54 protein-coding genes, 1 tRNA gene and 2 pseudogenes (2 of these 57 cut by a window edge) are annotated in these 57,299 nt (G+C 65.5%); 15 read left to right on the top strand and 42 right to left on the bottom strand.

The features are described from left to right. Positions 1–256: the 3' end of a VTT domain-containing protein gene (locus QF047_RS07135; protein ID WP_306639094.1), read on the top strand. The gene continues 539 nt to the left of window position 1, outside the view; only the last 256 of its 795 coding nucleotides appear in the window; its start codon lies beyond the left edge, outside the window; the stop codon is at positions 254–256. Between the two features lie 110 nt (positions 257–366). On the opposite strand, the gene rdgB is transcribed toward QF047_RS07135, so the two are convergent. From rdgB to clpS, 6 genes are all read right to left on the bottom strand, one after another. Continuing rightward, positions 367–1,035 carry an RdgB/HAM1 family non-canonical purine NTP pyrophosphatase gene (gene rdgB, locus QF047_RS07130; protein ID WP_306634258.1) on the bottom strand — a complete coding sequence of 223 codons (669 nt, stop codon included), beginning with the start codon at positions 1,033–1,035 and terminating at the stop codon, positions 367–369. Then, positions 1,032–1,790: a ribonuclease PH gene (rph, locus tag QF047_RS07125; RefSeq protein WP_306634259.1), complete on the bottom strand. Its 759-nt coding sequence runs from the start codon at positions 1,788–1,790 to the stop codon at positions 1,032–1,034. The genes rdgB and rph overlap by 4 nt, the downstream gene beginning before the upstream one ends. A 125-nt stretch (positions 1,791–1,915) precedes the next feature. Next, on the bottom strand, positions 1,916–2,713 hold the full coding sequence (locus QF047_RS07120) for an MBL fold metallo-hydrolase (protein WP_306634261.1): 798 nt from the start codon (positions 2,711–2,713) through the stop codon (positions 1,916–1,918). Next, entirely contained in the window at positions 2,710–3,723 is a 1,014-nt protein-coding gene (gene murI, locus QF047_RS07115; protein WP_373427751.1) for a glutamate racemase, read from the bottom strand. The genes QF047_RS07120 and murI overlap by 4 nt, the downstream gene beginning before the upstream one ends. A gap of 105 nt (positions 3,724–3,828) precedes the next feature. Next, a complete protein-coding gene (locus QF047_RS07110) occupies positions 3,829–4,395 on the bottom strand; it encodes a DUF2017 domain-containing protein (RefSeq protein WP_306634263.1) in 567 nt (188 codons plus the stop codon). Beyond that, positions 4,388–4,771, bottom strand: a complete 384-nt coding sequence (clpS, locus tag QF047_RS07105; RefSeq protein WP_306634264.1) for an ATP-dependent Clp protease adapter ClpS — start codon at positions 4,769–4,771, stop codon at positions 4,388–4,390. The genes QF047_RS07110 and clpS overlap by 8 nt, the downstream gene beginning before the upstream one ends. A gap of 363 nt (positions 4,772–5,134) precedes the next feature. Here clpS and QF047_RS07100 point away from each other — a divergent pair, with 363 nt between their 5' ends. Beyond that, on the top strand, positions 5,135–6,463 hold the full coding sequence (locus QF047_RS07100; RefSeq protein WP_307275139.1) for a nicotinate phosphoribosyltransferase: 1,329 nt from the start codon (positions 5,135–5,137) through the stop codon (positions 6,461–6,463). Next, positions 6,463–7,101, top strand: coding sequence for an isochorismatase family protein (locus tag QF047_RS07095; protein WP_307275137.1), 639 nt, complete (start codon positions 6,463–6,465; stop codon positions 7,099–7,101). The genes QF047_RS07100 and QF047_RS07095 overlap by 1 nt, the downstream gene beginning before the upstream one ends. A 61-nt stretch (positions 7,102–7,162) precedes the next feature. Here QF047_RS07095 and QF047_RS07090 read toward each other — a convergent pair whose 3' ends face one another. The 8 genes from QF047_RS07090 to QF047_RS07055 all read right to left on the bottom strand — a co-directional run bounded on the left by QF047_RS07090 (position 7,163) and on the right by QF047_RS07055 (position 16,466). Next, positions 7,163–8,944, bottom strand: coding sequence for a DEAD/DEAH box helicase (locus QF047_RS07090; protein WP_307275134.1), 1,782 nt, complete (start codon positions 8,942–8,944; stop codon positions 7,163–7,165). Further along, positions 8,944–9,276 carry a DUF3039 domain-containing protein gene (locus tag QF047_RS07085; protein ID WP_373427016.1) on the bottom strand — a complete coding sequence of 111 codons (333 nt, stop codon included), beginning with the start codon at positions 9,274–9,276 and terminating at the stop codon, positions 8,944–8,946. Before QF047_RS07085 ends, QF047_RS07090 begins: the two co-directional genes overlap by 1 nt. Positions 9,277–9,394: 118 nt before the next feature. Further along, positions 9,395–10,177, bottom strand: a complete 783-nt coding sequence (gene nagB, locus QF047_RS07080; RefSeq protein ID WP_307275131.1) for a glucosamine-6-phosphate deaminase — start codon at positions 10,175–10,177, stop codon at positions 9,395–9,397. Between the two features lie 20 nt (positions 10,178–10,197). After that, positions 10,198–11,769: a transporter gene (locus QF047_RS07075; protein ID WP_307275130.1), complete on the bottom strand. Its 1,572-nt coding sequence runs from the start codon at positions 11,767–11,769 to the stop codon at positions 10,198–10,200. Then, positions 11,751–12,545, bottom strand: coding sequence for an ABC transporter ATP-binding protein (locus QF047_RS07070; protein ID WP_307275128.1), 795 nt, complete (start codon positions 12,543–12,545; stop codon positions 11,751–11,753). Before QF047_RS07070 ends, QF047_RS07075 begins: the two co-directional genes overlap by 19 nt. 80 nt (positions 12,546–12,625) lie before the next feature. Next, entirely contained in the window at positions 12,626–13,723 is a 1,098-nt protein-coding gene (locus tag QF047_RS07065; protein WP_307275126.1) for an NADH:flavin oxidoreductase/NADH oxidase, read from the bottom strand. Then, the gene (locus QF047_RS07060) at positions 13,723–14,706 is read right to left on the bottom strand and encodes a tetratricopeptide repeat protein (RefSeq protein ID WP_307275124.1); all 984 of its coding nucleotides are present in this window, start codon (positions 14,704–14,706) and stop codon (positions 13,723–13,725) included. The genes QF047_RS07065 and QF047_RS07060 overlap by 1 nt, the downstream gene beginning before the upstream one ends. A 53-nt stretch (positions 14,707–14,759) precedes the next feature. Next, positions 14,760–16,466 carry a hypothetical protein gene (locus tag QF047_RS07055; RefSeq protein ID WP_307275122.1) on the bottom strand — a complete coding sequence of 569 codons (1,707 nt, stop codon included), beginning with the start codon at positions 16,464–16,466 and terminating at the stop codon, positions 14,760–14,762. A 191-nt stretch (positions 16,467–16,657) separates the two neighbouring features. Here QF047_RS07055 and QF047_RS07050 point away from each other — a divergent pair, with 191 nt between their 5' ends. Then, positions 16,658–17,968: an AI-2E family transporter gene (locus QF047_RS07050; protein ID WP_373427017.1), complete on the top strand. Its 1,311-nt coding sequence runs from the start codon at positions 16,658–16,660 to the stop codon at positions 17,966–17,968. A gap of 45 nt (positions 17,969–18,013) precedes the next feature. Here the strand turns inward: QF047_RS07050 and QF047_RS07045 are convergent, their stop codons facing one another. Further along, a complete protein-coding gene (locus QF047_RS07045) occupies positions 18,014–18,808 on the bottom strand; it encodes an alpha/beta hydrolase (RefSeq protein ID WP_307275120.1) in 795 nt (264 codons plus the stop codon). Positions 18,809–18,852: 44 nt separating this feature from the next. Then, positions 18,853–19,206, bottom strand: a complete 354-nt coding sequence (locus QF047_RS07040; RefSeq protein WP_307275119.1) for an ATP/GTP-binding protein — start codon at positions 19,204–19,206, stop codon at positions 18,853–18,855. 105 nt (positions 19,207–19,311) lie between these two features. Between QF047_RS07040 and nucS the strand changes: the two genes are divergently transcribed. Both nucS and QF047_RS07030 read left to right on the top strand, forming a co-directional pair. After that, entirely contained in the window at positions 19,312–20,007 is a 696-nt protein-coding gene (gene nucS, locus QF047_RS07035) for an endonuclease NucS (RefSeq protein WP_306634290.1), read from the top strand. A gap of 324 nt (positions 20,008–20,331) precedes the next feature. Then, entirely contained in the window at positions 20,332–20,535 is a 204-nt protein-coding gene (locus QF047_RS07030) for a cold-shock protein (protein WP_011692441.1), read from the top strand. A gap of 240 nt (positions 20,536–20,775) precedes the next feature. Here QF047_RS07030 and QF047_RS07025 read toward each other — a convergent pair whose 3' ends face one another. From QF047_RS07025 to QF047_RS06960, 14 genes are all read right to left on the bottom strand, one after another. After that, positions 20,776–23,331, bottom strand: a complete 2,556-nt coding sequence (locus QF047_RS07025; RefSeq protein ID WP_307275116.1) for a bifunctional lysylphosphatidylglycerol flippase/synthetase MprF — start codon at positions 23,329–23,331, stop codon at positions 20,776–20,778. Continuing rightward, the gene (locus tag QF047_RS07020; protein ID WP_307275114.1) at positions 23,328–24,638 is read right to left on the bottom strand and encodes an alpha/beta hydrolase family protein; all 1,311 of its coding nucleotides are present in this window, start codon (positions 24,636–24,638) and stop codon (positions 23,328–23,330) included. Before QF047_RS07020 ends, QF047_RS07025 begins: the two co-directional genes overlap by 4 nt. A gap of 5 nt (positions 24,639–24,643) precedes the next feature. After that, positions 24,644–25,075: a DUF2550 domain-containing protein gene (locus QF047_RS07015; RefSeq protein WP_050054635.1), complete on the bottom strand. Its 432-nt coding sequence runs from the start codon at positions 25,073–25,075 to the stop codon at positions 24,644–24,646. 10 nt (positions 25,076–25,085) lie between these two features. Further along, entirely contained in the window at positions 25,086–25,370 is a 285-nt protein-coding gene (locus tag QF047_RS07010; protein ID WP_018760117.1) for a F0F1 ATP synthase subunit epsilon, read from the bottom strand. A gap of 1 nt (position 25,371) precedes the next feature. After that, positions 25,372–26,826, bottom strand: a complete 1,455-nt coding sequence (gene atpD / locus QF047_RS07005) for a F0F1 ATP synthase subunit beta (protein ID WP_306634296.1) — start codon at positions 26,824–26,826, stop codon at positions 25,372–25,374. An 80-nt stretch (positions 26,827–26,906) separates the two neighbouring features. After that, on the bottom strand, positions 26,907–27,797 hold the full coding sequence (locus tag QF047_RS07000) for a F0F1 ATP synthase subunit gamma (RefSeq protein ID WP_306634298.1): 891 nt from the start codon (positions 27,795–27,797) through the stop codon (positions 26,907–26,909). Between the two features lie 73 nt (positions 27,798–27,870). After that, complete coding sequence (atpA, locus tag QF047_RS06995) at positions 27,871–29,508, bottom strand: F0F1 ATP synthase subunit alpha (RefSeq protein ID WP_306639098.1); 1,638 nt, start codon at positions 29,506–29,508, stop codon at positions 27,871–27,873. Positions 29,509–29,590: 82 nt separating this feature from the next. Then, positions 29,591–30,418, bottom strand: coding sequence for a F0F1 ATP synthase subunit delta (locus tag QF047_RS06990; RefSeq protein WP_306634300.1), 828 nt, complete (start codon positions 30,416–30,418; stop codon positions 29,591–29,593). Then, complete coding sequence (locus QF047_RS06985) at positions 30,418–30,969, bottom strand: F0F1 ATP synthase subunit B (protein ID WP_142037923.1); 552 nt, start codon at positions 30,967–30,969, stop codon at positions 30,418–30,420. The genes QF047_RS06990 and QF047_RS06985 overlap by 1 nt, the downstream gene beginning before the upstream one ends. A 52-nt stretch (positions 30,970–31,021) precedes the next feature. After that, a complete protein-coding gene (gene atpE, locus QF047_RS06980; RefSeq protein WP_009356484.1) occupies positions 31,022–31,225 on the bottom strand; it encodes an ATP synthase F0 subunit C in 204 nt (67 codons plus the stop codon). Positions 31,226–31,306: 81 nt separating this feature from the next. Then, on the bottom strand, positions 31,307–32,107 hold the full coding sequence (atpB, locus tag QF047_RS06975; protein ID WP_307275109.1) for a F0F1 ATP synthase subunit A: 801 nt from the start codon (positions 32,105–32,107) through the stop codon (positions 31,307–31,309). A gap of 81 nt (positions 32,108–32,188) precedes the next feature. Further along, on the bottom strand, positions 32,189–32,527 hold the full coding sequence (locus tag QF047_RS06970) for a hypothetical protein (protein ID WP_307275107.1): 339 nt from the start codon (positions 32,525–32,527) through the stop codon (positions 32,189–32,191). After that, entirely contained in the window at positions 32,520–33,002 is a 483-nt protein-coding gene (locus tag QF047_RS06965; RefSeq protein ID WP_306634306.1) for a hypothetical protein, read from the bottom strand. The genes QF047_RS06970 and QF047_RS06965 overlap by 8 nt, the downstream gene beginning before the upstream one ends. 110 nt (positions 33,003–33,112) lie before the next feature. Then, entirely contained in the window at positions 33,113–34,225 is a 1,113-nt protein-coding gene (locus QF047_RS06960) for an MraY family glycosyltransferase (RefSeq protein WP_307275104.1), read from the bottom strand. Between the two features lie 286 nt (positions 34,226–34,511). Here QF047_RS06960 and QF047_RS06955 point away from each other — a divergent pair, with 286 nt between their 5' ends. Beyond that, positions 34,512–35,408 carry a glycosyltransferase gene (locus QF047_RS06955; RefSeq protein ID WP_307275103.1) on the top strand — a complete coding sequence of 299 codons (897 nt, stop codon included), beginning with the start codon at positions 34,512–34,514 and terminating at the stop codon, positions 35,406–35,408. A 25-nt stretch (positions 35,409–35,433) separates the two neighbouring features. Here the strand turns inward: QF047_RS06955 and QF047_RS06950 are convergent, their stop codons facing one another. The 10 genes and pseudogenes from QF047_RS06950 to argS all read right to left on the bottom strand — a co-directional run bounded on the left by QF047_RS06950 (position 35,434) and on the right by argS (position 48,307). Then, positions 35,434–36,207, bottom strand: a complete 774-nt coding sequence (locus QF047_RS06950) for a WecB/TagA/CpsF family glycosyltransferase (protein WP_307275101.1) — start codon at positions 36,205–36,207, stop codon at positions 35,434–35,436. Continuing rightward, entirely contained in the window at positions 36,207–37,007 is an 801-nt protein-coding gene (locus QF047_RS06945) for an L-threonylcarbamoyladenylate synthase (protein ID WP_307275099.1), read from the bottom strand. Before QF047_RS06945 ends, QF047_RS06950 begins: the two co-directional genes overlap by 1 nt. Beyond that, on the bottom strand, positions 37,004–37,891 hold the full coding sequence (prmC, locus tag QF047_RS06940; RefSeq protein WP_307275097.1) for a peptide chain release factor N(5)-glutamine methyltransferase: 888 nt from the start codon (positions 37,889–37,891) through the stop codon (positions 37,004–37,006). The genes QF047_RS06945 and prmC overlap by 4 nt, the downstream gene beginning before the upstream one ends. Before the next feature lie 37 nt (positions 37,892–37,928). Beyond that, positions 37,929–39,004: pseudogene (gene prfA / locus QF047_RS06935) on the bottom strand (peptide chain release factor 1). Positions 39,005–39,255: 251 nt separating this feature from the next. Beyond that, positions 39,256–41,448 carry a transcription termination factor Rho gene (gene rho, locus QF047_RS06930; RefSeq protein WP_307275095.1) on the bottom strand — a complete coding sequence of 731 codons (2,193 nt, stop codon included), beginning with the start codon at positions 41,446–41,448 and terminating at the stop codon, positions 39,256–39,258. 298 nt (positions 41,449–41,746) lie between these two features. Beyond that, positions 41,747–42,721 (bottom strand): homoserine kinase, encoded by a 975-nt coding sequence (gene thrB, locus QF047_RS06925; protein ID WP_307275093.1) that lies wholly within the window; start codon positions 42,719–42,721, stop codon positions 41,747–41,749. Positions 42,722–42,723: 2 nt separating this feature from the next. Next, positions 42,724–43,830, bottom strand: a complete 1,107-nt coding sequence (thrC, locus tag QF047_RS06920) for a threonine synthase (protein ID WP_306634321.1) — start codon at positions 43,828–43,830, stop codon at positions 42,724–42,726. After that, positions 43,831–45,147: a homoserine dehydrogenase gene (locus QF047_RS06915; RefSeq protein ID WP_306634322.1), complete on the bottom strand. Its 1,317-nt coding sequence runs from the start codon at positions 45,145–45,147 to the stop codon at positions 43,831–43,833. Beyond that, on the bottom strand, positions 45,148–46,638 hold the full coding sequence (lysA, locus tag QF047_RS06910) for a diaminopimelate decarboxylase (RefSeq protein ID WP_307275090.1): 1,491 nt from the start codon (positions 46,636–46,638) through the stop codon (positions 45,148–45,150). It lies immediately after the preceding gene. A gap of 4 nt (positions 46,639–46,642) precedes the next feature. Beyond that, on the bottom strand, positions 46,643–48,307 hold the full coding sequence (argS, locus tag QF047_RS06905) for an arginine--tRNA ligase (protein WP_307275088.1): 1,665 nt from the start codon (positions 48,305–48,307) through the stop codon (positions 46,643–46,645). 176 nt (positions 48,308–48,483) lie between these two features. Here argS and QF047_RS06900 point away from each other — a divergent pair, with 176 nt between their 5' ends. From QF047_RS06900 to QF047_RS06885, 4 genes are all read left to right on the top strand, one after another. Then, positions 48,484–48,960 (top strand): FMN-binding protein, encoded by a 477-nt coding sequence (locus QF047_RS06900; RefSeq protein ID WP_307275086.1) that lies wholly within the window; start codon positions 48,484–48,486, stop codon positions 48,958–48,960. A gap of 3 nt (positions 48,961–48,963) precedes the next feature. After that, positions 48,964–49,836, top strand: coding sequence for an FAD:protein FMN transferase (locus QF047_RS06895; RefSeq protein ID WP_307275084.1), 873 nt, complete (start codon positions 48,964–48,966; stop codon positions 49,834–49,836). Continuing rightward, complete coding sequence (locus QF047_RS06890; RefSeq protein WP_307275083.1) at positions 49,833–51,377, top strand: ferredoxin--NADP reductase; 1,545 nt, start codon at positions 49,833–49,835, stop codon at positions 51,375–51,377. The genes QF047_RS06895 and QF047_RS06890 overlap by 4 nt, the downstream gene beginning before the upstream one ends. A gap of 125 nt (positions 51,378–51,502) precedes the next feature. Next, positions 51,503–51,575: transfer RNA gene (locus tag QF047_RS06885), tRNA-Arg, on the top strand. A gap of 70 nt (positions 51,576–51,645) precedes the next feature. Here the strand turns inward: QF047_RS06885 and QF047_RS06880 are convergent. After that, entirely contained in the window at positions 51,646–52,596 is a 951-nt protein-coding gene (locus QF047_RS06880) for a cation diffusion facilitator family transporter (protein ID WP_306634332.1), read from the bottom strand. A 112-nt stretch (positions 52,597–52,708) separates the two neighbouring features. On the opposite strand from QF047_RS06880, the gene QF047_RS06875 reads away from it, so the two are divergent. After that, entirely contained in the window at positions 52,709–53,752 is a 1,044-nt protein-coding gene (locus QF047_RS06875; RefSeq protein ID WP_307275080.1) for a M4 family metallopeptidase, read from the top strand. Positions 53,753–53,814: 62 nt separating this feature from the next. After that, the gene (locus QF047_RS06870; RefSeq protein ID WP_306634335.1) at positions 53,815–54,123 is read left to right on the top strand and encodes a protealysin inhibitor emfourin; all 309 of its coding nucleotides are present in this window, start codon (positions 53,815–53,817) and stop codon (positions 54,121–54,123) included. A gap of 17 nt (positions 54,124–54,140) precedes the next feature. Here the strand turns inward: QF047_RS06870 and QF047_RS06865 are convergent. Continuing rightward, positions 54,141–55,107: pseudogene (locus QF047_RS06865) on the bottom strand (GlxA family transcriptional regulator). A gap of 81 nt (positions 55,108–55,188) precedes the next feature. Here QF047_RS06865 and QF047_RS06860 point away from each other — a divergent pair. Both QF047_RS06860 and hrpA read left to right on the top strand, forming a co-directional pair. Next, positions 55,189–55,356 (top strand): hypothetical protein, encoded by a 168-nt coding sequence (locus QF047_RS06860; protein WP_306634339.1) that lies wholly within the window; start codon positions 55,189–55,191, stop codon positions 55,354–55,356. A 146-nt stretch (positions 55,357–55,502) separates the two neighbouring features. After that, on the top strand, positions 55,503–57,299 hold the start of the coding sequence (gene hrpA / locus QF047_RS06855; protein ID WP_307275076.1) for an ATP-dependent RNA helicase HrpA. It continues 2,169 nt past the right edge of the window; only the first 1,797 of its 3,966 coding nucleotides appear in the window; the start codon lies at positions 55,503–55,505; its stop codon lies beyond the right edge, outside the window.

Genomic DNA, 57,299 nt, shown 5'->3' with positions numbered 1-57,299 from the left:
GGGCGGCGGCGTGACGCTTTTGGGGTACCTGCTGGGAGACCGGATCCCGTGGGTGCGGGACAACCTGGACATTATCTTCATCGCTATCGTGCTGGTGTCGGTTCTGCCCATCGGGGTGGAGGTCCTCCGCGGCATGGCCGCCAGGCGGCAGGCCACGGCGTACGGCACGGACCCCGTGGACGAGTTCATTGAAGAACACGCGCCCGAGGAAGAGCACAAGACGCCCCGCCACCTTGGCGGAACGCGGCCCGAGTAGCAGCGGGCCCTGCAGCTAAAAGGGTGCGCCCCAGGCTTCGGCCCGGAGCGCACCCTTTCCTGTATTAAGGCGTTGGCAGGTTCAGTCGACCGCCTTGTGCAGGTGCCCGCTTAGCGGTACTGCAGTGCTTCGACGATGGCCGGCACAAGCGCCCGGAACGCCTTGCCGCGGTGGCTGATCGCGTTCTTCTCGCCGGCGGACAGTTCCGCGCAACTGCGGGTCTCCCCCACCGGCTGCAGCACGGGGTCGTAGCCGAAGCCGCCGTCGCCGCGGGGTTCGCGCAGGAGGACGCCCTCCAGCTGCCCGTACTCCACTACCTCGCGTCCGGAATCGCCGTTTGCCGCGGGGACCGCCAGTGCCGCCGCGCAGACAAAGGCGGCGCCGCGGTGGGCATCCGGGACGTCGGAGAGCTGGTTGAGCAGGAGCCGCAGGTTCGCGGCGTCATCCCCATGGCTCCCGGCCCACCGGGCCGAGAAAATACCTGGCGCTCCGCCCATCACATCCACAGCGAGCCCGGAATCATCGGCGATGGCCACCAGGCCTGTCGCTTCGGCGACGGCCCGCGCCTTGAGCAGGGAATTCTCGGCGAACGTCACCCCCGTTTCGACGACGTCGGGGGCACCTGCCGCTGCTGCGTCCACCACCTGAGTGTCGACGTCGAGCCCTGGCACCTGCCCGCGCAGGAGCTCGCGGAGCTCCCGCAGCTTGCCCTTGTTATGGGTGGCAAGGACCAGGCGCGGGGCGACGCCTTGCCCCGGGACGGTACCTGCCGCACTCACAGTGTGTCTGCCAGGGTTTCGCGCTGGATCGCCGCGAGCTGGGTGGTTCCGAGCAGGGCCAGGTCCAGGAGCTGGTCCAGTTCCGCGCGGTCAAAGGGCGCGCCTTCGGCGGTCCCCTGGACCTCCACGAACTTGCCGGAGCCGGTGACCACCACGTTCATGTCGGTTTCCGCCCGGACGTCCTCCACGTAGGGCAGGTCCAGCATGGGTACGCCGTCGATGATGCCCACGGAGACCGCTGCGATGGTGTCAACCAGGGGCTGGGCGTTCTTCGCGATCAGCTTGTTGTCACGGGCGAACCGGATGGAGTCCGCGAGCGCAACATAGGCGCCGGTGATGGCTGCCGTGCGGGTTCCGCCGTCGGCCTGCAGGACGTCGCAGTCCAGCACGATGGTGTTCTCGCCCAGGGCCTTGGTGTCAATGATGGAGCGCAGGGAGCGGCCGATGAGCCGGGAAATCTCGTGGGTGCGGCCGCCGATTTTGCCCTTGACGGATTCGCGGTCTGAGCGGGTGTTGGTGGCGCGGGGCAGCATGGCGTACTCGGCTGTGACCCAGCCGCGGCCCTCCCCCTTGAGCCAGCGCGGCACTCCTGCGGTGAGGGAAGCCGTGCACAGGACCCGGGTGTTGCCGAACTCGATCAGGGCCGATCCCTCAGCCTGGTTGGACCATCCACGGGTGATACTGATGGGCCGGAGCTGGTCCGGGGCGCGGCCGTCGGCACGCACAATGGGCACTGCAGTTGCTTCAGAAGTCATGCCTTTAGCTTATCCACTGCCGGGCGCACGGGCTGTCCAGGGCTGTCCGACGGCAAAGGAACTCCGGGCCAAAGGAACACGGGGCAGAACAGCTCCGGGGCAATAAGCTGCCGGCGAAGCAAGAACTAGATGGTGTAGTGCACCCCGGCCACGGCCACCGCAACGTCGCCGCCGAAAACCGGCCGCGCCTCCGCCATCACTGTGGTCTGCGACGTCCACACCGGAATGTGCGTCAGAAGGAGCCGGCGGGCACCGGCAGCGGCAGCGGCTTCGCCTGCCCGCTTGCCCGTCAGGTGGACGTCCTTGATGCCGTCATCCCGGCCTTCCTCGAAAGCCGCTTCGCACAGGAACAGGTCAGCGCCCTTCGCGGCCTCCTCCAGGCCTGCGCAGGAGTCCGTGTCGCCGGAGTACGTTAGCGTCTTGGCAGTCCGGTTGCCCTCCTTGTCCGGCTCCACCACTTCCACCCGGAGGGCGTATGCCTCCTCCACCGGGTGGTTCACGGCGAAGGGGGTCACGGTGAAGGGACCAACGGTGACCGGCTCGCGCTCGGCCCAGTTGGTGAAGTCGAACTCCTCGCGCATGCCGGGGTCAAGTTCCAGGCCGTAGGCGGTGGCCATCCGGTCCGCCGTGGCGGCCGGTCCCCAGACCGGGATCCGGCCCCTGCCCCAGCCGCCCGGCTTCCACCGGACGGCCACGTGCAGGCCGCAGAGGTCCATGCAGTGGTCGGGGTGCAGGTGGGTGAGGAAAATCGCGTCGATGTCCTCAAGGTCGGTGTACCGCTGGATGGCGCCCAGGGCGCCGCTGCCCAGGTCCATGACCACTTTCCAGGTCCGTTCGCCGTCGTTGGCGGTCAGGAGGTAGCACGACGCCGGGGATCCCGGCCCGGGAAAGGACCCGGTGCAGCCGACGATAGTGAGCTTCACTGGCCTTGACCCCCGGCGACGGAACTGCCCACAAAGTTGGAGATCCGCGGGCGGGCGCCGGCGCTCTGAGCGGCCGCGATCATTTCCGGGGTGATGCGGGCCAGGCTGCCGGTGGGATACTGGGCCGCCACGTGGTCCACGTGCCGGACGGAAAGGACTTCAGGGCCAAGGAACCTGCGGGCGAGCGCCTCAAACTGGGCGGCATCCCCAGTTGCCACGAAATGGTGTTCGGGCGGGGCAGTTTCCGTACGCTGGAGGTCGTGGGTGGCCAGGGCTCGATAGACGTCCTTGGCGGTTTCCTCCGCGCTGGACACCAGGGTGACGTCCGCTCCCATCACATAGGAGATGACGCCGGTCAGCAGCGGGTAATGCGTGCAGCCCAGGACCACGGTGTCCACCCCGGCGGCCTTCAGCGGGGCCAGGTACTCCTCCGCCACAGCCAGCAGGGCCGGTCCGGTGGTAATTCCGGCCTCCACGTAGCTGACGAATTCCGGGCAGGCCACCGACGTGATTTCCAGGTCCGGCGCGGCGGCAAAGGTATCCTCGTAGGCCCGCGAGCCCACGGTGGCGGACGTGCCGATCACCCCCACCCTTCCACTGCGGGTGGCGGCAACGGCGCGCCGCACCGCTGGCTGGATGACCTCGATGACAGGGATGCCGTACTTCGCCGTATACCTCTCGCGGGCGTCACGGAGCACAGCGGCCGACGCCGAGTTGCAGGCTATGGTGAGCAGCTTGACGCCGGAGTCCACCAGTTCGTCCATCACGCCCAGGGCGTTGGCGCGGACTTCCGCGATGGGCAGCGGACCGTAAGGTCCGTGCGCGGTATCCCCCACGTAGAGGATGGACTCGTTGGGGAGCTGGTCAATGATGGAGCGTGCCACGGTCAGGCCGCCCACTCCGGAGTCGAACACACCGATGGGCCGGGATTCGACGGCGGCGGCCGGCAGGTCGCTGGCTTCGGACCCTGCTGCTTCAGCTGACGGGTCCATGCTCGAGGCTGTTGTCATGATTATTCGAGGATAGGTCTTCCCCGGAGCCTCAGCCATCATCTTGTGGCCTGCGACTCATGTCTAATTTGTCACACGCCTGACACGGAAGTCCCCGGCCACCGCTCAACGGCGGGTGTCCAGCGACTGGAGCATAGCTTGGACCAGCGATTCCTGCAGCCAGGTGGCGAAGTTGTAGACCAGGGCCAGGTAGCTCTCCACATCCTCGGCCTGGGACCAGTCCTGCATGAGGTGGACGTGCTCGGCGTCCTCTTCGTCCTGGATGTCCAGGCGCTCGGCCAGGACCAGCCGGACGTCGTTCAGGGCGGTTGACCAGTGCCGGGCTCCCTCGGCGGTCAGGACGATCTCATCCTTGTCCAGGTCCAGCGCGGCGGCCCGGAGGGCTCCGATCTTTGTCTCACGGAGGGACCGCTCGGTGAGCTGGCGGAACTCCAGGGACGCGCCGTCGTCGTTCTTCATCACATTCGGAAGCAGCCGCTTCATTGCCCTGTCCGTGGGCTCGGCGACGTCCATGTCGAGGCCGATCATGGCGGCCAGCGGGTCCTGGCCTTTCCGCTCCTCCGGCTGAAGCATGGAGATGACGTCGTCGATGAGGCTGCGCAGCAGCTCCCGCTCGGTGGGCTCCAGGTAGCCGGTGATTCCTTTAAGTCCGTACTTGAACGCCTTAGCCACGCTTCCCCTTACCCTGGCCGGACCCGCCGGACTTTCCTGAATTACCGCCCGATCCACCGCTGGCCTTCTCCACCGTGGCCCACAGCCCGAAGCCGTGCATGGCCACCGCGTGGCGCTCCACCTGTTCCTTGCTGCCGTTGGCAACGATCGAGCGGCCCTTCTTGTGAACCTCCATCATGAGCTTGTTCGCTTTGGTCTCCGAGTAGCCGAAGTAGCTTTGGAACACGTAGCTGACGTAGCTCATGAGATTGACCGGGTCATTCCAGATCACCAGGTTCCAAGGGATGTCCGGGGCGGCCAGGAAATCGGTGGACTCCGCCGTGCCGGTCCGGGTGCCCTCTTGCGTATCAGGGCCGAGCGCAACGCTTAAGGTCATCTGTCCATTCTATGGGGAGGATGGGCCCACGCCGGCGAGGGCCCCGCGGCGAAGCGAAGCGAGACGTGGGAGCCGGTGGGTGGGCCCACGCCGGCGAAGCGAAGCAAGACGTGGGAGCCGGTGGGTGGGCCCACGCCGGCGAGGGCCCCGCGGCGAAGCGAAGCAAGACGTGGGAGCCGGTGGGTGGGCCCACGCCGGCGAGGGCCCCGCGGCGAAGCGAAGCAAGACGTGGGAGCCGGTGGGTGGGCCCACGCCGGCGAAGCGAAGCAAGACGTGGGAGCCGGTGGGTGGGCCCACGCCGGCGAGGGCCCCGCGGCGAAGCGAAGCAAGACGTGGGAGCCGGTGGGGACTAGAGTGACTTTCGTGAGCACCTCAGCCGGCTGGGACCATCCCCGCACGTCCTTTTACACCGACCACTACGAGCTGACCATGCTGCAGGCGTCGCTCCATTCGGGTGCCGCGCACCGCAGGTCCGTCTTCGAGGCCTTCGCCCGGCGGCTTCCGGACGGCCGGCGCTACGGGATCGTGGCAGGGACTGGCCGGCTGCTGGAGGGCATTGCGAACTTCCGGTTCGGGGAGGCGGAACTGGACTTCCTGGCCCGGACCAAGGTGGTGAACGAGGAGACGCTGGAGTACCTGGCGTCCTACCGCTTCAGCGGTGACATCTGGGGCTACCCGGAGGGCGAAGCCTACTTCCCGTACTCCCCCATCCTCATCGTCGAGGCCACCTTTGCCGAAGCCTGCATGCTGGAGACCTACCTGCTCTCGGTCCTCAACCACGACAGCGCCATCGCATCCGCAGCGTCGCGGATGGTCACCGCCGCCGGCGGCCGCCCCTGCATCGAGATGGGTTCCCGGCGCACCCACGAGGAGGCAGCCACCGCGTCCGCGAGGGCAGCCATCATTGCCGGGTTCGACAGCACGTCCAACCTTGAAGCGGGCATCCGCTACGGGGTCAAGACAGTAGGCACCGCCGCCCACTCCTTCACGCTCCTCCACGACACCGAGCGGGACGCTTTCGAGGCACAGATTGCGTCCCTCGGTGAGTCCACATCCCTCCTGGTGGATACGTACGACGTCGAAAAGGCCGTGCGTGCGGCCGTGGACCTCGCGGGTCCACGCCTTGGCGCCGTCCGGCTTGATTCCGGCGACCTCGTGGCCCAGGCCCAATGGGTGCGTCAGCTCCTGGACCAGCTGGGCAACGAGAACACCAAGATCGTGGTCACCTCGGACCTGGACGAGTTTGCGATTGCCGCGCTGCAGTCCGCGCCGGTGGATTCCTACGGCGTGGGGACGTCCCTGGTCACCGGATCCGGGGCGCCCACCGCCAGCATGGTCTACAAGCTCGTCAGCCGCACGGACAACGACGGGAACTTCGTCTCCGTGGCCAAGGCCGCCAAGAACAAGGCCAGCGTGGGCGGCCGGAAGTACGCCCTCCGGAAGCTGGACGAACGGGGCATTGCCACCTCCGAAGTAGTGGGCGTGGGCCACCGCCCCGAGGACGACGGCAACGACCGTCCGCTGCTGGTTCAGTTCATGAAGAACGGCGAACTCATGCCGGGCTGGACCGGCCATGAAGGCGTGGTCCGTGCCCGCCGCCGCCACGCCGAAACCATGGCTGAACTGCCCGCCGTGGTCAACCGCCTCCAGCGGGGGGAAGCAGCCATTCCCACCAATTACGAGGAGAACTGATGTCCCGGGCCCTGATCATCGTCGATGTCCAGAACGATTTCTGTGAAGGGGGATCCCTCGCTGTCAAAGGCGGAGCGGAAGTGGCCGGCGCCATCAGCGAATACATCGACGCGCACCACAACGAGTTCGACCACATCGTGGCCACCCAGGACTGGCACATCAATCCGGGCGACCACTTCTCGGAAACCCCTGACTTTGTGGACAGCTGGCCGCCGCACTGTGTGGCGGGGACCCGGGGAGCGGAGCTTCACCCGGACCTGGACACCGAATACATCGAGGCGTATTTCCAGAAGGGGCAGTTCGCTGCCGCCTACTCCGGCTTTGAGGGACTGCTGGCACCTGAGGATGCCGTTCCCACCGGCGAGCGGCAGCCGGGCGCGCTGCCCGGCGCCGGCGAAGCTGACCGGTTCACCCCGGATGAAGACGCCATCGGTCTGGACGACTGGCTGCAGAGCAACGACGTCGAGGAGGTGGTGGTGGTGGGCATCGCCACCGACTACTGCGTCAAAGCCACATCACTGGATGCCGTGCAGGCGGGATACTCCGTAACGGTCATCCGGCCCCTGACAGCGGGAATTGCCGATGACCTGGAGGAAACAATCACCGAGCTGGAACTCGGCGGCGTGGACGTCTCCTGACCCGTCGCAGAAACCAGAAGTGGCCCGGCGCTCTGCGGGCCACTTCCGTTCCAGGTCACTGTTATTTCCTGCCGATGAACCAGTCCTGAAGCTTCCGCAGGCGGGACTGCAGCTGTTCCTCGTTCGCCTGGGCAACGGGCGGGCCTCCGCACACCGTGCGCAGCTTGGTGTGCACCACGCCGTGCGGCGTGCCGGTCCGGGCTGACCAGGCAGCCACGTTTTTGGCCAGCTCGTTCCGGAGGTCCATGAGCAGCCGGTGGTCGGGGACGGCCGGCGCAGGAGCAGCCGCCGCCGCGGGAGCCTTCCGGTTCTTGCGGTTGAGCTGCTCATGCTGGCGTTGCCGCAGGAGTGTGCCCACCTGCTCGGCGTCCAGCAGCCCGGGAATGCCCAGGAAGTCCAGCTCGTCCTCGGAGCCCACTTCACCACCGGTTCCGAACTCGCCGCCGTCGAACAGGACGCGGTCAAAGGACGCCTGGGAGTCCAGGGCTTCGAACTTGCCCTTGGTCAGGCTGTCGGAGGCCTTGTCCTCACGGTTGGCCTCCGCCATCAGCGAGTCTTCCGGGTTGAAGAGGCCGTCCCCGTCCTCTTTCTCCGGCCGGTCCAGGGCATGGTCCCGTTCGGCCTCCATCGAGTTGGCCAGCGCCATCAGCTGGGGTACCGAGGGCAGGAAGACCGACGCCGTCTCGCCCCTTTTGCGGGCACGCACGAAGCGGCCCACGGCCTGGGCGAAAAACAGCGGGGTTGAGGTGGAAGTGGCGTACACCCCGACGGACAGCCGGGGAACGTCGACGCCTTCAGACACCATGCGGACGGCCACCATCCACCGTTTCTCGCTGGCGGTGAATTCCTCGATCTTGCTGGAGGCCTTGGCATCATCGGACAGGATGACGGTGGGCGACTCCCCCGTGATCCTTTTCAACTGTCCGGCGTACGCCCGGGCGTCCTCGTGGTCCGTGGCGATCACCAGTCCGCCGGCATCGGGGACGGTGCGGCGCACTTCACTCAGCCGTTTGTCCGCCCCGGCCAGTACGGCTGGAATCCATTCGCCCGCCGGGTTCAGGGCCGTCCGCCAGGCATGTGAGGTGATGTCCTTGGTCACGGCGGCCTCGCCGAGCGACGCCGCCATCTCCTCGCCGGCGCTGGTGCGCCAGCGCATCTGGCCCGAGTACGCCATAAACATCACCGGCCGGACCACGTGGTCCCGCAGGGCGTTGCCGTAGCCGTAGGTGTAGTCCGCCTTGGAACGGCGGATGCCGTCCCGGTCCTCCGCGTACTCCACGAACGGAATGGGCGAGGTATCTGAGCGGAAGGGTGTTCCGGTCAGGGAGAGCCGGCGCGCTGCGGGGTCGAATGCCTCCCGGAGGCCGTCGCCCCAGGAGAGTGCCTCGCCACCGTGGTGGATTTCGTCAAGAATCACCAGTGTCCGCGCGGCCTCCGTTTTGGCCCGGTGCAGCAGGGGCTTGCTGGCCACTTGGGCATAGGTCACGGCGACACCGATGAAGCCGCGGCCGTGCTGGCCGTCGGAGTTCTTGAAGTTGGGGTCGATGGCGATGCCGACTTTGGCAGCCGCGTCCGCCCACTGGCGCTTCAGGTGGTCCGTGGGTGCCACGATGGTCACGCGGTTCACCGCTCCGGAGTCGATCAGCGTGGACGCGATACGGAGCGCGAAAGTGGTTTTACCGGCGCCGGGGGTGGCCACCGCCAAGAAGTCCCGCGGACTTGCCCTCAGGTAGAGGTCCAGGGCTTCCTGCTGCCAGGCACGGAGTTTCGGGGCGGTTCCCCAGGCTGCACGTTCCGGATAAGCCGGAGGCAGGGTGGGGCCGCCAAAGAGCGTCTCCGTCACTATTTGTTGTTGCCTGAGTCCCCTCCGGGACCCTTGCCGCCGTCGTTGCCCGGGCGGAGGCCGTCATAGACCTCTTTGCACATAGGGCACACCGGGAACTTTTGCGGATCCCGGCCCGGCGTCCAGACTTTGCCGCACAGGGCGATGACAGGCTCGCCGGTCAGCGCGGACTCCATGATCTTTTCCTTGCGCACATAGTGCGAAAAGCGCTCCCGGTCCCCGGGCTCCACCTCTTGGCGCAGTTCCTCGCGCTCAATGGTGGCTGTGGACGTTCCAGCCCCGGAAAGCTCGCGCATCGGGTCGTTTTCGAGAGGGTCCGTCATGCTAGTCATGCGATCCATCTTAGCCGTTCCGGCGGCCTGCCGTTCGACGCCGGAGGGTCCCGCAGCGCCGCCCGGAACCTGCCGCCGTCGTACTTTTCCGTCGCGTTGCCCCGCGTCTCAGCGGCGGTCAGAGTCCCTGCCAGGCAGGTTTGTTGTCGTAGGTGTGGCGGTAAAAATCCGCCAGCTTCAGGGCCGAGGCGGCAGACTCGTCCAGCAGGACGGTGGCATGCGGATGGAACTGCAGCACCGACGCGGGGCAGATGGCAGCCACCGGCCCTTCAACGAATTCGCGCACTGCCTGTGCCTTCTGTGCCCCGGTTGCCACGAGGATCACATGCCGTGCGTCCATGATGGTACCCAGGCCCTGGGTGAGGACGTGGTGCGGGACCTCGGCCAGGCTGCTGAAGAACCGGGCGTTGTCCCGGCGTGTCTGCTCGATGAGGCTCTTGATCCGGGTGCGTGAGGCAAAGGAGGAGCCCGGCTCGTTGAAGCCGATATGGCCGTCGGTGCCGACGCCCAGGAGCTGGAGGTCGATGCCGCCGGCTGCCGCGATGGATTCCTCATAGGCACGGCAGGCGGGCAGTATGTCCGTTGCTGTTCCGTCCGGTCCGTGAACGTTGTCCGGCGGGATGTTCACCCGGTTGGTGAACTCCCGCCGGATCACCTCACGATAGGACTCGGGGTGGCCGGCGGGCAGGCCAACGTATTCGTCCAGCGCAAACCCGTGCGCCCGGCTGAAGTCCAGGCCGTCGCGCTCGTGGCGGGCCGCCAGCTCATCGTAGATGGGCAACGGCGAGGACCCGGTGGCCAGGCCCAGGACGGCGTCCGGCTTCCGCCGGAGCAGCTCCCCGATGGCGTCAGCTGCCAGCTTGCTGATCTGCTTGCTGCCGTTGAGGATAACGACTTCCATGCTGTTCCTTTCCGGGCTTCTCAGCGGTTGACGGTGACCTGGGCAAGTAGTTCGGGCCCCCGGGCGTCAAGCCATTTCCCGCCCAGCCTCACGCCGGTCACCAAGAGTGCCGGCCCCACCAGTAGCCCGGCGCCGAGGTTCAGCCAGCCAAAAAGACTGTTGCCGGTGACGAGCTGGGCCACCAGGAGCGCAGCCTCGGGCAGAACCAGGACAAACAAAATTCCCATCCCGGCGAACTGGACGGCCAGGGTCTGGCCCACGTTTCCGGGCGGCTTCTTGAAGGGGCTGTCCCCCGGCAGCGGAACCGCCACGGTGTAGCGGGCCGAAACCACGGAGGACAATCCCAGCCCGGTAAAGAGGATTCCCAGGCTCAATCCCAGCTGGCCGGGCAAGGACGCCCAGTCCTTGGTGAAGGCGGCGTGGCCAACGGCGAACACCAGGACCACCGGCAGGGCGAAGGCCAGGCAGGCGAGCGCCCGGCCCAGCCGGTCGTCCACGCCCCGCACGCCGCTGGCCAGGTGCAGCGCGAAGGCGGTGTTGTCATAGGAGACATCGGCGGAGATGGACCAGGCGAGGATAAACGCCGTCAGGGGCGCCAGGAAAGCAAGGGTGCTGAAGTCGCCGGTCTGGCTGCCCTGGAACACCAGCAGCACCGGGAGCAGCGGGACCACGATGAGGGAGCCGGAGTAGCGGGGATCGCGGACCCAGTAGGTGAGGGACCGGGCCATGACGGCGCCGGCAGGAACGGCGGGCAGGAGCCCGAACAGGCCGAGCTTTCCGCCCTTGCGCTTGCCGCTGCCCGAGTAGGGCGGATTAACCAGGGCCCGCTCCAGGAGCAGCTTCCAGCACCAGGCAAGTCCGGCCAGGACAGCGGCCGCTACGAGCAGCTTCAGGGCAGCCGGTCCCGGGTGCCCTGCTGCGATATCGCCGGCGATAGACCAGGGGGCACCCAGCGGGGTCCACGACATCGCCTGCGCGAACTCCGGGAGGAAACCGGCGGAGGCGGAGATTCCCCGGCTCAATCCCGCCACGATCGGGCCCAGCAGGACCAGCGGAACCATAAACGCGATGGCGCTGACGTCCTTGAAGCGCCGGGAGGCGGCGAGGCTTGCAGTTGCCGTGGTCACCACCTTGGACAGCACGATGCAGGTCAGCACCCCCAGCGCTGCCCCGACGAGGGCTGCGAGCGCGGGCAGCACGCCCCGGGACCAGGTCACCACCGTGGACAATGCCACCAGGGTTGTGGCCAGGCCGGGAATCCCGATCAGCCCGCCAAGCGCCAGCCCCGCCAGCAGCTGCTTCATGGGGATGGCGAAGGTGGTAAAGCGGGCCGGATCGAGCGTCATGTCCGTGGCCGAGGCGACTACGGGAATGATTCCCCAGCCGAGGATGGCCGCGGACCCGCCGAGCACCACGGCTGTTTGGGCCAGTTCCTGGTCCGCCCGGCGCAGCAGGACCAGCACCACTACCAGCGTGGCCACCAGGCCAAGCGCATAGAGCCCGGCGAAGGCCATGCCCACCAGTTGCCAGGGGCTGCGGCGCAGGCCGTTGCGCAGCAGCGTCAGTTTGAGCCTCAGAAGCTGCGCAACCATTCCAGCCCTTCCGTGTGGCTGCGGCCGCCCACCAGTTGGACGAAACGGTCCTCCAGCGAGGCCCCGCCGCGCACCTCGTCAACCGTACCCGCGGCCAGCAGCCGGCCGGCGGCCACCACGGCAACGTGGTCGCACATGCGCTGCACCAGGTCCATGACGTGGCTGGAGACGATCACCGTTCCGCCGGAGGCCACGTAGCTGTCCAGGATGGATCGAATATTGGCGGCAGAGACCGGATCCACTGCCTCGAAGGGTTCGTCCAGCACCAGCAGCCGGGGTGCATGGATGAGGGCTGAGGCCAGGGCGATTTTTTTGGTCATGCCGGCGGAGTAGTCCACCACCAGGGTGCCCGCGTCCTGGGCCAGGTCCAGGGCTGCCAGCAGTTCCCCCACGCGGCTGGCCACCACGTCCTTGTCCATGCCGCGCAGCAGTCCTGCGTACGTGACCAGCTGCTCGCCCGTGAGCCGGTCGAACAGCCGCACGCCGTCGGGCAGGATGCCCATCAGCCGCTTGGCCTCCAGCGGCCGGGCCCAGACGTCCACCCCGTGAACGACGGCCGTGCCAAAGTCAGGGCGCAGGAGCCCGGTGGCCATTGACAACGTAGTGGTCTTGCCGGCACCGTTCGGGCCCACGATTCCGAAGAATGAACCGGCCGGCACGTCCAGGCTGATGCCGTCCACCGCGATCTTCTGGCCAAAGCGCTTGGCCAGGCCGCGGATGGAGAGCGCGGCTACGGGAGCGGCGGCCCGTGCCGGGCCGGGTTGCTGAGCAGTCATGAAGCCAGACTAGTCCTCAGCGTGCGGAACGGGCGTCCTCCCGCAGGAGCAGAGAGTTAGGGCCAGTACGCCGGCAACGATCAGAAAGTCCGGCGCGGCACCGCACGTTCGTACTGCGGCGCCCACTTGATGTCGTGGCCCAGTTCAAACGCTGCGCGCAGCCACCAGTGCGGGTCCCGCAGGGCAGCGCGGGCGATGAAAACGCCGTCGGCCTGCCCTGTGGCAATGGCGTGCTCAGCCTGGCCGGCGGAGGTCAGCAGGCCCACGGTACCAGTGGGCACTCCGGCCTCGCTGCGGACAGCGGCGGAGAACCCGGTCTGGTAACCGGGACCGGCCTTGATCTGCTGATGGGCCACGGCCCCGCCGCTGGAAACGTCGACGAGATCCACACCATGTTGGGCGGCCTGCCGGGCCAGGCGCACGGAGGCCGCCAGGTCCACCCCGCCTTCGGCCCAGTCGCTCGCCGAGATCCTCAGCAGAAGGGGCATCGAGTCCGGAATGACATCCCGCACCGCATCCACCACCGCAAGCATGAGCCTGTTCCGGCCGGCTTCATCCCCGCCCCAGGCATCAGTCCGCGCATTGATCAGCGGACTCTGGAACTGGTGCAGCAGATAACCGTGCGCCCCGTGGATCTCCAAGGTGTCGAATCCTGCATCCACGGCGCGGACTGCGGCCGCGGCGAAGTCGTTGATGACTCCCTTGATCTGTTCCTCCGTCATCTCGGACGGCACAGCATAGCCGTCGAACGCAGACGGCGAGGGTCCCGCCGTGGTCCAGCCGCCGTCGGACTCCGGGACGCTGCCCTGCCGGCCGGAGAAGGGCCAGTACGTGGAGGCCTTCCGGCCGGCATGGGCCAGCTGGGCGCCGATCTTTGCGTCGGCTGCGCCGTAGCGGTGCACGAAGGAGGTGATCCGCTGCCAGGCCTCGGCCTGCGCGTCGTTGTACAGGCCGGCATCCCGGGGACTGATCCTGCCTTCGGCGTTAACGGCGGCCGCCTCGGTGAGGATCAGCGCCGCGCCGCCGGCGGCGAAGGAGCCCAGGTGCATGAGGTGCCAATCGTGCGGAACTCCCGGCGCGTCGTCGGGATCGCAGCTGTACTGGCACATGGGCGACACCCAGCCGCGGTGCTGGAGCTCCAGCGAACGGAGTTTGAGCGGCTCGAACAGTGCGGACACTAGAACAGCACCCGTGCCAGGGCCTGGCGTGCCTTGGCAACCCGCTCGTCTGAAGTCCCTACCACCTCGAACAGCTCCAGCAGGCGGACCCGGGCGGTCTCACGTTCCGGTCCGAAATTCCTGCCGATAAAGCTGACCAGCCGGTTCAGCGCGTCCTCCACGTGCCCGCCGGCAACGTCGAGATCGGCAATGGCAAGCTGGGCCTCCAGGTTGTCCGGTTCATCGGCCGCCTGGGCGCGGAGGGCTTCGCTGTCCTGGGCCGTGATCGGCTGGAGCCGCAGCATCAGCTCCACCTGGGCCAGCCCGGCCTTCGCCTCGCGGTCCGACGGCATCTCGTTCAGCGCCTGGCGATAGGCGTCCGCAGCAGCTGCGTAGTCGCCTGCCTCGATGGCATCAAAGGCGGCCTGGTGCAGCGGCGGCAGCGGCGCGGGCTCCGCATCTGCCCCGGTTTCCCCGCCCAGGCTTCCCGTCACGCCGTTTGCCGCTGCCACTTTCAACAGTTCGTCGAACAGGCCGCGTACCTGCTGTTCGTCTGCACCGCCCTGGAACAGGGGGACCGGCTGGCCCTTCAGCACGGCAACGGCGGTGGGGACCGCCTGCACCTGGAACGCCTGGGCCAGCTGGGGGAACGCTTCGATATCGGCAGCACCGAGGACCAGCCGGCCGCCGTAGCTGTCCACCACCCGCTCAAGGACGTCCAGCATGCCGGCGGACTCGGGCGAGTAGGAGGCCCAGAGCGCAAATACCACGGGCACCTGCGCTGAGAGCTCCACCAGTTGCTGGAAATTGGCCTCGGTGACGTTGACCTTCAGTTCCGGAGCGCCGGGAGCCGAGCCGGGCTGTCCATCGCCGGTTGTGGGCGGCGGTGCGGACGGGCCGGACGGTGCCGGGCGCTGCTTCAGTGAAGAAAGGTCGACGGCGCCGCGCAGGTTAAGCAGGCTGGCAGCGGCAGGAGGGACTGGGCGGGAAGCTGGCGAACTCATGCTTTCCACTCTAGCCACTCCGGCCGCTGCCGGGGGTACTGCAGATCCGGGGACTACTTGAAGCTGGCTCCTACCAGCCCGCGGGTTGCGGCCACGAGCTTCATGGGATCGGCGGAGCCCGCCGGCGGCACGTACACGGCCGTGGATTCGGCGAAGCTGAGGACCATCCCGGTGGTGGTTTCCTTGCCGCCGGCCAGGGCCGCAGCGTCGTCGCCGATGGTCAGCTTGTCACCGGCGGCCTTGGGGGTTCCCTCGAAACCGAAGTTGATCCGGCCCAGGACCAGCGCGCCGCCGTCGGCAGTTCGGAACACCACAGTGCTTTCCGGAACCACCTTGTGCGTGAACGAGAAACTTCCGTTCTCGCCGGCCTTGACCACCTCGGACTGGTAGGACAGCGTGTCGGCGATGTACGGCGAGGACTCACCCTCCACGAGCTTGTCCTTGAAGGCGGAATCTGCGGTGGTGAGCCTGTCGGCCAGGCCGGCCATGGCTTCTTCACCGCTGTAGAGCAGTCCGGTCTTGTCGCCGGGGGCCACGGTTTCCGTCCCGTCACGGTTAATGGTGGGGAAGGTCGTCCCGGGCTGCAGCGGATTGGTTTCCACGAGCTTGTAGTTCTCGCGCGGTGACGCCTGGACGAGGGTCAGCAGCTGCGGCACAACGTTTCCGTCGCCCTGCGTCACGGCCAGGACGGACCGGGGCCACTCGCGGTCCTTGGTGACCACGGTGGTGAGGAGCTTGGTGGAGCGGACGGGCATGCGTGCCTCGTAGGATCCCACCTGGGAGCGGATCTTGTAGTTCTGCGTCCGGACTTCCAGTTCGGTTCCGCCTACCCTCTCGGCCAGCTTTGCCGCGTCCTTTGCCGCGTCACTGGCATCCGCGGCACTGGAGACCTGCTCCAGGATGCGGCGGAACTGGGCATCCAGCAGCACCGGCGAAGCGGCCTGCTCCTGCGCGGCGGCAGGCGCTGTTGAGGCGGGGCCCGACGAGGGCGCGGGCGACGCCGCATGTGCCGCAGTACCGGCTCCGGCAACCACAGCCACGGTGACCGCTCCGGCGGCAACCATGCTCATGCGGGAGGACGAACGGGCTTCGGACCGGGCGCGGGCACGCTGGGCAAAACCGCTGCCCTCCCCGTCGCCTTCACCGTTGCGCTTGCGGACGGAGAGCAGGGCCAGGACGATGCCGCCCAGGATCAGGAGGGAGCCCAGCACCATCAGCGGGATGGCCCACGGTGTGGAGGTGTCGTTCGGGAACGTCATCGAGATGGAGGCCGGGGCAGGCCGGGTTCCGTCCGAAGCCAGCAGGAGCGTCCAGTCGCCGTCAGCGGGCGGTGTCCAGGAGTATTCCAGCTCGCCGCTGGCGTTCTCAGTGGAAACCCAAAGATCGGAGCCGGCCGGGCTCGGCGCTGTGGCCTCGCCGTCGGCATGTTCAACCTGGAGGGACTTTCCGTCCTCCGAAACCCCCGTGACCGTGTTGTGCGCTGTTGGCCCCACCCAGGCATCCACGTCGTCGGGACGGCCTGCCGCCAGCAGGAAGTTGCCGTCACCCTCGATGCTGATCTTGACGGTTCCGCCGTGCAGGGTCCGCAGCTTCTGGTCAATGACGGTCAACGGCGCCGCCTGCCCGTCAGCGGGGGCGGAGGCCGTGAATGTCTCGGAAGGGGCCCAGATGGTTCTCTGGCCGATGCCGGCCAACAGTGTCAGGAGGCCGAGCAGCACGAGTGCGACTGCAGTCTTTAAACGCAAGGGAACACCTATCATCAGCGGGGGTTTAGCTTCAATAGTAACGGTTTTGTTACCACGGCCCCCGATCGGGCTGCGCAACGGCACCCGCGGCGGCTCCTGAACACGGCCCCTCCGCGGGTGTTGACAAGGCTGCTGATAGTGTTTGCGATGATCATCACACCGGCCCGCAGCAGCGGCGCCACGCACCGAACAGGCCCCACATCCCAGTGACTGACAAGACGGACGAGTCCTCCGCGGCATTCGAGAATCCGGAAGGTGCAGAGCCTTCGGCGAAGGCGGCCCAGGACCCTGCGCCGGCGCACCGGCGGGGGTCGGCCGCGGCTGCCCTCGGACTGGTGGTCCGCCGCCTTCGCCAGCCGCTGCCCGGGGCCCAGCCGAGGCTCCGGTTCGAAATGCCGCCGGAGTACTCCCAGCACGAGGAATCCACCGAGGATCCCGACGGCGTGAGCCGCCCCCAGTTCGGTGACCCGGGCCCCCGGATGTCCCCGCAGCATCCGCTCTATCTGGGATTTATGGGCACCGTCGGCGTGGGTGTGGCACTGCTCGTCTATTGGATCGGGTCCCACACCACGCAGCTGCTTCTGTGGATCGTCGCCGCGCTCTTCATCGCCCTGGGCCTTGAGCCGGTGGTCGGGTGGCTCGAAAGCCGCCGGATTCCACGCCCGGCCGGCATCCTGGTGTCCGTCAGCGTGCTGGTGGCTGCCGTCGTCGGCTTTTTTGCCACCCTGATCCCCACCATCGTGGAACAGGTCAGCGAGATCGTGGAGCAGGCGCCGGTCTGGGTCAGGGACTTTATGAACTCGGACCTGTTCCGCACCCTCGATGACCAGTTCGGGGTCCGCGACCGGATCGCCGAAGAAGTCAACAAGTTCGTGAATGACCCCGAAGCCATGGGCGGGATCGCGGGCGGCGTGGTGGGATTCGGGTCCACGGTGGCCAACGGGTTGTTCGGGGCCCTGATCGTCCTGGTGCTCAGCCTGTATTTCCTGGCCGCGCTGCCGGCGATGAAGAAGTGGGGCTACCGGCTGGCTCCGCGCTCCCGCCGCCACCGGGTGGAGGCACTGTCCGAGGAAATCACCAAATCGGTGGGCAACTACGTCATCGGACAGGCCTGCGTGGCCCTCCTGAATGCGACGTTCGCCTTTATCGTGATGTCCGTCGTGGGGGTCCCGTTCGCCCTGCTGCTGGCGTTTGTGGTGGCACTGCTTGCCTTTATCCCGCTGGTGGGGGGCATGATCGCCGGCGTGGTGGTAATCCTCATTGCCCTCACGGTGGGCTGGCAGACCGCTGCGGTTTACGGCATCTGCTACTTCGCGTACCTGCAGTTCGAGGCGTATTTCATCTCGCCGCGCATCATGCAGAAGGCCGTGGCCGTACCCGGAGCGGTGGCTGTCATCTCGGTCATCGCAGGCGGCAGCCTGCTCGGTGTCCTGGGCGCACTGATCGCTATTCCCACCGCGGCCGCCATCCTGCTGCTGATCAAGGAAATCTATATCGTACGCCAGGACAAGCACTAAACCCCGGGGCTCCGGGGCCGGGCGCGCTGTGCCTTAGCCCGGCCGCTAGGCCGGCGCGCTGGCCACCGGCCCTTCCCATTCATGGGGAAGGCTGGTTCCCCCGGCGCCGGTGACCTCATGCACAATCTCGTTCAGGACCCGGCCGGCGTACTTCTCCCCCACCCACAGGTGCTTGGCACCCTTGACGCCCACCACGCGGGCCTGCGGCACCAGGCTGAAGCGCTCAGCCGCGGCGTCGGGCTGCAGGTAGTCATCGTGTTCGGGCACCAGCACCGTAAGCGGCTTGCCGGACTGCGCCCACTGCTGGAGGTGGGAGTCCTTGGCCCGGTGCAGCGGCGGCGAAAGCAGGATGGCGCCCTCGATTTCCGAGGCCACGGGGTCAACGGCCCCGTACATCAGGGCAAGCTCGGTGCCGAAGGACCAACCCACCAGCCACCGGTTGGGCAGGCCGCGTTCGACGGCGAAGCGTACAGCCGCCTCCACATCATGCTGCTCCCCGATGCCCTCTTCAAAGGCCCCGGTGCTCGTGCCACGAGGGGATTCGGTGCCGCGCGTGTTGAACCGGAGCACCGCGATGCCGGCCAGGGCCGGCAGCCGGTAGGACGCCTTGCGGTAAACATGCGAATCCATAAAACCGCCGTGGGTAGGCAGCGGATGCAGGGTAATCAGGGTGGCGTTCACCGGTCCGGATTCCGGGAGCGCCAGTTCGCCCACCAGGGTATGCCCGTCCGCCGTCTTCAACTCCACGTTTTCCCGCCTGGCCGGCAGGACTGTGGAGGCACGGATGGGAGTGGGCCCAGTGGACTGGCTGAATTCGAACGACGCCGGATCAAAAGTCATGCCTGCCAGCTTAGCGACAGCAGGACTGCTGCCGCCCGCGGGACTTAACGGTAGCGGTAACTGCGTGACATCCAGCAGTTGGTGTGCCAGTGCCGCCGTTCCGCCAGGCCGGCTGCCGTACCGAAGAGATGGTCATCCTTCCACACCACCAGATGGGCGACTCCTGGCAATACGGCAGTGGAGCACTCGGGGCAGATGTAGGTCTTCTCGGCGTTTTTGGCGGTCATGGTGCGGACCATCCATTCGCCGTCGGGCGCACTTTCACGCCGGGCGATGCCGGCCCGGGCCCGTTCCAGGTCAAGCTCCGGAACGCCCCCGCTCCCCTTTTTTCCGGCCGCCCGGCCGGAAGAGGCGCCCTTGCCCGAGACAGGACGGCGGGGACGGTTGGAACGCGGCATGCCTCCATTCTGCCCCAACCGCCCACCCCGGGAGTCCTGACGGCACTGCCGGCAGGACCGTCGCCGGGACCAGCCGGGGTGGCTGCACGCGGTAGTCTGTACGGCGTGCGACTTGTGATAGCCCGATGCTCCGTTGATTACGTTGGCCGGCTCAAAGCCCATCTTCCACTTGCCACCCGGCTCCTGCTGGTCAAGGCCGACGGCTCGGTCCTGGTCCATTCGGACGGCGGCTCCTACAAACCCCTGAACTGGATGAGTCCGCCGGCCACCTTGCGCGTCTCGTCCCCCGAGGATGTGGACCTTGAACTCGGAGTTGTTGAGCAGTGGACCGTGCAGTCTGCGAAGACAGATGACCGCCTCATCATCAACATCCACGAGAAACTCAGCGAGTCATCGCACGACCTGGGCGTGGACCCGGGCCTCATCAAGGACGGTGTGGAGGCGGACCTGCAGCGGCTCCTGGCGGAGCAGATTGAAACGCTGGGCGAAGGCTATTCCCTGATCCGCCGTGAGTATTTCACGGCGATCGGGCCGGTGGATATCCTGGCCAGGGATAAGGACGGGGCCACAGTGGCCATCGAACTCAAGCGGCGCGGCGACATTGACGGCGTGGAGCAGCTCACACGGTACCTTGAACTGCTGAACCGCGATCCCCTGCTGGCGCCGGTCCGCGGGATCTTCGCTGCCCAGCAGATCAAGCCCCAGGCGAAGGTCCTGGCGAGGGACCGCGGAATTGATTGCGTCACCCTTGATTACGACGCTATGCGTGGTGTGGACGACATTGAGTCCCGGCTTTTCTGACGCTGCCTTTAGCAGGACGCAGGTAATCAGCACACTGCCCTTCCTGGGGCGCTGAATTCCTTCCACCAACGACATTTAGCCGCCTCTTTACCCAAAATTTATGCGTTTAGTTGCCCAAACCGTTGACCTTCGCGTACCAGCGTGAAATTCTTATCTCAGTCTTTGTGTAGGTGTTTTTCATGCTCGCAAGACATGTTGCGAGCGCGAAGCTCCTGCAGCGCCGGTCCCTTTAGCGGACGGGCAATCCAGGATTCTTCTCGCGGAGTGACCAAGGCCGGCACGAAGTGTGCCGTTCTTAAAAAGTTCCACAATGAGGAGAAATAAATGGCACAGGGAACCGTCAAGTGGTTCAACGCTGAAAAAGGCTTCGGCTTCATTACCCCGGATGACTCCGACGGTGATGTCTTCGTTCACTACTCCGAGATCCAGACCGGCGGCTTCAAGACCCTCGACGAGAACCAGCGCGTTCAGTTCGAGATCGGCCAGGGCGCCAAGGGTCCCCAGGCTACCGGCGTCACGCTGGTTTAGTCCCCGCCTGAAGGCCGCTTAATGCGGCCGTCAGCGAAACAATGGTCCCCGGCAATTATGCCGGGGACCATTGTTGTTAACAGTTATAGTGCGTCAAATTACGCCGTATCTTGAGGGTCCGGCCCAACTCTTTTGGCTGCTAACGGGAAACGCGCCATCACCTTTCGCACCAAATCCGGTAACGCTCCATCACTTTCCCATCAAATCGTGCACGTGATTGTCCGGCCTGACCCGGCGGGTTCAGTTCACCAGTTTGCGGACCAGCCGGGCGCCCTGCGGGAGGGAAAGCCCGGGCAGGTATGCCCTTGTCAATGCACGGCCAATGGCGGGCAGGTACAAGGGGTCCTGATAATACAGGTAAAGGGCACGGTACTCGGGTTTGAACCGTGACTTGAATGCGGCCAGTGAACGGAACCCGTAGACCGGTTCCAGGGCGTGCCCCACCAGGTCGAGGATCCGGACCAGGTTATCCGCCTGGTCCCCGCCGCCGGAACCGGTTCCAGGCCCGGTCCCGGAGCCGGGCAGGCTGGCCAGCGGGGAACCTGAGAGGGAGATGACCTCGACGGAGCCGCGCAGCTCAAGGACCGCGGAGGCGATGAGGAATTCCATCACGCCGGGAAAAGCGTCGGCGCCCCGGCGCATTACGTCCAGAGTCCTGCTGACCAGCCGCCCGTCGTCGTATACCGGCAGCCAGCTGGTCACTCCATGGACGGTGCCGTTGCCATCCACGGCGAGGCAGCAGAGCACTTCCGGGTCGTCGAGCTCGTCTATACCGCCCAGCGTAAAGCCCATCTCCGGGACGGTTTTTCCGGCAGCCCATTCCTCGGACACTTCGCTCAGCTTTAAACGCAGTGCCGCCGGCAGGGAAGCGTAGGTTCCCCAGACCGCTTCGACCCCCAGCTTTGCCGCCCGGTTCAGGGCTGTCCGGACGTTCTGCCATTCCTTGCCCTTGAACTCGAGTTCGCGGATGGCCAGGCGCGTCTCCTGCGCCACGGCAACCCGGGAAAACCCGCGATCCTGCAGCATGGGCCAGAGCGTATCGTCACAGGAGTAGAGCGCGGGGATCAGGGCCTGCCCGCTGCAGTATGCCAGGAACGCCTCCGTCACGTGCCCCTGGCCATCTGCCGGACCAATGGCACCGCCCAGCGTCAGCGCCACGCTGCCGTGCCGTTGGAAAGCCATGGCGCCGCGTCCGTCAGGACTGAACCAGTAGCTGTTGGGTTCCCACAGCGCCATCCAGGAGATCGGCCCGCCGCCCTGGTGAAGCAGTTGGCGTACTTTAATTCGGTCCTGCCGGCCGGAATCGCTGCCGTGGTGCCGGCCCAGCAGCACCCACCATACGGCCACCAGGGCAATCACCCAGAACACGGGGCCGGAGTAGGCGAACAGGACGGCTTCCACGCTGTTCCGGTCGGCAAAAACGCGGTGGTAGTGCTGCGGGATGGGCACCGGGACGTACTGCCGGGCCAGCTCGGCAAAAAGTCCCAGCAGGCCGCCGTCGCGCGTCAGTCCCCCGGCCCACAACCAGGCGAGGGCGTAGGCAGCGGCCAGGACCAGCCACGACCCTCCCACCACGAGTGCCAACATCCGCCGGGCTGCGGGCACCGTCTGGACGCGGAACTGCCGACGGTTCAGCCAGAGGAGCACCGCCAACAGCAGGGGTACGCATACCAGGGGAAGAACGTGGGCGAAGGCGGAGCCCATGGGTGGCGCGGACGGGCCGCGCGGCCGGGACGGAACCAGGGCGAACAGGGCCAGGTACACGGCAGCCAGGGCGGTTACGGCGAGCTGGATGGCGATGGCGATGTTCAAGGCAAGGCGGCGGCCGCGGCGCATCCCGTCAGCGCAGATCAGCAGCAGGACCACCGGGACCACCGCAAGCGCCAGGCCGAAGGGGCCGGCAAAACCTGCCCGTCCGGCTTCCAGGCAGGAAGCCTCCACCGTGGTTCCGCAGTTGACCGCCAACTGGCTGAGGGTGGGCATCGGATTCAGGACCACGTCCCGCAGGAGCGCCAGCGGACCGGTGGGCGCCCGCGCGATGCCCGTGAGGATCGGTCCGACCGCAAATACGGCAACCGTCAGGGCGAGGAGGTTCCGGGCCTCACGCCCGGTGGAACGGTGCCGGTGCAAGTGGCCCTGGTCTCCCTGGACCCACCAGCCGGCCAGAAGTCCCAGGACGGCGCCGATCAGGCCAATCACCGTTTCGGCGTGCCCGATATACAGGACCAGGAGGAGCGAAATGGAGAGCACGCCCGTCCGCAGCCTGCGCTGCCAGAGGACCGGCAGCCTGCCGGTGGCGGCAAGGCCTGCCGCCAGGACCGCCGGGTAGGGGCCGATCAGGATGTCGTCGGCCATCCGGTCGAGCCATCCGTCACCCACATAGCCCGCCAATTGGGTGATGAGCAGGAAAACCGTGACGGCGCCGAATTGGCCGCCGAGGAAAAGCGCCACGGCGGCAGCTGTTCCCAGCCTCCGCTCCGCCAGGCCCAGCAGCACCAGGATCATCAGGGATGCGGAGACATACGCCAACGGGTTGGTGGCGAAGAAGAGGCTGGTAAAGAGGGACCACCAGTTGCCGGCACGCAGGCCCGGCCCGCTGACTCCAGCCCCGTCCAGCAACTGCTCAGGCGGTCCTGCAAGGTAGCTGCCCGTCACGGCCCCGGCGGCCAGGAACACCGCGAGGACCGCCACGGAGAACGGCATCGACTTGAGTCCTGCGATGGTCCGGTCCCGGGCGGGGCGTAACACCGTTGTCCAGGCCAAAGAGGCGGTGCGTATCTGCTGTCCGGAAGTCATTGGCCGAGCCCCCATCTGTCGGAAAGGAACTGCAGGGCATCGGCAATCCGTTTGGAGGACGTGTCCCAGGAATGGCCGGTATGTTCCACTTCATGGGCGCGGACGTCGAAGCCGGCGTCCCGGGCGGCAGCTGCGAGGGTGTTCAGGTAGGCCACGAATTCCGGGTCGTTCTGTCCGGCGGTCAGGTACATGCCGCTGGACTCGAAGCGCCGCTCTTTCATGATGGCCAGCGGGGTCTGCCGGTCGAATTCTTCGGGCTCCTCCGGGAAGGCGGCATCAATGGTCTTTTGCCGTTCCTTGGCCAGGGCCGGCTCAACTTCCCCGGAGAACGAGAGGATGGACGGGAACAGATCCGGGTGCCGGGTTCCCATCTGCAGTGCGCAGGTGCCGCCGAAGGAAAATCCGCCAATGGCCCACTGGTGGTGGTTGGTGTCCACGGCAAGGGTGGAACTGATCCAGGCCGTTACATCGCGGGAAAGATAGGTATCGGCCTGTGCTATCCGGCTGTCCATGCACAGGGTGTTGGCTGACTGCGAGCCGTTGGGATCGGGAATCACCACCACCGGTGCCAGGCCACCGTGGGCGGCCGCAAAGGAGTCCAGGTGGCCGTCAAGTGCTCCTCCGGTCAACCAGTCCGGGGGCCCGCCCGGCTGGCCGGCCACCAGGACCAGGACCGGAAGGGCAGGCCGGTTTTTGGCAAAGTAGGCAGGCGGCAGGTAGATGTATGCCTCGCGGGTGCTCATGCCGGAAGCGGTGCCGGGGATGGCAGCCTTGCGCAGGACTCCCCCTGCGGGAAGCTCACCCTGCGGTGCCCACCCGTGGAGCGGGACGCCGTCGGCCGCCCCTTGCTGGCGCATCAGGCCAGGTTCCAGGGTGGGGATCCGGGCCACGGCAGTGCCCAGGAGGTCGCTTACGGTGCGGTTCAGCCCGAAGTAGGCGTTGACCTGGACGGCGGACAGGGCTGCGACAACCAGCACCGCGGCCAGGCCGGTGGCCCGGCGGCGCCAATTGCTGCGGGGCAGCCGGAGCAGCAGCAGGATGAGGGCGGCCACTGCAGGCACCACCCAGAGCAGGACGGCGTCCGGGATGTTCTCCGGGAAAACGGAGAAGAGATTAATGAGCGCCCAGTGGACGGTCGCCACCAAGGCGAAGGCGGCGGCCACGGCGGCGATCACTTGAACGAACCAGCGCCGCCTGCCTGTCGGCGAAGGCGGTGCCAGCAGGAATGCGCCACCCGCCAGGCCCAGCACCAGGGATACCCAGTACACGGGGCCGTCAGTCAGCCGGACGTCGAAAACCCAGTCCACGTTGGCTAGCGCCAGGTGCCCACGCCGATAACCGGGCCGGCTTCCAGCCAGGAAGACAGCCCGGCGTAGGCGTCGAACTTCATGGCGAGACGGAGGTCTTGCCCCTCGTACCGCAGTTCAACAATGACGACGTCGGGCTGGACCTTCACTGCCTCGGCCTCGGTGGGCTTGCGGCGGCCCAGCAGTTCCAGTGAGTGGCGCTTGAATTTGTGCTTCGGCCGGACGCTTAACGAGAACAGGCGGAACCACTCAAGGTCGTTGTCCTGATAACGACAAACCCCCACCTGCCAGCTGTTTCCAGCCATGCAAATGGAGGCGTCCACCGTGCCGAGGGCGCGCCGCAGGTTGAAGCGGCGCACCCCCGAAAGGCACAGTGCAAATACCAGCAATCCAAACGTGATTGCCATGGCGATGAACGGAAGACTCGGTGCGTCCATCAAGGTGGTGCTAGCGGATCCCAGCGGTAGCCGAGCCGCCCAGTTGGGCGTTGTCAGCAACAATAACCACGCGGTTGTTGTCCACGGAGAAGAAACCGCCGTCAACATCTACCGCGATACGGTCCCCGGACACCGGCTGGATAGCCAGTTCACCCTCGGCCAGGATCGCCAGCAGGGGCGAGTGGCCGGGCAGGATTCCGATTTCACCATCGCTGGTGCGGGCCTTGACCATCTTGGCCGCTCCGGACCACACGAAGTGGTCCGCTGCGACAATCTCAACCTCAAGCTCAGCCATATTACTTGGTCTGTTCCTGGATCTTGGCCCACTGGCGCTCAACGTCATCGAGGCCGCCGACGTTGAAGAACGCCTGCTCCGCGATGTGGTCCAGCTCGCCGTCGCAGATGGCAGTGAAGCCTTCAACGGTGTCCTTGATGGAAACCGTGGAGCCCTCGACGCCGGTGAACTGCTTGGCGGTGTAGGTGTTCTGCGAGAGGAACTGCTGGATGCGGCGTGCACGCGACACGACGATCTTGTCCTCTTCGGAGAGTTCGTCAACACCGAGGATGGCGATGATGTCCTGGAGTTCCTTGTTCTTCTGCAGGATCTGCTTCACACGGACAGCCGTGGTGTAGTGGTCCTTGCCGATGTACTGGGGGTCCAGGATACGGGAGGTCGACGTCAGCGGGTCAACAGCGGGGTACAGACCGCGGGAGGCGATTTCACGGGAAAGTTCCGTGGTCGCATCCAGGTGTGCAAAGGTGGTGGCCGGCGCCGGGTCGGTGTAGTCATCTGCGGGAACGTAGATGGCCTGCATCGAGGTGATGGAGTGGCCCTTGGTGGACGTAATGCGCTCCTGCAGGAGGCCCATCTCGTCAGCCAGGTTGGGCTGGTAGCCCACAGCCGAAGGCATGCGGCCGAGGAGGGTGGAAACCTCGGAACCTGCCTGGGTGAAGCGGAAGATGTTGTCGATGAAGAGCAGCACGTCCTGGTTCTGCACATCGCGGAAGTATTCCGCCATGGTCAGCGCGGACAGGGCCACGCGCAGACGCGTTCCCGGCGGCTCGTCCATCTGGCCGAAGACAAGGGCGGTGTCCTTGAGGACGCCTGCCTCTTCCATTTCAACCCAGAGGTCGTTACCTTCACGGGTACGCTCACCCACACCGGCGAATACCGAGGTACCACCGAAGTTGCGGGCAACACGGGTGATCATTTCCTGGATCAGGACGGTCTTGCCCACGCCGGCGCCGCCGAACAGGCCGATCTTTCCACCCTTGATGTAAGGGGTGAGGAGGTCGATGACCTTGATGCCGGTTTCGAGCATCTCGGTGGAGCCTTCGAGCGAGGCGAAGCTCGGTGCCTTGCGGTGGATGGGCCAGCGTTCGCTGATCTCCAGCTCCGACTCGGCAACGTCCAGGGGCTGGCCCAGGACGTTGAAGATGTGGCCCTTGACGCCGTCGCCGACCGGCACGGAGATGGGGGCACCGCTGTCCACTACGGACGTGCCGCGGACGAGTCCGTCGGTGGCCTGCAGGGAGATGGCGCGGACGAGGTTGTCACCCAGGTGCTGGGAGGTCTCGAACGTGATGGTCTTGGTCTCACCGTTGAGAGTGATCTCGGTGGTGAGTGCGTTGTAGATGGACGGGATTGCGTCAGCCGGGAATTCGACGTCGACAACCGGGCCGATTACGCGCGCAATGCGGCCGGTGGCACCGGACGTTGCGGCTACGTGTTCGGTAGCAGTGGCAGTCATCTCTCTCACTTCACTCAGTAGATGGCGTGGGTTTAAGTTTATCTGGGTGGTGCAGGTCCAGCGGAACCGGGTGCTGCAGGCTAGGACGCGAGGGCGTCGGCGCCGGCAACAATCTCGGAAAGCTCCTGCGTAATTTCAGCCTGGCGGGCCGTGTTGCGCAGACGCGTGTACTTCTTGATGAGGTCCGTGGCGTTGTCGCCCGCGGACTTCATGGCCCGCTGGCGTGCAGCAAGCTCGGAAGCTGCTGCCTGCAGCATGGCCGCGAAGATGCGTGACTCGATGTAGCGCGGCAGCAGGGCGTCAAGAACACGCTCAGTTTCCGGCTCAAACTCGTACAGCGGCAACAGGTCCGATTCAGAAGCGGCCTGCTCTTCCACTACTTCCAGCGGAAGCAGGCGGATGACCGTAGGCTCCTGGGTGACCATGGACTTGAAGCGGGTGTACACCACGTGGATTTCGTCCACGCCGCCCTCTTCATAGTCGTTGGCGAATTCCGTGAGCAGCGCCGCGCCGATTTCACGGGCAGTGCCGAACTCCGGTGCGTCGGTGCCTCCGGTCCAGACCCGTGCGTATTCGCGGCCCCGGAAGTCGAAGTAGGCCTGCGCCTTGCGGCCGACGAGGTACGTCTTGACTTCCTTGCCTTCAGCGTGGAGCAGCTCGTTGAGACCTTCCGCCTGCTTGAGCACACTTGCCGAGTAGGATCCTGCCAGGCCGCGGTCCGAGGTGATTACCAGGACGGCGGCACGGCGGATCTGCTCCGGCTCAGTGGTCAGCGGGTGATCGATTTCGCTTTGGCTGGCGACAGCAGAAACGGCGCGCGTGATCGCGTTCGCGTAAGGCAGTGAAGCTGCTACGCGCGCACGGGCCTTGCCGATGCGCGAGGTAGCGATCAGTTCCATCGCCTTGAAGATCTTGCGCATCGACGTGGTCGAGCTGATCTTCTGGCGGTAGACCCGAATCTGGGCTCCCATACTTATCCTTTCCTAACATTCCCTAAACCGGGTGTGCCGGACCTTGGCGGCCCCGCACACCCGGTCAGTGGAATTAGCGCTTCTGCTTGACGATCTTTTCCTGGTCAACGTCGCCCTCGGAGATAGCGTCATGCTCCTCGTGGCCGGCGCCTACCAGGTGGTTGTCACCCTCGCCGAAAAAGCCCTTCTTGAAGGCCACGACGGCGGACTTCAGAGCTGCAGCGGTGTCATCGTCCAGCACGTTGGTCTGCGCCAGCGTGGTGAGGATGGAGGACTTGTGGGCCAGGTGCTCCAGGAACTCCGACTCGAAGCGGCTGACGTCCTCAACCGGAACGTCATCGAGGTAGCCGTTGGTGCCTGCCCAGATGGACACAACCTGGTTCTCCACCGGGAACGGCGAGTACTGGCCCTGCTTGAGCAGTTCCATCAGGCGTGCGCCACGGGTGAGCTGCTGGCGTGAAGCGGCATCCAGGTCCGAGGCGAACATGGCGAATGCCTGCATGTCCCGGTACTGGGCGAGGTCCAGCTTCAACGTGCCGGAAACCTTCTTCATGGACTTCACCTGGGCGGCACCGCCCACGCGGGACACCGACACACCAACGTCAACAGCAGGACGCTGGTTGGCGTTGAAGAGGTCCGACTGGAGGAAGATCTGGCCGTCGGTGATGGAGATCACGTTGGTGGGGATGTAGGCCGAAACGTCGTTGGCCTTCGTTTCGATCAGCGGCAGGCCGGTCATGGAACCTGCGCCCAGCTCGTCGGAGAGCTTTGCACAACGTTCCAGCAGGCGGGAGTGCAAGTAGAAGACGTCGCCGGGGTAGGCTTCGCGTCCCGGCGGGCGGCGGAGCAGCAGCGACACTGCACGGTAGGCCTCTGCCTGCTTGGAGAGGTCATCAAACACGATGAGGACGTGCTTGCCGCCGTACATCCAGTGCTGGCCGATGGCCGAACCGGCGTACGGTGCGAGGTACTTGAAGCCCGCGGGGTCCGAGGCGGGGGACGCCACGATGGTGGTGTACTCCAGCGCGCCGTTGTCCTCGAGGGTCTGGCGGATGGCGGCAATGGTTGACGCCTTCTGGCCGATTGCCACGTAGATGCAGCGGACCTGCTTGGTCACATCGCCTGAAGCCCAGTTGGCCTTCTGGTTGATGATGGTGTCGATCGCGATCGCGGACTTGCCGGTCTGGCGGTCGCCAATGATCAGCTGACGCTGGCCGCGGCCGATCGGAATCATGGCGTCGATGGCCTTGAGTCCGGTCTGCATCGGCTCGTGCACCGACTTGCGCTGGGTCACGCCGGGAGCCTGGAGCTCCAGTGCGCGGGTGGTCTCGGCCTTGATCTCGCCAAGGTCGTCGATGGGCACGCCCAGCGGGTCGACAACGCGGCCGAGGAAGGCGTCGCCCACGGGTACGGACAGAACCTGTCCCGTGCGGTGGACTTCCTGGCCTTCTTCGATGCCGGTGAAGTCGCCGAGGACGATGACGCCGATTTCGCGGACGTCAAGGTTCTGGGCCAGGCCCAGGGTACCGTCCTCGAAGCGCAGCAGCTCGTTCGCCATGACCGAGGGAAGGCCCTCAACACGGGCGATGCCGTCACCAGCGGTGGTTACGCGGCCGACCTCTACGCGCTCTGCGTTTCCGGGTTCGTAGGACGCCGCGAACTCGTTCAGCGCATTACGGACGTCGTCGGCGTTGATGGTCAATTCGGCCATCTGCAGTCCCTGCTCTCCTGTTTTGTGATCATCGTTGTCCACGATGACCGGGGTTTCTATCAGTTGTGTTGTGCTTGTCCGGCTAGCCGGCCAGCTGGCGTTGCAGCTCACCCAGGCGGGTAACTACCGAAGCGTCAAGCACTTCGTCACCGACCTGGACGCGGATGCCGCCAATGAGTGCCGGGTCAACATTGACGTTGACCTTCAGTTCCCGCCCGTACAGCGCATTCAAGCCCGCCTGGAGGCGTGCAAACTGCGTTGATGTCAAAGGGCGGGTCACGCTGACCGTTGCAATCCAGCGCTGCTGCCGCTTGGCCGCCAGCTCGGCGAACCGTTCCACCAGCCGGGTGGGCTTGATGCCGCGGGGCTGGGTAACTGCCTGCGTGATGAGGACCTTTGCTTCCTCGCTCACTCCGGGCACCAGCCTCTCGGCGAGCGTGGCTTTGGCTGCGGCGCTGGCCTGTGGTTCGGACAGAGCACGTTGTACCTCGTGGTTGGAGGCAACGGCCTGGTTGAAGGAGAACAGATCGTTCTCCAGCTCTTCCAGGCCAGAGATTCCGGAGGCAGAAACGGCCGACTTGTTTTCGGCAACGGAAATGACCACCGTTGCGGCAAGAGTCTCGAGTGCATCGCCAATATCCCGGGCGTTTGCCCAGCGTGAGCCGGCCAGTCCGCCCGCGATCTCTGCAGCATCAGCGGAGACTTTTCCGCCAACCAGCTGCCTGACCAGCGCCGACTTTTCGTCACCATTACGGGACGGGTCAGTCAGGGCGCGGCGCAAGCCAGCCGAGCTGTCCACCATTCCCAGAATTCCGAAGAGTTCCTTTGCCAGCTGCAGCGACGCCGTCGGAAGTTTGGCTTCCAACGCGGCCAGGGCTGTTGCCAGCGATCCGCTCGATACGCCTGCCATTACTTAGCTGCACCTGCGCTCTGGGTCTCCAGATCTGCCAGGAAGCGGTCCACTACCCGTGCTGCACGCTCGTCGTCGTTCAGCGTTTCACCGACGATCCGGCCGGCAAGGGTGGTGGCCAGGGTGCCTACCTCCGAACGCAGGGACACAACGGCCGCCTGGCGCTCGGATTCGATCTGGGCATGGGCCTGGGCCGTGATTCGGGCAGACTCTGCAGCTGCCTTCTCCTTGAGATCCGCGAGGATCTGGGCACCTTCGGCGCGGGCTTCCTCACGGATGCGGTTGGCTTCGGCGCGGGCGTCGGTCAGCTGCTGCTTGTACTCTTCGAGTGCAGCAGACGCCTCAGCCTGGGCCTTTTCAGCCTTTGCAATGCCGCCTTCGATAGCCTCGGCACGCTCGGCGAAGGTCTTCTCGAACATCGGGACAACGAACTTGACCACGATGAACATCAGAATGGCGAAGCCCACCAGGGTAACGCCCATTTCCCAGAGGTTGGGAACCAGGGGGTTGACTTCGCCCTCAGTGGCGGCTGAGATGATCAGCTGATTCATATTTCACCCGTCCTTTTCTACTCGGTTCTGTAAGTTCGCTTCGCTCTAAGGACTAGAGAACGAAGGCGAAGACCAGGCCGAGGATGGCGAGGGCTTCGGTCAGCGCAAGGCCGAGGAATGCGATCGGCTGCAGGACACGCTGTGCTTCCGGCTGGCGGGCGACGCCGTTGATGTAGGCAGCGAATACGAGACCAACACCGATACCACCGCCGATTGCGGACAGACCGTAACCTACGAGGTTGAGATTGCCTTCCATTTTTCTTCCTTTCAAGATGCCACCCATGTGGCAGGTTGTTTGGGTTGCTATCATCCCCGCGAGGGGAAGCTTAAGGGGTGCCTAGTGGCTGTCGGCGTGAAGCGCGCCTTCGATGTAGATCGCGGTCAGCAGCGTGAATACGTAGGCCTGCAGGACCATGATCAGGGCTTCAAGCATGTACATGGCAATGGCCCCGGCGAGAACCAGGACGGAGGTTCCCTTGAGCAGGATGTTCTCCTGCGTGATGAGGTATTCGATGCCGGATCCGGCGATCATCACGATGAGGTGTCCTGCGAGCATGGTCGCGAACAGACGGAGGCTGTGCGTGACGGGCCGGACCAGGAAGTTGGAGATGATCTCGATCGGGATCACGATCGGAAGGATGAACCAGGGAACACCGGAGGGCACAGTGGCCAGCTTGAAGTAACGGAGTCCGTTCTTCTTGACGCCGATGATGATCCAGGTGAAGTAGACAATTCCAGCGAGCACATAGGCTCCGCCCACGTGTGAGAAGGTGGGAAGCTGGAATACCGGGATTGCACCGTAAATGTTGTTTACCAGGATGAAGAAGAACAAGCTGAACAGCAGCGGGACGTACTTGATGAAGTCCCTGCCGCCGATGATGTCCTTGGCGATTCCGTTGCGGACGAAGCCGTAGGCGGCTTCGCCGGCGAACTGGAGCTTGCCGGGTACCAGCTGCTGCTTGCGTGCGGCGAGCACGAAGAAGACGGCGATAAAGACGACAGAGAGGAGGACCAGCAGCATCTGCTTGGAGAATCCTTCTGCGGCACCCCACGGCAGGATTGCCGGCAAATGCATTTCGTTAATTCCAGGAGGAGTAAACTCTCCTGAATCTTGGGCCGGGAGCGCAAGCGCGATCAACGCGTTTCCTCTCTGCAGTGTCCATCATTGGGCGTCGGGCGGGAACCGGCAGCCTGACGGCCTGCTGGTCCCCCTGTGAAATTATTTGGCATTAGTGTTACCGTCCTGGGACGGTCCGCTGGCAGCATGGCGCTCCCCAGCAATTTTTCGAGAACTGGTCAGTCCATGCATGTGGGAAAGGTAAAAACCTCCGACGGCTCCAAGCAGAGCGCCTGCGAGCACAATCCAGCGCGTTCCCCACAGATAATCCAGTCCCCACCCTATCAAACTCCAGACGATGATTCCGCCAATGATGTAGCTGAATACGGCCATGCCGGCGTTGTATCCGCCGCTGGTTCCGTCGCCTGATACACCGGGGGCAGAACCCTTTGATCCGCTGTTGCCGCTCGTGCCTTCCGCGGGCTTCTGAGGATCACGCATCGGGGCTTTCCTTGGTTTCTGGATCGTTGTAGATCTGAAGGCGGGCTTTGCTGAAACCATGGATTTCTGCAGCCTGCCAGAGGACGACGGCGGTCACGGCGCCGGCAACGAACCAGCGGCCGTGCAGCCACGCCGGGGCACCGACCACAAACAGGACGGCGGCGAAGCCCACCACTTTGACAAAGTAGGTGGCCACGAACATACCGATGGCCCCGGAAGGATTGTTGCGTCCCATGAGATGGCCCACCAGGAGGCTGATGCCGAAGAACAGCATCACCAGCAGCCCACCAAAGGTACTGGACAATGCACCGGCCGGGCCTTCAAGGATTGCTGCGGGAATGGCGCACAGTACCAGCCCGGCCGCGGCCGCCGCCGAACTCCGTTTGAGGAGGTTCAGCCAGAGGGACGGTGTGGGACCGGATGCGCCAACTCTTCCGTTGCCGGACGCAGGTCCGGACTCGGCGTTGGAGGTCATTTGATCCCAATCGTCGGCGCCAAAGGCAGTTAGCCAAGCGGCAGGTATGGAAGGGCAGCTTTGGCTGCCCCTAAATTCTACATGAGATAGAAATGTTTCCGCGCCGGACGTTACGCCCGCGTCTCATCGCCGCGCCGGGCCAGGTAGGGCCACGCTGTGATGAGGCCCATCACCAGGGTTGCGAAGATGTCGATGGACAGCACGATTTGCCAGGGGAAGATGGCGAAGGCCAGTCCCCCGAAGGAAAGGATGGCTGTCCAGAGGTACATCAGGATTACGGCTGTGCGGTGCGAGTAGCCGATGTCCAGCAGCTTGTGGTGCAGGTGGCCCCGGTCTGCGGACCAGGGCGAACGGCCGCGGGCCGTGCGCCGGACCACTGCTAAACCAAGGTCCAGCAGCGGCAGGAAGAGGACGGCGAACGGAAGCAGGATGGGTATCACCGTGGAGATACCGTTGGCCCGGTCGTAGAGACCCGAGGTGATCTGGCCTGTGGACACCACGCCGGCTGAGGCCATGAGCAGGCCGATCAGCATTGCCCCGGAGTCACCCATAAAGATCTTGGACGGAAACCAGTTGTGGGGCAGGAAGCCAAGGCAGCTGCCCACCAGGACAGCGGTGATAAGGGTGGCGAGATCCGAGTAGTCCAGCAGCACCGCGTTGCGGTGGACCCAATACGCCGTGAAGAAGAAGGCCGTACCGCCGATGGTCGCCACTCCGGCCGCCAGCCCGTCCAGGCCATCAATGAAGTTAAAGGCGTTCATGGTGGTGACGATCAGACCGGCGGTCAGCACTACCCGGAGCGTCTCGTTTTCCAGGTAGATGGCCTCAGGAACCCACGGGACAATGGTCATCTGGACTCCCCAGATGGCCACTGTCAGTCCCGCCGCGCTTTGGCCAATCAGCTTTACCCACCAGCGGATGTCGAGCAGGTCATCAGCAACGCCCACCAGGACGATGACGGCCGCACCGGCGAGCACGCCCCAGGGCGAGAAGTTGTTGCGGTAGATGTCCCTAACAAAGAAGGACTGGCTGGCCACGATGAGCGCCACCAGGATTCCAAGGAAGATGGCCACACCCCCCAGCCGGGACACAGGAGTGGAATGCATGTCCCGGCTACGGATGGGCAGGTGCAGCTCGAGCCGGTGGCCGACGACCCGCGCACCCCAGGTTGCGAAATACGACACGACAGCAGCAGTCAGCCCCATCAGCAGGTACATGATCATGGGGCGACGGCCGTTTCAAGGGTGATATTGAAGCCGGACAACCGTGTTGGGGGATGGTCCGTGGTCGGTGGGCTCACTGACTGGGAATCTGTTCTTCGATAAATGAAACTTCTCCGTCGCCGAGCACGCAGCAGGCAGTACGTTTTTTGTCGTACGCAGTGCCTTACAGGGCTGTATTACAGTGGACTCTAGTCAAAGATACTAGCGCCAACAGCATCATGGCTTCGCGCCACACTGGCGCATCGCGAGCGGGGAAATCCCTGTCAGCCATGCTGAAAGGACCCCCATGACCCCCCGCATAGCAGTTGCCGCCGTGACATTCGACCGGCCGAAAGAACTGGCTGTCCTGCTCGATTCGATCAACAACCAGACGGCAGCGGTGGACACGATCTGCCTGGTGGACAGTGGCAAAACGCCGGCACTGGACGTGGCCGCGAAGCACCCGAACGTTGACTACGTCCGTTCCGAGGCAAACCTCGGCGGCGCGGGCGGCTTCTCCCTGGCTGCGCTGAAGGCGGTTGCCAGTGGCGCCAAATGGATCTGGATGATGGACGACGACGCCGAGCCGGCCGATCCTGAATGCCTCGCCACGCTGCTCCGGGAGGCTGAGGCACGCGACCTGGAGGCGGTGGTCCCCTTGGTCACAGCGCCCGGCCAGCCGGATCGGCTTTCCTTCTTTTTCCGCCTGGACGGCAGGGTCACGCATAGCCGTGCCGAGGTGGAGAAGATCGGTTTCCTGCCGGACGACGGACACTTCTTCAATGGCGCCCTGATCCGCTCTGACGTCTTCTTCAAGGTGGGCCTGCCGGACATGCGCCTGTTCATCCGCGGCGACGAGGTGGATTTCACCATCCGCCTCCGCAAGGCCGGCATCCGCTTCGGCACGGTGACCACAACCGCAATCACCCATCCGCACGCATTTTCCGAGACGCAGCACGTGTTCGGGGCCCGCTGGCACGTCATTGTTCCCGAGTCAGCCTTCAAGCGGTACTACTACTACCGGAACCGTGGTTACCTGATCCGACGCTATTTCCGCGTCCGGTCTTTTGTGGCCGACGTCGGCGGATACCTGGGCTATTTCGCGCAGCGCCGGGACCTGCCGGGATTCCTGGGCTGGGCCAGGTCTTTCACCACCGGCCTCCGCGGCAAAGGCTTCGCGCCGCTGGAGGACCAGAAGTTCTAGGCTGCAGCTTCCAGGTCCGGCGCTTCTACTTCTGGCTTTTGAGCATCTGCCGCTTCGACCGGCGCCTTGCCAGGAGCCACAACAGGACCCAAGGCTCGCCGAGCACCCGGTAGGCAACACGGCGCGGATGGAGCAGAAGGCGCCACGCCCACTCAAGTCCCATTCGGCCCAGCCACCGCGGTGCGAGTTTCTGGACGCCGGCCAACTGCTCGATAGCTCCTCCCACCGCGCAGTAAACGGCTGGCGGCATGTCACCAAGGCGCCGCTCCAGGACCTTCTCCTGGAGCGGCATGCCCAGTCCAAGCAGAACCAGCTGCGGCTGCTGCAGGTGAAGCCATACCACGGCGTTGTCTTCGAGGCCCCCATTCCAGCCCTCGCCTGGGAAGCCAGAGACACGGGCACCAGGAACGATGGATTGGAGTTTCCGGACAGCTTCGGCGTTCGCCTCAGCACCGGCACCGAGGACGGCGATCCGCTCGAGTCCTTGCACCTGGCCCAGGGCGGGCAGCCAGTCTGTAGAGCCCAGCCGGTAGTCCATCACCGGCCCCTCGGCCTTGCCGGTCCTCCCCCACAGCCAGAGAACGGGGGCACCGTCCAGCAGGACCACGTCGCTGCGCTCGTATAGCTTGCGGAAACCCTCATCAGCGAGGGTCAGCGTGACGCTGTGCAGGTTGTGACCCAATACGGTCCGCGTGGACCCTTCCTTTACAAAGCGGCTGAGTTCTTCCACCAGTTCGGGAACCCGCAGCGGGGTGGCATCGACCTCCAGGAGGGGGATTTGCTGGCGGTCCAGCGCCATCAAGGCCTGGAGTCCCGGGCTGGTGCCTGCGCGGCAGGCATCTCGGCGACTTCGGGGTCTTTGGGCTCAATCACCGATGAACCCGAGTGTGTTTCTGCAACCGGCGCTGCTTCAACCGGTTCCTCTTCCGCCATGGGGATCTCGCCTAATCCCAGGACACCCGGAACGTGTTCGCGGAGCTGGTCCAGGCTGACCGCGCCGTTGCGGACCACGCGCAGGAGGGGGCCGGTGGCGTCCACGATGGTGGAGGGCACTGCAGCCTCGCCTTCCCGGGGCCGGAAGCCGCCCTCCAGATAGACCTCGACGGACTCTGCAAGCTGCTCGCGGGCTGCGGCGGCGGTTTGTCCGGGTGCCTGGCCGGTGCGGTTGGCAGAGGAAACGGCGAGCGGGCCGGTGAGCGTCAGCAGTTCGAGGGCGATTTCGTCGGCGGGCATACGCAGCGCCACGGTCCCCTTGGTTTCGCCCAGGTCCCAATCCAGCGACGGCTGGGCGTGCAGGATCAGCGTCAGTCCGCCGGGCCAGAATGCCTCGGCAAGCTTGCGGGCCTCTGCCGAGACGTCGGTGGCGAGGCCGTCAAGGGCATTGACGCGCGGAATCAGCACGGGCGGAGGCATGGTGCGGCTGCGCCCTTTCGATACCAGCAGCATGGTGACGGCCTGCGGCGAAAAAGCGTCGGCCCCAATCCCGTACACCGTGTCGGTGGGGAGCACGACGCACTTCTTTTCGCTGATCGCACGCTGGGCGTGCTCCAGGCCCCGTGCCCGCTCGTCATCACTGGTGCAGTTATAGGTTGTGGTCACTGGCCCATTCTTTCATTGCTTATGGTCTGGTCCGGGAGCACGGCGCTGGTGGCGCGCTCCTTGCCGTTGAGGTCCAAGTGGGTGCTGATCCTGGTCCAGGATCCTGACCTGCCCAACATCGCAGCGATCCATTCTGCCTGGACTTCTGCATGTTCCATCACGAAGTAGCCGCCGGGAACCAGCAGCCGGGCAGCCGAGGCGGCTGCCGCCGTCGGAAGTTCCATGCCGTCCGCTCCCCCGCCGTACAGTGCTTCCGGCGGGTCATGCAGGGCCACCTCGGGCTCGTTGGGGATGGCCTCCGCCGGGATGTACGGCGGGTTGGAAACCACGACGTCGAAGGTTCCGTTCAGCCCCTGGAGTGCGTTCCGCAGGTCCCCCAGCACGAGGTGGACGCCCAGGGGTGCGAGGTTTTTTGCCGCCCAGGCGTGGGCGAAGGGGCTGAATTCCACCGCGTGGACCTCGGCGCCGGGCACTTCGTGGGCAAGGGAGCCCGCGATGGCGCCGGACCCCGTGCCGAGGTCGACGATCCGCGGGTGCGCCATGTCCTTGACGTGGTCAATGACCAGCTGGACCACGGATTCGGTTTCGGGCCGGGGAATGAACACGCCGGGCCCCACGGCCAGCTCGAGGTAGCGGAAATGCGCCACGCCGGTGATGTGCTGCAGTGGAATCCTGCTGGCGCGCTCCGCTACGAGGGCTTCGTAGCCAACAGGTGCCGGCGTGTCACCGAGCATCATGGCGCGGAGCCGGCCCAGCCCCACGTTCAGCAGGTGGTCCGCAAGCAGCTCCGCGTCCACGCGCGGGCTGGGTACACCGGCCTCCCGCAGGATGGCTGTGGCCTCGGTGACTGCGTCAGCGAGCGACTGGCCTGGCCCGAATGTCATGTCCTGAATTCCGTAACCTGAATGTCCGCCGGACGGACTAGTCGCCGATGGCGTCCAGGCGCGCCTGTTCGTCCATCTCAATCGCGGACTGGATGACCGGGTTCCAGGTCGCCGTTCATGACCTGGTCCAGGTTGTAGGCCTTGTAGCCGGTGCGGTGGTCCGCGATGCGGTTTTCCGGGTAGTTGTAGGTGCGGATGCGCTCCGAGCGGTCCATGGTGCGGATCTGCGACTTCCGCTGGGCCGAGTTTTCGGCGTCGATCTGCTCCTGCTGGTGCGCCAGGATGCGCGCACGAAGCACGCGCATGCCGGCCTCGCGGTTCTGCAGCTGCGATTTCTCGTTCTGCATGGCCACCACGATGCCCGTGGGAAGGTGGGTAATGCGCACTGCAGAGTCCGTGGTGTTCACGGACTGGCCGCCGGGACCGGAGGAACGGTAGACGTCGATCTTGAGGTCGTTCTGGTTGATTTCAAGCTCTTCGGGCTCGTCAACTTCAGGGAGAACCAGCACGCCTGCAGCAGATGTGTGGATGCGGCCCTGGGATTCGGTCACGGGAACGCGCTGCACCCGGTGCACGCCGCCTTCGAACTTCAGCCGGGCGGTAGACGCCCTCGGCGGGATCGTTGGAGCTGCCCTTGACGGCAACCTGGACATCCTTGTAGCCGCCAAGGTCCGACTCGGTGGCGGAGATGATTTCGGTCTTCCAGCCGCGCGATTCCGCGTACCGGGTGTACATGCGCAGGAGGTCGCCTGCGAACAGCGCAGCCTCGTCGCCGCCTTCGCCGCCCTTGACCTCAAGGATCACGTTGCGGGCGTCGTCAGGATCGCGCGGGATAAGCAGGCGGCGCAGTTTCGCCGCAGCAACCTCAAGCGCCTCTTCCAGTTCAGGAACCTCGGCAGCAAACTCGGGATCCTCGGCAGCCATCTCCCTGGCAGCAGCAAGGTCATCACGGATGCCTTCCCACTTGTGATAAGCCTCAACAATGCCATTAAGCTGAGCCGAACGCCGCCCCAGCTTCCGGGCAAGCCGCTGATCAGCATAAACAGCAGGATCCCCCAGCTGCGCCTGGATAGCATCATGCTCATCAAGCAGGCCCTGTACGGACTCAAACATTTTTCAAAACCTTTCGACGCGCTGGGAAACAGTCTAGTTTCGCCGAGCGATTGGTGAGACAACGGCAAGGCGTTCGGATTTTGCCGCCCCGGGAGTGGCATCGGGCCTGCCGGAGCTGGGAGGCTGACGATCGAAGATCGAAAGCCTCCCAGCGTAGGGGCGGGGGCGGCAAAATCCGAACGACAAAGGGGCGGGGACGTAACACCGCGCGGCGAACCACGCGAGGTATCCGCACCCCGCCCCTAAGTTAGCTACTTGTCGTTATCCGACTTCGCACCAAGCGTCGTCTTCTGAACCTGCATCAGGAACTCAACGTTGCTCTGGGTCTCCCGGATCTTGTTGGTCAGGAGTTCAAGGCTCTGCTGGGTTTCGAGTCCGGAGAGGACGCGGCGCAGCTTCCACATGATCTTGACTTCTTCGGGCGAGAGGAGGTTTTCCTCGCGGCGGGTGCCGGACGCGTTGACGTCCACGGCCGGGAAGATGCGCTTGTCTGCCAGCTGGCGGGACAGGCGGAGCTCCATGTTGCCGGTGCCCTTGAACTCTTCGAAGATGACTTCGTCCATCTTGGAGCCGGTTTCCACGAGTGCGGTGGCCAGGATGGTGAGCGAGCCGCCGTTTTCGATGTTGCGGGCTGCACCGAAGAAGCGCTTGGGCGGGTACAGTGCTGCGGAATCGACACCACCGGACAGGATGCGGCCGGAGGCCGGTGCTGCCAGGTTGTAGGCGCGGCCCAGGCGGGTCATGGAGTCCAGCAGGACCACCACGTCCATGCCCATTTCCACGAGGCGCTTGGCGCGTTCGATGGAGAGTTCGGCCACGGTGGTGTGGTCGTCGGCGGGGCGGTCGAAGGTGGAGGCAATGACTTCACCCTTGACGGTGCGCTGCATGTCCGTGACTTCTTCGGGGCGTTCGTCAACCAGCACCATCATGAGGTGGACCTCAGGGTTGTTGGTGGTGATCGCGTTCGCGATGGACTGCAGGATGAGCGTCTTTCCGGCCTTCGGCGGGGAGACGATCAGGCCGCGCTGGCCCTTGCCGATGGGGGCGACGAGGTCGATGACGCGGGGGCCGATCTTTTTGGGATCGGTCTCGAGGCGCAGGCGCTCTGACGGGTAGAGCGGAACCAGCTTGGCGAATTCGACGCGGTCCTTGAGTTCTTCGGCGGTCTTGCCGTTGACCGAGGTGACGCGGACCAAGGCGTTGAACTTCTGGCGGGTGGACTGCTGGCTGCGGTCTTCGCCGTCGCGGGGTGCGCGGATGGCGCCAACAACGGCGTCGCCCTTGCGGAGGTTGTACTTCTTGACCTGGGCCAGGGAGACGTAGACGTCGTTGGGGCCGGGCAGGTAGCCGGAGGTGCGGATGAACGCGTAGTTCTCCAGGACGTCGAGGATGCCTGCAACGGGCAGCAGGACGTCGTCCTCAGTAACCTCAACGTCGTCGACGTCGGGTCCCTGGGCGCGTCCACGACGGCGGTCGTTGCGGTCGTTGCGGTCGCGGAAACGGTCGTTGCGTGAGCTGTTGTCCCGGTCCTGGCCGCCCGAGCGGTCATTGCGGTCGTTCCGGTCGCGGCGGTTGCGGCGGTTGCGGCGACTGCCGCCGTCGGCGTCATCGGTGTCGCGGTTGTCGTCACGGCGGGCACCTTCACGCTGGCCGGCCTCGCGGCTGCCGGCGTTGTCCCGGCTGCTGTCGCCGCTTTCACGGGTATCGCGGCCACGGCCACGGCCGGCTTCGCGACGATCGGTGCGCTGGCCGGCCTCTTCGGTTTCGGTGCGGGCTTCGGCGGTGGGCTGTTCAACAGTGCGCGGTTCGGCAGCGCGCTGTTCAACGGTGCGCGGCTCGGCAATACGCGGCTCGGCAATACGCTGCTCGGCGCCAGCCTGCTCTGCGGGTGCCTCAACGGCCTCCGCGGCCTGCGGTGCTGCCGCGTCGCCCCGGCGGCGGTTGCGGGTGCGGGGCTGGCGGCGTTCGGCGCCTTCGGCTGCCTCGGGAGCATCCGCGGCGGGAGCCTCAGCGGGAGCGGCAGGCGCTTCAGCGGCACCTTCAGCAGCTGCCGGTGCCACAACTCCGTCGCTGACGGCCCGGCGGCTGCGGCCGCGGCCGCGGGCACGGGTGCCTTCGGCCGGCGCTTCCGTGGTTTCGGCCGGCGCGGAGGCTGCGGGGGCAGCAACAGCTGCAGCTGCCGGTGCGGCGACGCTCTCGGTGCGCTTTTCGGCTGACTTGGCCGGAGCCTTGGTCATCGGAGCGCCTGCGCGGTGGGCGGAAATGGCAGCAACCAGGTCCCCCTTGCGCATCCGGGAACCTCCGGAGATACCGAGCTGGCTGGCAAGTGCCTGCAGCTGGGCGAGCTTCAGGCCGGCAAGGCCGCTGCTCTTGGCGGGTGCTGCCGAATCGGCAGCAGAAGATGATAGTTCCACAGCTGGCGACAGCTCAGTGGTTTCGGTCACGAAGGATCCTTCCCCCTCGACGGCGTCCAGACTAGGAGCTGGGCGCGATGATTTGATCTGGGCTGCAGTTCAGATCTGCAGCCGGGATTGTTCGGCCTTGCCGGTTGGATATCGGCCAGCAGGGCCGGATACTGATTCACGCTGCGCTCCGCCCAAGGTGGAACTTTGGACTGACGTTTCAGGGGCAGTTTCAATGCTGCAGATTCCTGCGACAGACCAAGCAGGTGGCACCGGAATAGATTGCGCAGTAGGAGACCAGGTTGCAACTAAGTGCATATGCAGATCAGATAGGCGTCAACTACCGCCGGTGCAACTCCACCTTAGCACCTTCAACGTCCACTGCCAGCTTCAGCACGCGCCAACCTGTATCCGGCGTGTCCGCCGCGGTGAACTCCTCAATGAAAGTGACGACCGCGGCGGCTTCAGCCTGTCCGTCAGCCAGGACCAGCACGGTGGGCCCGGCACCGGAAACGACTGCTGCATACCCGGCCGCGCGGAGTGCCGAAATCAGTGCAGCGCTCGGACGCATGGCTTCTGCCCGGTAGCTCTGGTGGAGGTAGTCCTCGGTACCGGCGAGCAGGAATTCGGGTTTGCTGGTCAGGGCGTGGATCAACAGCGCCGCGCGCCCGGCGTTCATGGCAGCCGCGTGGTGTCCCACTGACGCCGGAAGCAGCGCCCGCGCGGTTTCCGTGGACAGCTCGAAGTCCGGAACCGCGACCACCGGAACCACCGTTCCGGACACCGATGCACTGGTGCTGCTGTACTGGTCACTGTCCTGCCACGACAGCGCCAGTCCGCCGAAAATGGCCGGTGCCACGTTGTCCGGGTGCCCCTCGAGCTCGCTGGTGAGCTGAAGGATCCAGTCCTTCCCGCGGCGGCTGCCCTCCGGCACCAGGGCGTTCGCTGCCGAAATCGCGGCCACCACGGCTGACGCGGAGGAGCCCAGGCCGCGCCCGTGGGGAACAACGTTTTCCGCTGTCACTTTGAGGCCGCCGTGCCGGAAGCCGAGCCGTTCGAAAGCCGCTTCCATCGCGCGGATGACCAGGTGGCTGGCGTCCCGGGGCAGCGTCTGCGCACCCTCGCCGGTGAGGTCGAACACGAGTTCCTCGGATTCGAGGCTCTCCACCGTCAGGGTGTCGTGCAGCGCCAGGGCCAGGCCCAGGCTGTCGTAGCCTGGGCCCAGGTTGGCGGATGTGGCCGGAACACGGACGGTGACGCTTTGTCCGGCTTCAATAAGCTGCACGCCGACGGTGGCCTGCGAGGTGGTGTCCAAGGTTATTTTTCTTCCAGTCCCAGTTCAGCAGCAACGGTGACCACGTCGTTGGAGACCTTGACCGGCTGGACGTCGCTGCCGTCCTCGGTGCGCAGGGCCCACTGGGGGTCCTTCAGGCCGTGTCCGGTGACGGTGATAACGATGGTCTTGCCGGCGGGCACCTCGCCTGCGGCGTGTTTCTTCAGCAGACCCGCCACGCCGGCGGCGGAACCGGGCTCCACAAAGACGCCTTCACGGGAGGACAGCCAGCGGTGGGCGTTAAGGATTTCCTCGTCGGTTACAGCGTCGATGAATCCTCCGGACTCATCGCGGGCAGCGATGGCGCCGTCCCACGAAGCGGGATTGCCAATCCGGATGGCGGTGGCAATGGTGTCCGGTTCAGTGATGGGGTGGCCGGCAACGAACGGTGCGGCCCCTGCTGCCTGGAAGCCCCACATCGCGGGTGTCCTGGTGGAGACGGCGGGCAGCGTGCCGGCGGTATCGGACTCGAACGGAGCGGAGTACTCCTTGTAGCCCTTCCAGTACGCGGTGATGTTGCCTGCGTTGCCGACGGGCAGGACGTGGATGTCCGGGGCGTCACCCAGGGCGTCCACGATCTCGAACGCGCCGGTTTTCTGGCCTTGGATGCGGGCGGGGTTGACCGAGTTGACCAGGAAGACCGGGTAGGACTCCCCCAGTTTCCGGGCGATGTCGAGGCAGTTGTCGAAGTTGCCGTCCACCTGGAGCAGCGTGGCGCCATGGGCGATGGCCTGGCTGAGCTTGCCCATGGAGATCTTGCCTTCGGGCACCAGGACGGCGCACTTCAGGCCTGCGGCCGTTGCGTAGGCGGCGGCGGAAGCAGAAGTGTTGCCCGTGGACGCGCAGACAACGGCCTTGGCACCGGAGGCTACTGCGGCAGTCATGGCCATGGTCATGCCGCGGTCCTTGAACGAGCCGGTGGGGTTCATGCCTTCCACCTTCAGGTACACCTCCGAGCCAGTGAGCTCGGAAAGCTTCTGCGCATGCACCAGCGGGGTGCCGCCCTCACCCAGGGTGATCACCCGGGTGGATTCCGTCACGGGCAGACGGTCAGCGTATTCGCGGATGACGCCGCGCCATTGGTGAGCCACTTAGACTCCTTCTACCCGCAGAACGGATGTAACTGAATTGATGACGTCCAGGCCCTTCACGGCCTCGACGGTGGCCGCGAGGGCAGCCTCTGACGCGCGGTGGGTGACGATCCGCAGTTCGGCCGACTCCACCTTGGACTCGGCGTCTCGGTGGATGGTCTGCCGCATGATTTCGATGGAAACGCCGTGCTCGGCAAACAGCTGGGCGATCCTGGCGAGGACACCGGGCTGGTCCGCCACGTCGAGGCCGATGTAGTAGCTGGTGACGGCGGCGTCAATAGGCAGCGCCGGCACGTGGCCGGTGGTGGTTTCGGTGCGGCCGGGGCCACCGAGCACCAGGCGGCGGGCTGCCGAGACGAGGTCGCCCAGCACTGCGGATGCCGTGGGGGTGCCGCCGGCGCCCTGGCCGTAAAACATCAGCTCGCCGGCGTTCTCCGCCTCGATGAACACGGCGTTAAAGGCCCCCCGGACGGCAGCCAGCGGGTGCTCGCGCGGCAGGAGCGTGGGGTGGACGCGGACGGAAACACCCTCGCCGCCGTCGGCATTAGCGAGCTTTTCAGCGATCGCCAGCAGCTTGATAACAAAACCGGCGTCCTTGGCAGCAGCGATGTCCGCGGCGCTGACGGATGTGATGCCTTCACAGTGCACGTTTTCGAGGGCAAACCGCGTGTGGAAGGACAGCGATGCGAGGATGGCTGCCTTCGCGGCGGCGTCGTGGCCTTCGATGTCGGCAGTGGGGTCTGCTTCTGCATAGCCGAGCCGCTGGGCTTCGGCCAGGGCGTCGGCAAACTGGGCCCCGGTGGAATCCATCTGGTCCAGGATGTAGTTCGTGGTGCCGTTGACGATGCCCAGCACGCGGGTGATCCGGTCGCCGGACAGGCTGTCGCGGATGGGGCGCAGGATGGGGATGGCCCCGGCCACGGCAGCTTCGTAGGACAGCTGGACGTGCGCCTTGTCAGCCTCCTCATAGAGGGTGGGACCGTCCTGGGCGAGGAGGGCCTTGTTGCCGGTGACCACGCAGGCGCCGTTGCGCAGGGCGGAAAGGATCAACGTACGGGCAGGTTCGATGCCGCCCATCAGTTCGATCACCAAGTCCGCGTCCTTGACCAGGGTCTCGGCGTCGGTGGTGAACAGTTCCTGGGGCAGTTCCACGTCCCGGGGGGCGTTGACGTTGCGCACGGCAATACCGCTCAGCTGCAGGCGGGCACCGGTACGGGCGGCAAGGGCGTCGGCGTCCTCAATGAGAATCCGCGCAACCTGGGCCCCAACGTTGCCACAGCCCAGCAGGGCCACTTTCAGGGTTCGCATTTCAGTCACTCAGGCTCCCATGTCGCGGTTCAACAGATCTTCTTCGGTTTCCCCGCGGACAATCAGCCGGGCAGATCCGTCGCGCACCGCGACAACGCCCGGCCGGGCCAGATAGTTGTAGTTGCTTGACAGGGCCCAGCAGTAGGCGCCGGTCCCCGGTACAGCAAGCAGATCACCGGCTGCCACGTCCTCGGGCAGATATACATCTCTAACAACTATGTCGCCGCTCTCGCAATGTTTGCCCACCACGCGGGACAGCTGCGGCGCGGCGGAGGACGTGCGGGATGCCAGAACGGCCGAATAATCCGCGTCGTACAGCACCGGCCGGGCGTTGTCGCTCATGCCGCCGTCCACCGAAACATAGCGGCGCGGATACGTAACGTTGTTGCCGCCGTCACTGGCCGTTGAGGCGCCGGGAGCGTCCACGCGAACAGTCTTCAGCGTCCCTACCTCGTAGAGGGTGAAGGTGGTGCTGCCCACGATCGCGCGGCCCGGTTCAATCGATACGCGTGGGGAATCGATGCCCAGTTCCGCGCAGGTGGAACGCACGACGGCGGCCATCGCCTCCGCGATCTCGGCTGCGGGGCGGGGGGTATCCACGGGCGTGTACGCAATGCCGTAGCCGCCGCCCAGATCCAGCTCCGGCATCACGATGGAGTACTTTTCCTGCATGGCGGCGAGGAAGCGGAGCAGCTTCTCTGCGGCCAGCGCGAAGCCGTCCGGTTCGAAGATCTGGGACCCGATGTGGCAGTGCAGACCCAGCAATTCAATACCAGGGTGCCCGGCGGCAGCTGCGACAGCTTCCTCCGCGGCCGAGAGGCCGGCCTGCCCCGTGGTGTCCTCCGCCATGGAGAGGCCGAACTTCTGGTCCTCGTGGGCGGTGGCGATGAACTCGTGGGTGTGAGCGTGCACACCGGGCGTGAGCCGCAGCATGACCTTTGCCTGGTCACCACGGGTCTGGGCGATGGCCCCGACGCGTTCCAGCTCGGCGAGGCTGTCCACCACAATGCGGCCCAGGTTCATGTCCAGAGCCCGGTTGATCTCGGCGTCGGACTTGTTGTTGCCGTGCAGAGCAACGCGCTCCCCCGGGATTCCGGCACGCGCGGCGACGGCCAGTTCGCCGCCGGAGGCGGTGTCCAGGCGCAGCCCTTCCTCCTCCACCCACTTCACCACTGCAGTGCAGAGGAACGACTTCCCGGCGTAGTAGACATCCACGCCGCCACAGATATCGGCAAAGGCGGCGTCGAAGGAGTCCTTGAACGCGCGTGCCCTGGCGCGGAAGTCTGCCTCGTCCATCACGAACAGCGGCGTGCCGAACTGTTCCTTCAGGACAGCAACGGACAGGCCGCCGACGGCCAGGCCGCCGTCGTCGTTCCGGTCAACGCTCTTGGCCCACATCGGCGCCTGCAGGGCATTGAGGTCCCCCGGTACTGCGAGCCATTCGGGGGCCAGCGGCGACGCGTTGTTGGTGTCCTGGCTGGTGGGTTCCTGTGCAGTCACGGGGCTACATCCGTTCCGGCGCGGACACGCCGAGCAGGTCCAGGCCGTTGGCCAGCACCTGGCTGGTGGCGTCGTTGAGCCAGAGCCGGGTACGGTTCACATCGGTTACCGCTTCATCGCCCATGGGGGCAATGCGGCAGGCGTCGTACCAGCGGTGGTAGGCGCCGGCGATGATTTCGAGGTGGCGGGCCACCCGGTGCGGTTCGCGCAGCTCGGCAGCCTTGGCCACGATGGAGGGGTAGCTGCCCAGGTACGAGAGAAGCTCGTTTTCCGTGGCGTGATCCAGGAGCGAGGCGTCAAAGCTGTCTTTGCCGTCCACCCGGCGTTCCACCCCGGCCGCCACCGCGTTGCGGGCTGCACCACGGGTGCGGGCATGGGCGTACTGCACGTAGAACACCGGGTTCTCGTTGCTGTGCTTCTTCAGCAGCTCCGGGTCCAGCGTCAGCGGCGAATCCGCGGGGAAGCGCGCCAGCGAGTAACGGACGGCGTCCTTGCCGAGCCAGTCGATCAGGTCCTTGAGCTCGATGATGTTGCCGGCACGCTTGGACAGCTTGGCGCCGTTCACGGAAACCAGCTGGCCGATGAGCACCTCGATATTCACCTCGGGATCGTCCCCGGCGCAGGCAGCAATGGCCTTGAGCCGGTTGATGTAGCCGTGGTGGTCGGCGCCAAGCAGGTAGATCTTCTCCGTGAAGCCGCGGTCCTTCTTGGAGAGGTAGTAGGCGGCGTCCGCGGCGAAGTAGGTGGGTTCACCGTTGGCCCGGATCATCACACGGTCCTTGTCGTCGCCAAAGTCGGTGGTCCGCAGCCAGACCGCACCGCCGTCGTCGAACACGTGGCCCTGCTCACGAAGGCGCGCAACGGCACTTTCGATGGCGCCGGCGTCGTGCAGTTCCTGCTCCGAGAAGAACACGTCAAACTCGACGCCGAAGTCCGCGAGGGTGGCCTTGATGTCCTTCATCTGGGCCTCATAGGCGGCCGCGCGGACCACCGGCAGTGCGGCAACTTCGGTCAGTTCGCGGATGTCCGGGTGGGCCGTGAGCACCTCGTGGCCAAGGTCCGCGATGTACTGTCCGGGGTAGCCGCCGTCGGGCACGGGCAGGCCGTGGAGGCGGGAGTACACGGAGTTGGCGAAGGTGTTCATCTGGGAACCGGCGTCGTTGATGTAGTACTCGGCCGTGACGTCCGCCCCGGAAGCACGGAGCACGCGGGCGATGGCGTCGCCCAGTGCAGCCCAGCGGGTGTGCCCGATGTGCAGGGGGCCGGTGGGGTTGGCGGAGACAAACTCCATATTCACGGTGTGACCTGCGAGCGCGGTGTTGGTTCCGTATTGTTTCCCGGCCTCAACAATCACCTTGGCAAGGGCGCCGGCCGTGGCAGCGTCCACGGTGATGTTCAGGAAGCCGGGACCGGCGATATCCACCGCGGAGACGCCGTCGATGGTTTTGAGGTGTGCGCTCAGGACGGTGGCGAACTCGCGCGGGTTGGTGCCTGCCTGCTTGGCAAGCTGCAGGGCAATGTTGGTGGCCCAGTCTCCATGGTCGCGGTTCTTGGGCCGCTCCACGCGTACCTCGTCAGGCACTGCTGATGCTGAAAGGGCGATCTCGCCGGCGGCGACGGCGTCTTTCAGGCAGGCGGATATGGCGAGGGAGAGTTCTTCGGGAGTCACCCCTCTAGCCTACCGGGGGGCGGTGACAGCAAAAGAATTGGGACGCTGCCCCCTGCGCCACAGGCAATCCACAGGAAATATCCAAGCCAGTTGCAAGGCTGAACCAATACGCTGGATTCATCGTTGACACCAGCGTAGGTACTGCCACCAGACACTTAACCGAAATGAGAGCCTTGATGAGACAGTCAGTCCGCAAGAGTGTTTTCGCCGGAATCGCCGGCCTGTCCCTCGCTGGAACCGTGGCCGGCTGCGCGCCTTCCGCCGCCGACAGCACCCCGGGTGCCCCCGCGAAAAGCGCAGCGGAAACTGCTGCCGCCAACCCGTCAGCAGCCATGTCGTCGCTGGCCAGCAGCGGTTCCACGTACAAGGACGGGACCTACAGTGCGGACGGAGGCTACGTTTCCCCCAACGGATCGGAGACGGTCGGGGTGGAACTTACGCTGGCCGGAGGCACGGTCACGGGCGTCAACATCACCCAGCATCCCTCCAACCCGAACACCCGCAAGTTCCAGGGGGAATTCGCCGGCGGCATAGCGGCGCAGATCGTGGGCAAGAGCATCGACGAACTCAACGTCTCCAAAGTTGCCGGCTCCTCCCTGACCAGCGGCGGGTTCAACCAGGCCGTGGAAAAGATCAAGCAGGAGGCGCAGTAGAAGGTGCCGGACGGGGACTGGGAGGACTTTGCGTTCGAGGGGATCGGAACGCAGTGGGAGATCTCCACGCCGGTTCCCCTGAGTGGGCCGGTCAGGACGCGCCTGCTGGAACGGGTGGAGCGTTTCGACGCCGAGTGGTCCCGTTTCCGCTCGGATTCCCGCGTCAGCGCCCTCGCCCGCAGGCCGGGACGTTATGAATTTCCGGACGAGGCGCAGCAGCTTGGCGCGCTGTACCGGACGCTGTACGGCATGACTGACGGCGCCATGACGCCACTGATCGGGGCTTCCCTGGAACGGCTGGGGTACGACCCCGGCTACTCCCTTAAGCCCTCCGGTTCCCCGCTGGCGGCGCCGGCCTGGGATGAGGTCCTGGACTGGTCCGGCACCACCATCACCACCACGGCTCCGGTGGTGCTCGATATCGGGGCGGCGGGCAAAGGCCTGCTGGTTGACCTGCTCGCCGAGGAGCTGGGTGCCGGGGGCCTGGAAGCGTTCGTCATCGATGCCAGTGGCGACCTGCTGGCCCGCGGTCCGCTGCCCACCGAAGTGGCCTTGGAACATCCCTACAATCCCACCCAGGCCATTGGGATTGTTCCCCTGGACGGCCAGTCGCTGTGCGCCTCTGCTTCCAACCGCCGCGCCTGGGGTGACGGACTGCACCACGTGCTGGACGGAACTACCGGGCAACCGGTGGGGACCGCCGTCGCCACCTGGGCCCTGGCGGATACTGCGATGCTGGCCGACGCACTGGCCACCGCCCTTTTCTTTGTCCCCGGTGACCAGCTCCAGGAAGAATTCGACTTCTCCTGGCTGACCGTGTTTTCCGATGGCAGCGCGGCCCATTCTGCCGCCTTTGAAGGGACACTGTTCACATGAGCCCTGTCGAAACGCCAAAAGCCGGCTCCGTCCCCTCCGTGGCCGGCCGGCTGGACACTCTCCTTGGCCGGTTCACCATGTACCGGCTGATCCTCCTGGTCCTGGCGGCCCTTGCCGCCTACAGCCTGCTGCTCGACGCCCTTGGCTGGCTGACTTTCGGCATTCCCGAAATGCTCGGGCACCTGGCCCTGTGCCTTGGGCTGACGTACGCCTCGAACAGGGCACTGGCAGCGCTGTTCCACGTGCGGCCCCACTCGGAGTCCTCGCTGATCACCGGCCTACTGCTGTATTTCCTGTTCTGGCCTTCCTTCGTGCCCATGGATGTGGCGGGCGTGGCGCTGGCCTGCGTGCTGGCGTCGGCGTCGAAGTACGCACTGGCGTGGCGGGGCCGCCATATCTTCAATCCCGCTGCTGCCGGCGCCTTCGCGGCCGGGCTCACGGGTCTCAACATTGCCACCTGGTGGGCGGCCACGCCTGCCATGCTGTGGCTGCTGGTTCCGGGTGTCCTCCTGGTCCTGTACCGCACCCGGAAGTTGCTGATGGCTGCGGTTTTCCTGGTGGTGGCGTGCGCGATCATCAGCGCGGAGCTGCTCGAGGCCGGCATGTCCGCGGGAACGGCGTTGTGGCAGGCTCTTGCCCAGCGGCCGCTGCTGTTTTTTGTGGGGTTTATGCTCACCGAGCCGCTGACGCTGCCGCCGCGCAGGTGGCAGCAACTGGGGTTGGCGGCTGTGGTGGGTGTGGTCTTTGCTGTCCCCTACAACTTCGGTTTCCTGGCGAATTCACCCGAGGCTGCGCTGCTGCTCGGCAATCTGCTCGCCTTTATGGCGGGCCAGAGGGGCAGCGTGCGGTTGAGGTTCACCGGGACGCGGCCGCTGACACCCAGCACCACCGAGTTCTCCTTCGAGCCCTCCCGCCCTGTCCGTTTCCTGCCGGGGCAGTACATGGAGCTGGACCTCCCGCATGACAAGGCGGATGGCAAAGGACGACGGCGGGTGTTCAGTCTGATGGGCTCCCCTGGTGAAAGCCAGGTGAAGTTCGGTGTGCGGACCGCCGGGCCCGTTTCCGCCGCCAAAAGCGTCCTCCTCTCGTTGAAGCCCGGCGACGAGGTAACGGCCACCTCGGTGGGCGGTGACTTTGTCCTCCCCCGCGGCTCCCGCAAGCCAGTCCTGCTGATCGCCGCCGGGATCGGCATCACGCCTTTCCTCTCGCACATCTCCTCCGGAAGCCTCCGGGATCGCGACACTGTCCTCCTCCTGCTCGCCAGGAGTGCCGATGAGGTTGCCTACGCTGAGGAACTGAAGTCCGCCGGCATCCGTGTGGCGGCCCTGATCGCGGACGGATCGGAGCCGCCGCCGCACATCACGGCGTTCCCGGCATATGGGTCCCGGCTGGACGGGGACGCCCTCAAGGCAGTGGTCCCCGACGTCGCTGGCCGCGAGGTTTATGTTTCGGGTTCACCGGCCAGTGTCGCTTCTTTGCGGCGCGCGGCGAAGCAGGCCGGGGCACGGCACGTGCATGTCGATTCGTTCTCCGGCTACTGAAGTTGGGGCCTCGCCAGCCCCGGTCGGCCTTGGCGGACTCGCCGTGGAGCGGCGATTTTCCCTTGCGGGCCACCTTACTGCTAAGCTCTAGGACGTCCCGCCAGCAACGGCAGGAACCCCGGATTGCCCTCGTAGCTCAGGGGATAGAGCGTCTGCCTCCGGAGCAGAAGGTCGTAGGTTCGAATCCTATCGAGGGCACACAGAAAAACCCGCCGTTTCATTTCCTTGAAACGGCGGGTTTTTGCGTCTCCTGTCGCGTTTTCCGGTTTCAGAACTCCAGGCGGGCCTCATCCGGGGTGGCCAGGGTAAGCACGGCTTCCTCCACTGTTTCGTGGTCCTCCAGCTCGCGCTCTATCCGGCGCAAAGACACAGCCACTTCATGTTCAGGGTGGTCCCCCTGCAGGTCCACCGCCGCCACGACGTACAGCTTCCGGGGTCCGACATACTCCAGGTGCAGGTAGGTTAACCGGGCGATGTCCTGGTGCTCCAGCAGCCGCAGGGCCATGGACCGTTCGATGTCCGGCGTCACCCCCTGGCCCACCAGGAAGCGCCGGTTCCGGTCGATGAGAACCACAGCGACGACGGCCAGCAGCACGCCGACCACGATGGATCCCACGGCATCCGGCAGCGCCGAACCCGTGATCTGGTGCAGCAGCACTCCCGCAAAGGCCACCACGAGGCCAATCAGCGCAGCGGCGTCCTCCGCAAAAACGGCCCGCAGCGTGGGATCCGAGCTGATGAGCACCTGTTCCAAGGTGCGCCGTTCGAGCTCCCGTGCCGCCTTGCGGGTCTGCCGGAACGCCTGGATGAAGGAAATTCCTTCCAAAACGAAAGCCAGGGCCAGCACCACGTACGCCACCGCGAAGTCCGAGGCGGGCTCCGGCTCGATGATTTCCTGGATGCCGTGCATGATGGACACCACCGCGCCTGCGGTGAAGAGCCCGAACGCCGCGAACATCGACCAGACGTAGGCTTCCCGGCCGTAGCCCATGGGATGGCTCTCGTCCCGCGGCCGGGCCGACCGCCGCTCGGCGAGGAACAGGAACACCTGGTTTCCGGCATCCGCCCAGGAGTGCGCGGCCTCAGCGGTCATCGATGCCGATCCGGTGACCACGGCGGCCACCGACTTCGCTGCCGCTATGAGGGCATTCGCCGCGAAGGCGATGATCACCGTCAAGAGAGTGCCGTTGGATTTTGTCCGCTTCCTGGTGCGCGCCATGGGCCTACCGTACCCACCCGGGCCGCATCCGACGCGCCAAGGGCAGTATCCGTGCCTGATGTCGGTGCCCCCTCGTAGGCTGTTCACACCAGCAGAAGCAAAGGGGTCTCACATGTACTGCTCCATCATTCCGCCCTACCTGTTGCGGCGCCTGGCACGCCAGGACGCACCGGAGTTTTCCGCGGCAGCGAGGGCCGCCAGGGAAGCACTGGGGCACGTGCGTTCAGTCCACGCGGCCCGCACCCAGGCCGCTCCGGAAATTCCCGCGGGAGTGCGGCAGGCAAAACCGGGACCCTCGAACCGCTCCGTTTTCGACGCCGCCGGTTCAGAAGTCCTTCCCGGCAAACTTGTTCGCAAGGAGGGTGAGCCCGCTACCGGAGATCCTGCCGCTGACGAGGCCTATGACGGGCTGGGCCACACGCACCGGCTCTATGCGGACGTCTTCGGCAGGAACTCCATCGACGGCCGGGGTTTGCCCCTGAACGCCACCGTGCACTTCGGCAAGTTGTACGACAACGCCTTCTGGGACGGCACCCAGATGGTCTTCGGTGATGGCGACGGCGAAGTCTTTCAGCGTTTCACCAGGTCCCTCAGCGTCATCGGCCACGAGCTGGCCCATGGGGTCACCCAGTATTCAGCCGGGCTGGCCTACCGGAACCAGGCCGGGGCCCTCAATGAGTCCATGTCGGACGTGTTCGGCGCCCTCGTTGAGCAGTATGTCAAGAAGCAGTCCACCGCCGAAGCCAGCTGGCTGATCGGCGAGGATCTTTTCACGTCCCAGGTGGAGGGGCAGGCATTGCGCTCCATGAAGGCCCCGGGAACGGCGTACGACGACGACGTGCTGGGCAAGGATCCACAGCCGGACTCCATGGACTCCTATGTCAAGACCAGCGCTGACAACGGCGGCGTCCACATTAATTCCGGCATCCCCAACCGGGCGTTTTGCCTGCTGGCCGAACAGCTGGGCGGAAACGCGTGGGACTCCCCCGGGCGGATCTGGTACCAGACGCTCACCGCGGGTTCACTGCCCACAGCCGCCACCTTCACGGTCTTCGCCCGCGCCACGGCCGCTGCTGCCACCGAGCTTTTCGGTTCCGGATCAAAAGAGCATGACGCCGTGCGCAACGCGTGGGAAACTGTGAAGGTCAAGCTTTAACGGGATGCCTGGCCGCCGTACCTCGGGCCCCCAGGCTCGAGGTACCACCCAGGAACCAGGCCATGAAGATCAGTGTGGAACGCACCGGCGGTATCGCGGCGATCACCCGGGTTTGGACTGTAAACGCTGAGTCCGAGACGGCGCGGAACCAATGGCAGCCCATCGTGGAAGCATGCCCTTGGGATGCCGTGCCCAGGACGCCCAGGGCTGCCGCAGCGGAATTTTCAGGAGCCCAGCCGGACCGGTTCATTTACTCCATCCGCGCCGGCCAGCGGCGCGCAGCCCTTCCCGAGCAGGCCGTCACCGGTCCCTGGCGTGTACTGGTGGACAGCACCAGGGCCGCCGCAGAGGAATCGCGCACAGCGCAGTGATACGTGAGCCGGGCGGGTTAAACCACTTCCGCCAGCTGGCCCCGGAAAGCCCGGCGGTAGGACTGCGGGCTGGTGTCCAGGACTTTCCCGAAATGGTGCCGCAGCAGTACTGGATGACCGAAGCCGGACTCCCGTGCGATCTCGTCGATATTCAGGTCCGTCGACTCCAGAAGTTCCTGGGCCCGGAGCACCCGTTGGGAGTTGAGCCAGGCAGCCGGTGTTGCGCCGGTTTCGGACCTGAACTTCCGGGCGAACGTCCTGGCGGACATGTGCACGCGTGCCGCCAGCTCGCCCACGCTGTGCTCACGGTCCAGGTGCTGCACCATCCAGCGGAGCAGTTCCTCCATCGGGGCTGAGCCGCACGTGGGGCATGGGCCGCTCAATGAACTGGGCCTGGCCGCCGTCGCGATGCGGAGGGACAACCATGTCGCGGGCAATTGCGGCGGCCGCGTGCGCGCCGAGTTCCACGCGCACCAAATGCAGGCAGGCGTCAATCCCCGCGGCCGTACCGGCAGAGGAAATGATGTTCCCGTCCTGCACGTAGAGGACGTTTTCATCCACCTGTACGCGCGGGTACTCGGCCGCCAGCTGGCCCGAATAGTGCCAGTGGGTGGTGCAGCGCCGGCCGTCCAGGAGGCCCGCCCGCGCCAGGGCAAAGGCACCCGAGCAGATGGACATCACCCAGGCGCCTCTGGCATCGGCAGCGCGCAGCGCATCAAGGACCGCTTCGGGGAGTTGGTCGTCCCTGCCGTAGGGCGCCATGATGACCAGGTCGGCGTCGGCGGTGGCCTCCAGGCCAAGTTCTACATTCAGGGACAGACCTGATTTGAGCCGGACGTTCCCGGGAGTGGGCGTACAAACGCGAAAGTCGAAAGCCGCGCCGCTCCCCCTGCCCGACCTGTCGATCCCAAACACCTCACAGGCGGTGCCGAATTCGAACATCGAGAAGTTGGGAACCACGATGACTGCCACTGATTTCAGCATGCTTCCATTGTGGCAGGAATTATAGCTTTTTGGTCATTTCTGCCACTTTTTCTTGGTCGCCCACAGGAGAAGCATGGAGGTATGGAAATCCTCATCACCCTCCTCATCGTCCTCCTGCTCGTTATCCTCGCCGCCACCGTTTCAGCGCTCCTGCGCGACGGCCGCGGGCATACACCTCCCGTGGAATCCCACGAAGCCTGGTCCGCCCTGGACCTTCCCAGCAGCAACTACACGCTCCGCATTTTCTGAGCACCGCCTTTCCATCCACCGCCCTTCCAACCACTGCTTTTCCATCCGTTTTTCCGATTACCGCCCCAACCAGCCCCTAGCGGGCAGAACAGCCGCATGCTGTCGAAACGGGAAGCCCGGGCTCCCGCAGTAGACTTGCAGCAGCCATGACACTTCACATCTCCTATCCTGCCGAGCTGCCGGTTTCCGAGCGCCGCGAAGACCTGATGGCAGCCATCGCAGCGAACCAGGTAACCATCATCGCCGGCGAGACCGGCTCCGGTAAGACCACCCAGATCCCCAAGATGTGCCTTGAACTGGGCCTGGGCGAAAACGGCCTCATCGGCCACACCCAGCCGCGCCGGCTGGCAGCCCGCACGGTTGCCGAGCGCATCGCCGAGGAACTCGGCGTCGATATCGGCCAGGAAGTCGGCTTTCAGGTCCGCTTCACCGGCGAAGTCAGCCGCGCCACCAAGGTGAAGCTGATGACCGACGGCATCCTGCTGGCGGAAATCCAGCGCGACAAGCTGCTGCGCAAGTACAACGCCATCATCATCGACGAGGCCCACGAGCGCAGCCTCAACATCGACTTCATCCTTGGGTACCTCAAGCGGATCCTCCCCCAGCGCCCGGACCTGAAGGTGATCATCACCTCCGCCACCATCGATCCTGAACGGTTCGCCAACCACTTCGGCACACCGGAAAAGCCCGCTCCCGTCATCGAGGTCTCCGGCCGGACGTACCCGGTGGAAATCCGCTACCGGCCGCTGTCCCAGCCGCCTGCCGGCACGGACGAAGAGAACGCCTCGGATGACGAACTCGAGGAGGACCGGGACCCGCTCGACGCCGTCTGCGACGCCGTCGACGAACTCGCGGCAGAAGCTCCCGGCGACATCCTGGTGTTCTTTTCCGGCGAGCGCGAGATCCGCGACGCCGCCGACGCACTGCAGGCACGCATCCAGTCCAACCGGCGGCTCGCCGGGACCGAAGTGCTACCCCTGTTCGCGCGCCTGAGCCTGCAGGAACAGCACAAGGTGTTCCATCCCGGCAACAAACGGCGCATCGTGCTCGCCACGAACGTGGCCGAGACGTCGCTGACCGTGCCGGGAATCAAGTACGTGATCGACACTGGCACGGCGCGCATCTCCCGCTACTCGCACCGCACCAAGGTCCAGCGGCTGCCCATTGAGCGCGTTTCGCAGGCATCCGCGAACCAGCGGTCCGGGCGGTGCGGCCGCGTCTCCGACGGCATCGCCATCCGGCTGTACTCGGAGGAAGACTTCGAGTCGCGGCCCCAGTTCACCGATCCGGAAATCCTGCGCACCAACCTGGCCGCGGTCATCCTGCAGATGACGGCAATGGGCGTGGCTCGCGGCCCCAAGGACGTGGAGAACTTCCCCTTCGTCGAGCCGCCGGAAACACGGGCAATCAACGACGGCGTCACGCTGCTCCGCGAGCTCGGCGCCTTGGCTCCGGCCACGCCGCAGAACGGCACGGGCGGCGCGAAAAGCGGGGGCGGCCTCACCGCCGTCGGGCAAAAGCTCGCCCAGCTGCCCGTGGATCCCCGGCTTGGCCGCATGATCGTGGAAGCGGGCAAACGCGGCTGCGTCCGTGAAGTGATGGTCCTGGCGGCGGCCCTCACCATCCAGGACCCCCGCGAGCGCCCCACGGACAAACAGCAGCTCGCGGCGGAAAAACATAACCGGTTCAAGGACGAGAACTCGGATTTCACCGGCTTCCTGAACCTCTGGAACTACCTGCAGGAGAAGCAGCAGGAGTTGTCCTCCTCCGCGTTCAGGAGGCTGTGCCGGGCAGAGTTCATCAACTACCTGCGCGTACGGGAATGGCAGGACCTGTTCGCACAACTGCGCCAGCTCGCCCGTCCGCTGGGCATCAGCCTGGACAACAAGCGGCTTGCCGATCCCGTGGGCAATCACGACGGCGTGCACATCAGCCTCCTCTCC

Source organism: Arthrobacter sp. W4I7 (genome assembly GCF_030816215.1).
Taxonomy (GTDB): Bacteria; Actinomycetota; Actinomycetes; order Actinomycetales; family Micrococcaceae; genus Arthrobacter; species Arthrobacter siccitolerans_A.
The sequence above is the reverse complement of the archived record's forward strand: the minus strand, read 5'-3'. Positions and strand labels throughout refer to the sequence as shown.

Excerpts from the sequence above, each read along its gene's own strand:
- atpE (WP_009356484.1), bottom strand. The coding sequence starts at position 31,225 with ATGGAAGGCAATCTCAACCTCGTAGGTTACGGTCTGTCCGCAATCGGC.
- QF047_RS06860 (WP_306634339.1), top strand. The coding sequence starts at position 55,189 with ATGGAAATCCTCATCACCCTCCTCATCGTCCTCCTGCTCGTTATCCTC.
- rph (WP_306634259.1), bottom strand. The coding sequence starts at position 1,790 with ATGACTTCTGAAGCAACTGCAGTGCCCATTGTGCGTGCCGACGGCCGC.
- QF047_RS07095 (WP_307275137.1), top strand. The coding sequence starts at position 6,463 with ATGTCCCGGGCCCTGATCATCGTCGATGTCCAGAACGATTTCTGTGAA.
- QF047_RS07070 (WP_307275128.1), bottom strand. The coding sequence starts at position 12,545 with ATGACTGCTCAGCAACCCGGCCCGGCACGGGCCGCCGCTCCCGTAGCC.
- QF047_RS07025 (WP_307275116.1), bottom strand. The coding sequence starts at position 23,331 with ATGACTTCCGGACAGCAGATACGCACCGCCTCTTTGGCCTGGACAACG.
- QF047_RS07055 (WP_307275122.1), bottom strand. The coding sequence starts at position 16,466 with ATGATAGGTGTTCCCTTGCGTTTAAAGACTGCAGTCGCACTCGTGCTG.
- atpA (WP_306639098.1), bottom strand. The coding sequence starts at position 29,508 with ATGGCCGAATTGACCATCAACGCCGACGACGTCCGTAATGCGCTGAAC.
- QF047_RS06950 (WP_307275101.1), bottom strand. The coding sequence starts at position 36,207 with ATGGCGCTGGACCGCCAGCAAATCCCCCTCCTGGAGGTCGATGCCACC.
- QF047_RS07045 (WP_307275120.1), bottom strand. The coding sequence starts at position 18,808 with ATGACTTTTGATCCGGCGTCGTTCGAATTCAGCCAGTCCACTGGGCCC.
- QF047_RS06900 (WP_307275086.1), top strand. The coding sequence starts at position 48,484 with ATGAGACAGTCAGTCCGCAAGAGTGTTTTCGCCGGAATCGCCGGCCTG.
- atpD (WP_306634296.1), bottom strand. The coding sequence starts at position 26,826 with ATGACTGCCACTGCTACCGAACACGTAGCCGCAACGTCCGGTGCCACC.
- QF047_RS06960 (WP_307275104.1), bottom strand. The coding sequence starts at position 34,225 with ATGATCATGTACCTGCTGATGGGGCTGACTGCTGCTGTCGTGTCGTAT.
- nagB (WP_307275131.1), bottom strand. The coding sequence starts at position 10,177 with ATGGAAGTCGTTATCCTCAACGGCAGCAAGCAGATCAGCAAGCTGGCA.
- QF047_RS07000 (WP_306634298.1), bottom strand. The coding sequence starts at position 27,797 with ATGGGAGCCCAGATTCGGGTCTACCGCCAGAAGATCAGCTCGACCACG.
- QF047_RS07010 (WP_018760117.1), bottom strand. The coding sequence starts at position 25,370 with ATGGCTGAGCTTGAGGTTGAGATTGTCGCAGCGGACCACTTCGTGTGG.
- QF047_RS06870 (WP_306634335.1), top strand. The coding sequence starts at position 53,815 with ATGAAGATCAGTGTGGAACGCACCGGCGGTATCGCGGCGATCACCCGG.
- QF047_RS06965 (WP_306634306.1), bottom strand. The coding sequence starts at position 33,002 with ATGACCTCCAACGCCGAGTCCGGACCTGCGTCCGGCAACGGAAGAGTT.
- QF047_RS07075 (WP_307275130.1), bottom strand. The coding sequence starts at position 11,769 with ATGGTTGCGCAGCTTCTGAGGCTCAAACTGACGCTGCTGCGCAACGGC.
- QF047_RS06880 (WP_306634332.1), bottom strand. The coding sequence starts at position 52,596 with ATGGCGCGCACCAGGAAGCGGACAAAATCCAACGGCACTCTCTTGACG.
- QF047_RS07015 (WP_050054635.1), bottom strand. The coding sequence starts at position 25,075 with ATGGACGCACCGAGTCTTCCGTTCATCGCCATGGCAATCACGTTTGGA.
- clpS (WP_306634264.1), bottom strand. The coding sequence starts at position 4,771 with ATGACCTTAAGCGTTGCGCTCGGCCCTGATACGCAAGAGGGCACCCGG.
- QF047_RS07085 (WP_373427016.1), bottom strand. The coding sequence starts at position 9,276 with ATGACTAGCATGACGGACCCTCTCGAAAACGACCCGATGCGCGAGCTT.
- QF047_RS06990 (WP_306634300.1), bottom strand. The coding sequence starts at position 30,418 with ATGGCAGGCGTATCGAGCGGATCGCTGGCAACAGCCCTGGCCGCGTTG.
- QF047_RS07040 (WP_307275119.1), bottom strand. The coding sequence starts at position 19,206 with ATGCCGCGTTCCAACCGTCCCCGCCGTCCTGTCTCGGGCAAGGGCGCC.
- QF047_RS07060 (WP_307275124.1), bottom strand. The coding sequence starts at position 14,706 with ATGAGTTCGCCAGCTTCCCGCCCAGTCCCTCCTGCCGCTGCCAGCCTG.
- QF047_RS06890 (WP_307275083.1), top strand. The coding sequence starts at position 49,833 with ATGAGCCCTGTCGAAACGCCAAAAGCCGGCTCCGTCCCCTCCGTGGCC.
- prmC (WP_307275097.1), bottom strand. The coding sequence starts at position 37,891 with ATGACATTCGGGCCAGGCCAGTCGCTCGCTGACGCAGTCACCGAGGCC.
- murI (WP_373427751.1), bottom strand. The coding sequence starts at position 3,723 with ATGACAACAGCCTCGAGCATGGACCCGTCAGCTGAAGCAGCAGGGTCC.
- QF047_RS07030 (WP_011692441.1), top strand. The coding sequence starts at position 20,332 with ATGGCACAGGGAACCGTCAAGTGGTTCAACGCTGAAAAAGGCTTCGGC.
- QF047_RS06955 (WP_307275103.1), top strand. The coding sequence starts at position 34,512 with ATGACCCCCCGCATAGCAGTTGCCGCCGTGACATTCGACCGGCCGAAA.
- QF047_RS06875 (WP_307275080.1), top strand. The coding sequence starts at position 52,709 with ATGTACTGCTCCATCATTCCGCCCTACCTGTTGCGGCGCCTGGCACGC.
- QF047_RS06985 (WP_142037923.1), bottom strand. The coding sequence starts at position 30,969 with ATGAATCAGCTGATCATCTCAGCCGCCACTGAGGGCGAAGTCAACCCC.
- QF047_RS06970 (WP_307275107.1), bottom strand. The coding sequence starts at position 32,527 with ATGCGTGATCCTCAGAAGCCCGCGGAAGGCACGAGCGGCAACAGCGGA.